Origin of the sequence: Bacillus sp. FSL W8-1202 (genome assembly GCF_038006165.1) — a bacterium.
In the GTDB taxonomy this organism is placed as follows: Bacteria; Bacillota; Bacilli; order Bacillales; family Bacillaceae; genus Bacillus; species Bacillus subtilis.
The window spans coordinates 1,038,087-1,080,000 of the sequence record NZ_JBBOUR010000001.1; the positions used below are offsets into that span (position 1 = coordinate 1,038,087).

The following is a 41,914-nucleotide window of genomic DNA, read 5'->3' on the forward strand; positions in this document are numbered from 1 at the left end:
TGGTGCTCATCGGTCTTGGAACAGCCATCTATCTTCAGACGAAATTCGCATCAACACCCATCGATCATTTAACACTTATTATCCGAGATCTCTCCAAAAGAACAATCTTGTTTTCAAGAACATTGGTATACGCTCTTTTCTTAGTATTAGCCATCATCTTTAAAGGCCCTATCGGCATCGGAACCCTATTAACCGTCTGTTTGGGAGGAATGATCCTTCACGTTTTTATGCCTATTGTGGAAAAACAATTCTTATCAAAAAAAAGAAGGGGTTAAAAAACCTCTTCTTTGAAAAAACGAAACGCAAAACAAGCTACGTTTCGTTCAATAATTTTATGATAAATTAAAATTTATAGTACCAAAAAATCGCAATTTCATTTGCTGTTGGAAGGTTGGAATAAAGCATCGTATCAACTGCACCTATTATAAAGTGATGTTTGGCATAAAAACGACAAGCTGAAACATTAATATCTTGTGTTTCAAGCATAAGACCACAAAAGCGATTCTCCTTTGCCCACTCAATCGCTTTATGTAATAATGCTGTTCCAACGCCTTTTTGTCTATAGTCTTTTGCAACGGCAATGTCCTCTATTAGTGCATACCCATTCCAGTTAGAACGAATCTTAATCCGGCCGATGCAGTTGTTTTCAACATAATATAAAAAAACAACCTTTCCTTCACCTTCAATATAACTAACATCCATTTCATCATCTTCATATTGTTTAAAATAAGATTCAGAAAATCGTTCCTCAGTATATGTCCAAACACCGTTTTCAAAAGCAGGTATCATTCTCCCAAAAACAACGAAAGGTTCATTTGGTTTATTGAAATCTTTCAAATTCATTTGAGTCATTTTCTTGATCATATCAATCCCCTCCTAAACGAGATTATATTAGCATACTCGTTTCGATCGATAACAGCTTCCAAAAGGGCACTCTTTAAAAGAACAGCATCCATTACCTTTTATATATAGCGATTTTTCTATTTCACTGTCTTAATGGGGTATTTCAACAGAGGCTTGTGGTACAGTAAAAAGGAATAGAAACAAGAGAAAAGAAGATGAACCTATGCCCACTAACAATAAACTCAATGAGAAATATCATACACAGCTTCTGCCATTGGTGACATCTCTATTGAAGTATCCAAAGGACAACCAAGGATCGCTCTTTGATTTTTTCAAGAAGAAAGTAGAGTGAATAAAGGAGTGATTGAGTATGTTAACAAGAGAAGATATCTTTAAACACGTCAAAGAAAAATACGGTACATCGCCTGATTACCCGTGGGAGAAATACCCAAACTATGCTTCTTTGAGACATACATCAAACAAAAAATGGTACGGTCTTATCATGAATGTTCTCCCAGAAAAATTAGGCTTGGATGGTCATGGCGAAATAGATATTCTAAATCTAAAATGTCCCCCTGACATAAGTGATAGCTTAAGAAACGGGGAAAATGTCTTACCCGGATATCATATGGATAAGGAACATTGGATTTCAATTGTTTTAGAACGGACAGATCCAGAAGGCGAAATCTATAACTTAATCGAGCAGAGCTTTCATTTAACCAAGTGAAGATAAAGAGTGCTCCTGCTAATCAAGCTGCGAGGAGTAGTGGGCACTTTCATTTTAGGATACTGTTCTTCACTCTGTCCACAAACGCAACTTAGTCCATCTGGTGTGTGAGTGGGAGAAGAATTTCTACCAACTTCTTATGTAAAAGGATGAATAGTAATGACAAATAACTTAAAACAGAGAAGAATCATTTTAGATTTAGCAGTTACTTTAGATGGTTTTATTGAAGGGAAAAATGGAGAAGTTGATTGGTGCATTATGGACCCTGATATGGGGTTTACTGATTTTTTTTCCAGAACACAAAATGAGATTGATAATCAAGCCGTATTTATAAATGATAATATTCTTGAAGAAGTAAATAAATTGAAGAAAAAGTCTGGCAAAGACATCTGGCTATATGGTGGAGCGAGTATAATTACAACTTTTATAAATTTGGGGCTTGTTGATGAATTTAGATTATCTATTCACCCTGTTGTTTTGGGAGAAGGAAAACCGTTGTTTATTGATGTAAAACAGAGGATAAATTTAAAAATGGTGAATACAAGAACATTTTCCTCTGGCGTTGTGCAAATCGTTTATCATTGGAATGGCTAAAAAAATCTTTCCCTCCAAAATATACATTGTAAGGTAACACTCGACAGTTATTTTTCTTATTGAACTAAAGGGGGAATCCAATGGGTTCTCCTTAATACTATTGAATTATCAACATCAAATTTTAACAGAGCTAAAAATATCCATTCTCTTGTATTAAAAGAAAAGAAGACTGGAAAGGACGCATTAACATAATTAAACATTATAGTATATTTCATTCTCCCTCTTTTAAGTAAATCGGCTAAGTTTTGTGTTTATAAAAAAACGAAAAGGTGATCCTATGCCCAATAACAATAAATCCAATAGATTAATCGCTGAGAAGTCTACTTATTTTACTTCAACATGCTCATAACCCTGTGGACTGGTTCCCTTGGGGAGAAGAAGCATATGAAAAAGCGAAACGCGAAAACAAGCCTGTTCTCGTATCTATTGGGTATAGCTAACGATGGCTATGGCTAATCTAAAGAACATGCTATTGATGCCATGTTTATTCATTTTACAAAAAAGGATCAACCTTGAATTACTTTAACAAGATTGATCCTTTCACTCATTTAGCCATGTCTCCGCGAACGTTTATATACATTCAAGATTACAAGCCAACAAATAACAATGATTCCTGCAAAAAGTATGAGCATATTGCTATACAAATAGGTAGAGTGATCAACGTCAATAGGCAGCAGCCTATGATCTAGGAAGCCGATAGATAATAAACCGCCTACAATCGCAATACCCGTTCCCTCTGATAAAAAGCTCGTGAAATTAAGCAAACTCATTCCAGCGCCCGCTTCCTTTTCTTTCAAACTGCTAGACACAACTGTAGATATAACTGTTTTTGTGAAAGATAGCCCCCCAAAAACAAAAATTACTATAATTGTCATGATCCATGGTGCTGCATCTATAAAAAAGGCAGCGATTAAAAAGCCGGAAGAAAGCAATGCACTTCCAATAGTTAGTACATACAAGGAACCTTTCCGATCAACAAGCAATCCCCCAATGTAACCAAAGATGATAACACTCATTGTTCCGGGGAAAATAATGCCGCTTCCAATTGCTGCAGTACTTAAATGGTGAACATCTTTCATCATGTAAGGAACCATAGAGACAAATCCTGCTACTGTACCAAATATTAGTCCTCCGCAAAGGGTTCCAATCACAAAAAAGACGTTTTTCCCTAATTCAGGGTCAACAAAAGGGTCCTGAGCTCGGGTTAACCCCCTAATTTTGGACACATACTACTCTTAGCTCATTATTTCATAGAATTGCTCTTTATTTTAGGTGAGGCAAGAAAATCATCCTGCCTCATACTCTCACTTCTTTAATCGTTAGCTCTTCTGTTTGGTTTCGTTGATAAAATTCATTTGGTGCTAAATCTAAAATACTCGAATGGATTCTTCGATTATTGTAGAAATCCATGTATTCAGCCACCTCATGATACGCATCTGCGTAGGAATGAAAAGCGAACCGCCTCAAACATTCATACTCTAGTAATCGGTGAAACGACTCGATATGGGCATTCATATTCGGTGTTCTCGGCGGAATGCGTTCATGTTCGATGTGGAACGTTTCACATGCTTTCTGAAACGCTAGAGAAATAAATTGTGGACCATTATCCGTTCGAATGACTGGCTTTGTTTCTCTTTCAAATTGCTGACGCTTAAACAAGGCACGCTGCACGAGTTGGCCAGCGTCGTGTCCGGTACAATGTAAACCAATATGATAATCAATGATGGAACGGTCATATACATCAATGAGCGATAGAATAAAGAAGAAACGCTCTTCACCTTCGATGTAGCCGTATTTAATATCTGCTTCCCACAGCTGATTCGATTCAGTGATGATCCGGTTCCTCGCTAATTTTCTTGGATAGTGGAACTTCACTTCTCGCTGTGGCTGTAGGATATCGAGTTCCTTACATAATCGGTACACTTTCTTTTTGTTAATCTGTAGCGCATACTCGCTTCGAAGGCGGAGGCACAACTTTCGATAGCCATAGACACCGGCTTCACCTGAGATGAGTTCCATCAGCCATTCCTGTATTTGTTCATCCGGTATTTTTTTGCCGTTCTTAGTGAGTGAATAGCCCGGAATGGGTCTGCCCTCACTTACTGACTTTTCTTCTTTCTTGTATTGATAATAGTACGTAGAAGGAGAAATCTCTAAAATCTTCAGGACTTTACGGACGGCATAACCTTTCGCAATCCACTCATTCGCTATTTCAAGCGTTTCAGTAAGTGAGGGTTCTTCTTTTTTAGTACGTCACGGAGAATGGAAATTTCTAAATCTTTTTCGCCTAACAGCTTTTTAAGCTGGTCATTCTCCTCCTCCAACTGTTTGATCCCTGAGGGAGAAACAATATCTTGAATGCCGGAATGATCTAGATTGCCTTTTTCCTGAAAAGCTTTTACCCATTTGCTTACGAGATTTGGACTGAGCTCGTGACGTCTCGCCACCAAAGCTTTATTGCCTGTTTCAATTGCTTCTTGTACCACCTGTTGTTTAAATTCAGCAGAATGTTTTCGTCTTTGCATCACAAAAGCCCCCTTATTTGGCAACCTTAAGTATAAAACCACTCTTAGTAGGTGTCCAAATTCATTAGGGGGCTAAATAGAGCTTTCCTAATGTGTTTTACAAATATGAAGAAAGCAAGAATACTGATGATCAGAAAAGAAAATCTATAAGATGTTGTAAACAGCATAAAAAATACGATACCTGCAGACATCAATATAATCCCTTCCATATCAATGTGTCCTCTTATTCTCTCTTCCTTTTTCAACAATTTTATAAGGAATGGAACGGTGATAATTGTTGCAGTTGGAATAAGCAGCAAATACGACCAATGGATATAATGAGCAACCATTCCGCCAATAGCTGGCCCAACACCTTCTCCCATTGCTACCAGGGACCCGATCAGGCCAAATGCTTTCCCCCTGTTCTCTTTTGGAGTATAGCGCGCAACGACAACCATCACAAGAGCTGGGAATGCGGCTGCACCAATTCCTTGAATAAATCGGGCTAGAATGAGAATAGGAAAGAAAGAGTGTCCAACAAATCCAATGATCGACCCTAAGCCATTTACCATAATCCCAAATAGAAGCAGATTTTTGATGCCCATCTGGTCTGATAGCTTTCCATATAGAGCTGTTCCAATGGAGAAGGTTAACATAAAGGCAGTATTCACCCAGTTTGCACTTGCTGGCAGTTTATTAAACTTGTTGGCAATATCAGGTAATGAGACGTTCAGAACCATTTCATTTAATACGCTGAAAAATGATAGAACACAAAGCCAAATCAAAACTTGATTGTGCCGTAAAGTTGACTGTGAATAAGACGTATTCACAATTTCCCCTCCATTAATGAGGGCAGACGCAGTTTATAGGGTCATTGATACGCTTCCCTCTTTTAATTGTACCCTGTTCATTTTATTGCACTTCATAATAACTCCCCCTACATTTGATTGATATGATCTTATTATATATAGACTAAGGTTTAAACTTTTACTTTTTTTATAAAAATTTGACCAGATTGCGAAACAAGGAAAAACGTTATTCGCATTTATCTCAAGTGGCAAAATGAAACATTAGTTTATATTTTCACATCACAATTATCGATAAGCAGTCAGTTATTGTATTTGTTTAGGATAACTGTGGTAACCTGAATATAACCAACTTAGGAAGAAGCTGATCCCATGCCAAACAAAAGCAAACCCAATAGATTAATCGCTGAAAAGTCTCCTTATTTACTCCAACACGCCCACAACCCCGTTGACTGGTTCCCGTGGGGGGAAGAAGCATTTGAAAAAGCAAAACGCGAAAACAAGCCGGTTCTGGTCAGCATCGGTTATTCGACTTGTCATTGGTGCCACGTGATGGCTCACGAAAGCTTTGAAGACGAAGAAATCGCGCGTCTTCTCAATGAACGGTTTGTGGCGATTAAAGTCGACCGGGAAGAGCGGCCGGATGTGGATTCTGTTTATATGAGAATCTGCCAGCTGATGACCGGGCAGGGCGGCTGGCCGCTGAATGTGTTTATCACGCCTGATCAGAAGCCGTTTTACGCGGGTACATATTTTCCAAAGACGAGCAAATTCAATCGTCCCGGTTTTGTTGATGTGCTTGAGCATCTGTCTGAGACGTTTGCGAACGACCGTGAGCATGTCGAGGATATTGCGGAGAACGCCGCTAAACATCTGCAGACCAAAACAGCCGCCAAATCAGGCGAAGGCCTTAGCGAGTCAGCGATTTCCCGGACATTCCAGCAGCTTGCCAGCGGGTTTGATACGATCTACGGCGGTTTCGGGCAGGCACCGAAATTTCCGATGCCCCATATGCTGATGTATTTGCTTCGTTATCATCACAATACGGGGCAGGAGAACGCTTTATACAACGTGACGAAAACGCTGGACAGCATGGCGAATGGCGGCATTTACGATCATATCGGCTATGGGTTCGCCCGCTATTCGACCGATGACGAGTGGCTCGTTCCCCACTTTGAAAAAATGCTGTACGACAATGCTCTGCTGCTGACCGCTTATACAGAAGCCTATCAGGTCACGCAAAACAGCCGCTATAAAGAGATTTGTGAGCAGATCATTACGTTCATTCAGAGGGAAATGACCCATGAAGACGGAAGCTTTTTCTCTGCTTTAGACGCGGATACAGAAGGAGAAGAAGGAAAGTACTACGTGTGGTCAAAGGAAGAGATTCTAAAAACGCTCGGAGACGATCTCGGAATGCTGTACTGCCAAGTGTATGACATCACTGAAGAAGGAAACTTTGAAGGCAAAAATATTCCTAACCTCATTCACACAAAGCGAGAACAAATCAAAGAGGATGCCGGGTTAACCGAAAAAGAGCTCAGTCTCAAACTCGAAGACGCAAGACAGCAGCTCTTGAAGACACGCGAGGAAAGAACCTATCCCCATGTCGATGATAAAGTGCTGACCTCATGGAACGCGCTGATGATCGCGGGTCTTGCGAAAGCGGCAAAGGTATACCAGGAGCCGAAATATCTCAGCCTAGCGAAAGACGCCATCACATTTATTGAAAACAAATTAATCATCGACGGCCGTGTGATGGTCCGATATCGTGATGGCGAAGTGAAAAACAAAGGCTTTATCGACGATTACGCTTTTCTCCTATGGGCCTATCTCGATCTCTATGAAGCTTCGTTTGATCTTTCTTATTTACAAAAAGCGAAGAAACTGACAGACGATATGATCGGCTTATTTTGGGATGAGGAGCATGGCGGATTCTACTTCACCGGACACGATGCTGAGGCCTTAATCGTCCGGGAAAAAGAAGTGTACGACGGCGCCGTGCCTTCCGGAAACAGTGTGGCAGCCGTTCAGCTGCTTCGTCTTGGACAAGTCACAGGCGACTTATCACTAATTGAAAAAGCAGAAACGATGTTTTCCGTGTTCAAGCCAGACATCGACGCGTATCCGAGCGGCCATGCTTTCTTTATGCAAAGTGTGTTAAGGCATCTGATGCCTAAAAAAGAAATCGTGATTTTTGGAAGTGCAGACGATCCAGCCAGAAAACAAATCATAACGGAGCTTCAAAAAGCCTTTAAGCCTAACGACTCCATTCTGGTGGCAGAGCAGCCCGTGCAATGCAAAGACATTGCACCATTTGCAGCAGACTACCGCATCATAGACGGCAAAACAACCGTGTATATTTGTGAAAACTTCGCCTGCCAGCAGCCGACAACGAATATCGAAGAAGCCATCCAAACGTTAATAAGCAGCAGGGATTAAGACCCTTGCTGCTTACTTTTTGATTTCTTATGGTACCATAAAGCGATCCCCGCAAACACAAGATTGACCGCTATCGTAAAGAAAGCCTCCCACATCGGGTTCCCCCGCGTAACCGTAAAGAGAGAAGGAATTCCTCCATACACACTGTTTTTTTCTGTAATAAACATACACAAAAACATATTATTCGCGGCATGGGCGCCAAGTGATATTTCGATGCTTCCAGTTTTAATCGTGTAATAGGTCCACACAAAACCAAATGTTAAATACTCAATTCCTGCCCAGACAGCGCCATTGTTCATTTCTGGATTCGCAAAATGCAATACGCCAAACAATCCTCCGACAATCAGTGTCAAAAATAGAGGATTTTTCGTCAATCTCCCGAAAGCTTGAAGCAAAAATCCCCTGAAAAACAGTTCCTCAGCTGATGTCTGAATCGGAACCAAAATGAGGGCAGCCGCTAGCAGCCAGATAAAGCGTGAGGCATTAAACTCTTGCATTGAATAGCTATCAGGATGAATCGCAAAATCAATCAATTGTACGGCGATCATCAGCAAGAAATAAGCAATAAAGCCAAAGGAAATTCTCCGCCAATTCATCTTTGAATTTGGTGTAATCACAGTTCGGAAAGGCCGCTTCAAAATAAAGCGCACAGCCAGCCAAACTCCCGGAATGGCGAATAAATAAATCACATGGGACAAATAAAGATCTACGAGGGGATCACTCAGCACAGCTTCATCCAAATCAAACGTGATATTGGGATTCACAATAACCGTGAACAGTATAGCGAAAAGGTAAGCTATATTCCCGAATACATATAACCCTACCATCACCAAAAAAGCGAAAAAATATCTCCACAACGTATTGTTTCCTTCTATAGGACGGATAAATGAATTCATTCCTTCTATGTCTCTTCCTTTCAATGAGAATATTACTATATATTTGCATAAATTGGTCTATGAATCTACTGTTTTGGAAATCTTTTAAGCAAAATTAAAATATAAAGTGTGAATTTAGTTCTTCCATCTAGTGATTTGAACTCTGTTGCCAATGAACCAAGATACTTATAATAGTCCTAAGAGGGGAATTTTCAGTCTTTTCTTACTACTCAAAAGGGGGTTTTTTATGAATACGATCTTCAAACAAAAGAATACACATCCTTTCTCAAACGCAGCGAATCGTTTAGACCGCCTTCCGATTTCACGCGTTCATTTCCAAGTGTTAACCGCTCTCGGCATTGTTTATTTCTTTGATCTCGCAGATTTATTTACCCTCAGCAATGTAGCGCCGGCACTGATCGAGCATTGGGGCATCCCGCTTTCAACTATTGCTAACGTAACGGCTGCTTCGTTTTTAGGCATGTTTTTAGGCGCTTCACTGGGCGGACGGCTGTCCGATCGAATCGGCCGCAAAAAAGCCTTAAATCTATTTGTCTTTGTTTTCTCAATCGCATCGCTATGCAATGCTGCGGCATGGGACATTCCATCTTTAATGACATTCCGTTTTCTCACCGGATTTGGCGTTGCAGCCGCCATGGTTATTACGAATAGCTATTTGGCGGAATTTTTCCCTTCAAGTGTACGTGGAAAATATATTTCTTTTTGTGCCATGATTGGATTGATCGGGGTTCCGATCACCAACATTGTGTCTGCCTTTGTCATTCCTCTTGGTTCATGGGGATGGAGGCTAGTATTTGTATGGGGTGCCGTCGGCCTTATTTATTTTTTCTTCATCCGCCGTCTGGAAGAGTCACCTCGCTGGCACGAAAATCGGGGGGAATATGCGAAAGCCGATGCGATCCTCAACCGAATTGAGGCACAGGTTGAAAAGGAGAAAGGCCCGCTTCCGGCAGCATCCCAGCCTAAAGTAAGCGAAACTGTTAAGCAGCATACGGGTTACGCAGGCTTATTGAAAGGCAGAAACCTCAAAATCACCATCGTATTATCTGCTGTATGGATTTTTGAAACGTTTGGGTTTTACGGATTTGCCTCATGGGTTCCAAGCCTGTTAAAAAGCAATGGTGTCACCATGGAAAATACATTGTGGTATAACGTATTGCATTCCGTCGGCGCTCCGCTTGGCGCACTGCTCGGCTCCATGATTTCTGAAAGATTTCAAAGAAAATGGATTTTAGCTGCGAGTGCGTTTCTGACGGCCATCGCCGGGCTCTTATATGGTATGACTTTTATTCCCATCATGATCATTGTATTTGGTTTTATCGTGAATATCACAGAACGGGTCTTTACCTCGAACTTATACGCCTATACATCTGAACCTTATCCGACTGAATACCGCTCGTCTGGCAGCGGTTTAGCCTATGGTCTTGGCCGTTTTTCAAACATTTTTGGCTCATTGCTTGTCGGATTTATTGCCGTTCAGCTCGGCTATATCAGCGTCTTCTTATTTATTGGGGGCTGCTGGCTCGCATGCTCCTTGCTGTTAATCTTCTTCGGTCCTAATACGAATGCGAAACAGATTTAAAAAAGTCAGTGCGGATCTGCCGCACTGATCTCATTACAATTGCTTCAAAATCCTCGCGGGGTTTCCGCCTACAACAGTATTAGCGGGTACATCCTTAGTGACAACAGATCCAGAAGCAATCACTGCGTTATCACCGATTGTCACTCCCGGGTTAATCACCGCCCGGCCTCCAATCCAAACTTGATCTCCAATTGTCACAGACTTACCGAACTCCTTCCCGGATTTCCTTTCGATCGGATCAAGAGGATGACCGGCCGTGTAGATATGTACACCTGGCGCAATCAAACAATGACGGCCGATACGCACCTCACACACATCTAAAATGACACAGTCAAAATTAACAAATGTATGATCTCCGATATGAATGTGATAGCCATAATCACAGCGGAATGTCGGCAAAATCGTGACTTGATCCCCAACCGAACCGAGCAGCTCCTTCAAAAGCTCTGTCCGCACTATATCATCTTCCGTTGTTTCGTTATATTGTCTAATCAGCTGTCTCGCATGCTTGCGTTCTAGTAATAGTTGTTGATCTTCCGAATTGTATAATTCTCCGGCTGCCATTTTTTCTTTTTCTGTCCTCAGCATTTAAGTCACTCCATGTCAGATTGTAATCTCGATCAAATTTCCTTCATCATCCTCAATCACACTTTCATAGTAGCCGTCTCCTGTTGTCCGCGGGCCGTTGACGACGGCAAAACCATCCGCCTTCAACCGAGCAGTCAGTTCATCCACTTTCTCCCGGCTCCCAACGGAAAAGGCAATATGTGCCCAGCCTGTCATTGTTTGTGAGGGCGGATCGGTCACATTTCCTTTTTTCATAATCTCCAGCCTTGCTCCGGAACCAAACGTAATAAAATAAGACTTAAAATCTTTTTTCTCATTATGATACAAATCATTCGCTTTGCCATTAAAATACGTTTCATAAAAAGACTTCATTCGCTCTAAATCATTAACCCAGATCGCTGTATGTTCAATCTGCATTTCTTCCTCCTCCTTCGCCTTCAATGAAGTTATAAGGTATGAAATGCATTTCAGTTCAAGCTTTTTTCTTAAATTTGTGCTGAATTTTAATATCAGCGGGTTCATCCTGCAAAAATAGAGAAAATGCTGCGATGCCGAGCTGCTCAAGATTCAAATCAAGCGACGGAAAACCAAGAACACGGCTGATAGAAGTATTCCCCTCGCCTATGATTTCAACATCCCAATTATTCTTTTTGGCAAATAGATGAATTCCAGCTGCCACTTCATCACTATTTGCATAAATAGCAGTCGGAACCCGCCCGCTCATATAAAAATGTTCAGCTGCCAGCTCACCATCATTCATATCGTTGCATCCGGACAGCATATGGCGGTCTTCCAACCTTCCGCAGACAGCTTTATAGGCCGCAGCTTTATCAGCCGTGCTCGGGCTCCTATCAGCTCCTCTGACACACGTAAAAGCAATATTCTCATGTCCGCGGCTCTTTAAATAGCGAAAGCTCTCTGCATAAGCAGCTTTTCTGTCATTAAAAGCACAAGGTACATCAATATCTCCGGTATCCTCACAAGCGATGACCGACCCATATTCCTGATAAGCTAAAATGCTGTCCCAATGATTGGCGCGGGAAGTAATGATGAGACCGTCTATTTTCTTCGTTCTTAACAGCTCTAAATATTTGATTTCAATATCGGGGTTATAATTGGTGGGGAGAAGGGTCGTTGCATACTCATGCTGAAAAGCCGCCTTGGTGATTCCGTTAACGATTTTATCAAAGCAGGGATGATCGCTATAAGGCAGAATCACACCGACCGTATGGGTTTTCCCGCGAATGAGATCGATTGCGGTTCGATTTGGTGTATAATCCAATTCCTTCATGACTTGATGAACAAGCTTTCTCTTTTCTTCAGACACATACGGATGATGATTCAATACACGCGAAACAGTCGAAACAGATACATTTGCCAGTCTTGCGATCTCTTTTATATTTGCCATCTCTTTCTCCTTTTTCATATAAAAAAAGCAGTAAGTGTAAAATCCTTACTGCTATCTCATCATATATTGATGATAAGTTCAACAGGACAATGGTCGGAACCCATGACATCCGCTGATATGCTGGCATCTTCAATCTGTTCCTTAAGGCTTTCAGAAACAACAAAATAATCAATGCGCCATCCAATATTTCTGTCCCGGGCACCGGCACGATACGACCACCAAGAATAAGCGCCTTCAAGATCAGGATAAACATGACGAAAAGAATCAACAAAGCCAGCTTCTAAGAAACGAGTGAATGCCTCTCTTTCTTGATCTGAAAATCCAGCGTTATTCCGGTTCGCCTTTGGATTTTTCAAATCAATCTCCTGATGGGCTACATTCAAATCACCGCATAAAATCACTGGTTTTTTCTGATCCAATTCAAGAATATAAGACAATAAAGCCTCTTCCCATTGCATGCGGTAATCAATCCGCTCTAATCCCCTTCTGGAATTGGGCGTGTAAACAGTCATCACATACACGTTTTCAAATTCCAGCGTAATCACTCTGCCTTCTTGGTCATGCTCTTCTACTCCGATACCGTAGATGACCTGCAGCGGTTCTTGCTTAGAAAAAACAGCTGTGCCGGAATATCCCTTTTTCACTGCATAATTCCAGTACACATGATAGCCTTCAGGCTGGAGATCAACCTGGCCGTCCTGTATCTTCGTTTCCTGAAGACATATAATATCTGCATCCTCTTCTTTCAAATAAGAGAGGAAATCCATTTTTCTCATCACAGCCCGCAGGCCGTTTACATTCCATGAAATCAACTTCATGTTTCATCCCCCCCCATAAAAAAGAGCAAGAACCCGAAGGTCCTTGCTCTTTACGCATCAGCTTACTCACCGCTTACGTATGGAAGTAAAGCCATTTGACGTGCGCGTTTGATCGCTGCAGTCAATTTACGTTGGTATTTAGCGTTTGTTCCAGTTACACGACGTGGTAAAATTTTACCGCGCTCAGAAACAAACTTTTTAAGAAGATCTACATCTTTGTAGTCGATGTGCGTGATACCGTTAGAAGTGAAATAACACACTTTACGGCGTTTCGCACGACCGCCTCTGCGTCCTCCTGCCATTGTCATTTCCCTCCTTTCTTTTTCATTTTAGGTGATAATCACATTAGAATGGAAGATCATCATCCGAGATGTCAATCGGTTTGCCGTCGTTGGCAAATGGGTCATCATTAAAGCTGTTCCCCTGATTGCGTCTCTGGTTGTTTTGATTTCCCCCAAATGGATTATCATTTTGGCCTCCGCCAAAGTACTGGCCTCCGCCGCTGTTTCCTTCGTTGTATCCACCTGAACCAGAACCGCCGCCGTTTTTCGGCTCAAGAAATTGAACACTTTCAGCTTGGACCTCTGTCACGAAGACACGCTGTCCTTGCTGGTTTTCATAGTTTCTTGTTTGTAAACGGCCATCTACGCCTGCAAGGCTTCCTTTTTTCAAGAAGTTTGCAACGTTTTCGGCTTGTCTTCTCCAAGTGACACAATTAATGAAATCGGCCTCACGTTCTCCGGACTGGTTCGTAAATGTACGATTCACAGCAAGAGTAAACGTAGCAACAGCCGCACCGTTTGGCGTATAACGAAGCTCTGGGTCTTTTGTCAGTCTTCCGACTAATACAACTCGGTTAAGCATAAGAAAGACCACCTTTTACCATTATATATTTCAAAATTGCTTATTCTTCTTCTTTAACAACAATGTGGCGAATGATATCGTCACTGATCTTAGCTAGACGGTCAAATTCTTGAACTGCCGCAGCGTCAGATTGAACGTTTACGATTTGGTAGAAACCGTCGCGGAAATCGTTGATTTCGTAAGCAAGACGACGTTTACCCCAATCCTTTGTTCCAGTGATCTCCGCACCGTTAGAAGTCAGAACGTTGTTGAAACGCTCGATAACTGCTTTTTTAGACTCTTCGTCAATGTTTGGGCGGATAATGTACATAACTTCGTACTTTCTCATCTGTTTGCACCTCCTTTTGGACTAAGCGGCCCATAATGGGCAAGGAGCAATAATTCTATTACTCACAATTTTATATTATACCAAAGCTCTTGTCCCTTTACAACTGCATCCTATACATTAAATCGGAAATGAATAACATCTCCGTCTTGGACCACATATTCTTTCCCTTCAAGGCGGACTTTTCCTGCCTCTTTAGCTCCTGCCATACCGCCGCCCGCAAGAAGATCCTCATAAGCAACTGTCTCAGCACGAATGAAGCCCCGCTCAAAGTCACTATGAATAATTCCTGCACACTCAGGTGCTTTCATGCCTTTTTTGAATGTCCAAGCTCTGACTTCCTGTTCTCCGGCTGTGAAATATGTTGCGAGGCCGAGAAGAGAGTAAGACGCTTTGATCAGCTGATCAAGACCTGATTCTTGAATGCCCAGCTCTTCCAAGAACATTTGCTTTTCTTCGCCTTCAAGCTCAGCGATTTCAGATTCGATTTTTGCACATACAACGATAACTTCTGCGTTTTCGCCGGCAGCGTACTCGCGAATCTTCGCTACATTTTCATTGCCAGATGGATCAGCAACTTCATCTTCACTTACGTTGGCCACGTACAAAATAGGCTTCGAAGTCAGTAAATGGAGCTGCTTCACAAGCTTTTGCTGCTCCTCAGTGAATTCTACAGATCGAGCAGGCTTTTCACTCTCAAACGCTTCTTTCAGTTTAGATAAAATCTCAAACTCAAATACAGCGTCTTTATCTTTTTGCTTCGCAAGCTTGCTGACGCGTGTAATCCGCTTTTCAACCGTTTCCATATCAGCGAGGATCAGCTCAAGGTTGATCGTTTCAATGTCATCAATCGGATCAACCTTTCCGGAAACGTGTGTAATGTTGTCATCGGAAAAAGCACGGACAACGTGGCAAATCGCGTCAACTTGGCGAATATGAGATAGGAACTTGTTGCCGAGTCCTTCTCCTTTAGATGCGCCCTTTACAATCCCTGCAATATCAGTGAATTCAAAAGCAGTCGGCACAGTCTTCTTCGGGTTGACCAGCTCAGTCAGCTTTTGCAGACGATCATCCGGCACCTCTACAATTCCCACGTTCGGATCAATTGTACAGAACGGGTAGTTGGCTGATTCGGCACCGGCCTGTGTAATTGCGTTAAATAGTGTTGATTTTCCGACGTTCGGCAAACCAACAATTCCAGCTGTTAAAGCCATTCTTTCATCTCCTCTATATAAAACCGTCATTGTATGAGTGTATTTTGAACCTAGAGCAATTATAAGGAGGTTCACTGGAAAAGACAAGCTGACAAAAAAGCATTTTCAACCTGCCAATCCCTTTGATTATGCTTTTTTCAAGCCTACTAAACAGTCAAAAAGCGTACTTCCCATTCCATTATCAGAATTTGTATCATTTGTCAGTGCATTGACTGACCCTCCAAAAGCCGCCCACATGCCTTCATCTATATTAATCGTCTTCGCATGAGCCTGCTTCATCACTTTCACCTTGCCCTTCAAGCGTCCGCGGTCATTAAAGATGACAACCTCGTCTCCATCCTGAAGATTCTGCTCAGCAGCTATATCTGGAGAAATATCGACCTGAACGTGCTGAAGCTTTTCAATAAACGGCACATGCTGTGAATGGTTGGAACGCTGCGGATGAATGGATAACAGCGTATAAGGGTACTTTTCAGCTAACTCCTCATTATGGAAAACAGATTCTTCGGGCACATTTAATTGAAGCGAGCCGCTAAATCCTTTTTGCTCAGCTAGCGACGAAGTAAATTCAAATTTTCCACTCGGCGTCAAAAACTGATAATCATCCCACGGCACCTGTTTTACTGGAAGAGGGAGGTGGCCTTTTTCTTTTAAACGCTCAAGTGTCACATCCTCTGCTTCCAATGAGGAAAGCCCCATCTCTAAAAATTCTTGAGTGCTGTATTCAAACAGCTCGCCAAACCCAAGACGTTTTGCAAGCTCTGACCAGATCCAGCTGTCCGATTTCGCTTCACCCTGCGGCTCCACAAGCTTCTTCCCGTACTGAACATAATGATGATACATACTGGAATAGTAGATATCTTCTTCTTCAAAAACAGTGGCAGTCGGCAAAACATAATCACACAGCTCTGCGGTATCCGTCATAATGGAATCAATCGCGACCGTCATTGGAACCTTTTCAAATGCTTGTCTCACCTTATTTGTATTCGGCACCTGAGTCAGCGGATTTCCGCACGTCACAATAATCATCTCAATCGCAGGATCAGCAGCGGTCAACACTTCTTCAGCCTGTGTCATCATTGAAAAAGAACGGGATGTTGTTTTTAATTCCGGCAGCGTCAGCTTTGTTTTTGCAAAGCTCTCACCAATCTGGACATTTCCGAAATTCGCGCCGCCGCCCTTAATTCCGACATTTCCGCTTGCCGCAACGAGTGCATCAATCCAACGAATCGTTCCCCCGCCGTTTTTATAACGCTGCATGCCAAGCCCCATAAAAGTAGACACCGGACCATCAGCATACAAAGCGGCCAGATACTCCAGGTCCTCCATAGAAGTTTCTGTTTTCACAATAAACTCTTCCAGAGAAACGGTCTTCAAAAGCTCTTTCACATCATCAAAACCGACAGAGTGCTCAGAAATAAACGTTTCATCCGTTCTTCCCGTCTCAATCAGAACTTTCAAAACGGCTGCCGCAAGCCAGCCGTCCATTCCTGGCTTTACAGAGATATAGCGATCGGCAAGCTTGGCAGTCGGATTGAAGATCGGATCAATCACCGTAATTGTGGCGCCCTTCTTTTTCACCTGCTGCAAGTGGTGGTATAAGTGCATATTTGTTCTGGATACATTTCTTCCCCACACAACAACATGCTTGCTGTTGTAAATATCAAGCGGTCCGTGACCGTACGAACGGCCAAAATCCCAGCTTTGCGCCTCGATACCGGAGCCCCAGCATATGCTTCCGACGATTTCGGTCACGCCGCCATATCCATTAAAAAAACGCTGATCAAGCGCTTTTAACAGACCGTTATTCGCATAATCATGGCTGTGCAAAACAGCAGTCGTCTCCGACGTTTCCTTGATTTCCCGAAGTTTATCGGCAATTTCATCAAGTGCCTGCTCCCAAGAAATCCGCACAAACTCGCCATTTTGTTTTTTCATTGGATAGCGAAGCCGATCAGGCGAATTTGTTTTTGTCTCAAGCATTCTGCCGCGGCCGCAGATTTTACCTTCCGTAATCGGATGGTTTGGATCTCCGTCCACTTTTGTTACCTTTCCATCATCAACAGTCACCAAAAAGCCGCAGCTGTCCCAACAATTCAGCGGACATGCCGACTGATGCACTTTGCTCATCGCCGTCTTCTCCTTACCTTCTATATGAAAAAGCATGAGTGTCGGCCTATTTATGAAGTAGGCTCCTCATGCTTGACTAGTACTTTTTTTAGTTTTCTTTCAAATTCTCTTCTCGGAATCATCACACTGTGAGAGCATCCCTCACACTTAATTCGAATATCCATTCCCATGCGTATAATTTTCCAGCTGTTCGCTCCGCATGGATGCGGTTTTTTCATTTCTACGATATCATTCAGGCCAAAGTCTTTATCCGCCAAGACCCTTCACCTCTTTTCCTAAACTGCTGTATCTATTGTACAAAAAAACTGATCATAAGAGCAATCAAGATACCTGAAAAGAAATACATCCTCTTATTTCCATTTACTCAAAATAGGATATAAGAGCAGACAACCCATTAAATGCTCCAGAACCGGCAGAAAATGAGTGGATTGAACCTTAAAACTGATTTTCATCACAATATAAGACGAGAAAATGAACATGATTGTAAACAGCACAATAGCAAGTCCGCTTTCCGCCCCAAAAAACTGCCATATCTCCTGACCGCTCGCATATCCGGCCCCGATCAGGCTCCCTAATATGAGCAGCATCCACTTCATTCCGGCTCTCCACAACACTATCACCTCATAGACAAAGTTCAGCTTGTTCCCGTTATTGTTACTATATAAATAAAAGAAAGCAAACATGCCATATTTTCATAGACATTTAAATACAAGGTGAAATTATCATACGAAATACACATAAAAAAAGACTGCTAATACGGCAGTCTAAAAAGAGATATTTATTTGTTTGTCCGCGCGGAATGAAGAAGTGCACTTCACTCTTCACTTTTTTATAACCATTCCTACCTATTCAAGTGTTTCATAAGCAGACCATTGCTTGATCATGATCGAAGCAATGGGGGACAATACTTGTAATCGCCCACTAACCATTCATATCATGCCCTCTACTTTTTTAAAATCTCCGGTGCCATACACAAAGCATAAAAAACCGTACTGCTGGATATACTGTAAACAACCTTACATAACGAAACACACACCATAGCAATTCTGTTACCTACTATAACAAGGAAGTGAAACCCATGAATCGAAAAGGCGGGCTTTTTTCCTCTCAGGAACGAGTAAAGCAATATGTTTCACATACAGATGCTGCAGCGGCAAAACAAATCCAAACCATCCTTTCTTCATCCCTACGTAAAGCTGCCGGCAAACCAATTGTTGTGGTTTGTATCGGAACAGACCGTTCAACCGGTGATTCATTGGGCCCGCTCGTAGGAATGAAACTCAAACAGATGCAGCTCACCAGATTCCATGTCTACGGAACCTTATCTGACCCCGTCCATGCTGTGAACATGAAGGATAAAATCAATGACATTCATAAATTACATAAAAACCCATTTGTTATAGCAGTCGATGCATGTTTAGGCCGCGTTAAGAGTGTGGGTTCATTTCAAATCGGGGACGGGCCATTAAAGCCCGGAGCCGGTGTACAAAAAGACCTTCCTGAAGTGGGAGATCTTCATATTAACGGAATCGTGAATGTTAGCGGTTTCATGGAATATTTTGTATTGCAAAATACAAGACTCAACTTGGTCATGAATATGGCCAATGTTCTCGCGGAAGGATTGAGTTTAACAGATCGGACAGAGTGGAGGCAAGAACGCCTTAACCCGTTGCAAAGGCTCACTGGGCGCATATAAAACAAAAACCATCTTCGCTTGAAAGATGGTTTCTTCATTTACGATTCTCGTTCAGACAAAAGCTCTAAAATCCGGTCAAGGTCTTCATTAGAGAAAAATTCAATTTCGATTTTGCCTTTTTTCTTCTGTCTTTTAATATTAACTGTTGTTCCAAAATAATTTTGGAGATAGGATTCCCGTTGTTTTAGAACCGCATCTTTCACAGGTTCTTTTTTCTTTGTTTCACGTGGAACATTCTGATTCAACTGCTGAATCAGCTGCTCAAGCTGGCGAACATTGAGCTGCTCCGCAATCACTTTTTGTACCAGCGGTTCAAGCTTATTTTTGTTTTTCAAGCCAAGAAGCGTGCGTCCATGTCCCATAGAAAGCGTACCTTCGGCAATAAGCTGCTGAATATTTTCTGGCAGTGTCAGCAGTCTTAAATGATTCGCAATATGCGGTCTGCTTTTCCCAAGACGTTTGGCAAGCTGCTCTTGCGTGAGGTCTAAGTGTTTCAACAAGGAGTCATATGCCTGAGCCTCTTCAAGCGGAGATAAATCTTCACGCTGAAGGTTTTCTAATAAAGCAATTTCCCTCATTAACGCCTCTGATAATTCACGGACAATGGCCGGAACTGTATCTAAACCTGCCAGCTTTGCCGCTCGAAAACGCCGTTCACCCGCAACAATATCATAGCCTTTTAAAGATTTTCTGACGATAAGCGGCTGAAGAATGCCATGCTGCAGCACAGATTCTTTTAGTTCAGCTAATGCCTCGTCATCAAAGTGTTTTCTTGGCTGATAAGGATTAGGGCGTAAATCGGCAATTTTAATTTCTTCAACTGTCTCTTCAGACAAATCTACCTGATTAAATAACGCATTAATCCCTTTTCCAAGGCCTTTAGCCATTCGCAGCCACTTCCTTTGCTAAATCTAAATATACTTCCGCACCTCTTGACCGCGGATCGTATAAAATGATGGGTTTTCCGTGACTCGGTGCCTCACTCAGACGGACATTACGCGGAATAACTGTCTTATATACTTTATCCCTAAAATACTTTTTAACCTCTTCAATCACTTGAATGCCAAGGTTTGTCCGGGCATCAAGCATTGTCAGCAATACACCTTCAATCATTAAATCAGTATTCAAATGCTTTTGCACAAGACGTACTGTATTTAATAACTGGCTGAGACCCTCCAAGGCATAATATTCGCACTGTACAGGAATCACAACGGAATCCGAGGCAGTAAGGGCGTTAATCGTCAGCAGGCCCAATGACGGCGGACAATCAATGATAATATAATCATAATTTTGCTTTACTGCTTCAAGCGCTCTCTTCAATCTCACTTCTCTTGATATTGTAGGAACCAGCTCGATTTCAGCCCCTGCAAGCTGAATCGTCGCAGGAATCACATCCAAGTTCTCTACTGTCGTTGCTTTAATAATATCTATTACATCTGCATCATCTACTAAAATATCGTACACACACTGCTCTACATCGGCTTTTTCAATCCCTAATCCGCTTGTCGCATTTCCCTGCGGATCAATATCTACCAGCAGAACCCTTTTCCCTATGTAAGCCAAACATGCCCCAAGGTTGACAGACGTCGTTGTTTTGCCGACCCCGCCTTTTTGGTTCGTAATTGCTATGATTTTTCCCACGATGTCACCTACTTTCACATGAACATGTACTATCTTGCTTCTATTCTATCAAAAAAAGATTAAAGCGTTTCATTTTTTTCATCATTTTGTTCCGAATCAGAAGGGAAATAATTGAAAATTCAAGCACGCTTTATGCTTTCTCTTATAAATTCTGCAATTTCTATGTTTTTTTGACTTAAAAAAGGAATTTCTTAAAGAAAAAAAGAAGAAGTCACAGTACAGAACGTGGAAACAGGATGGTGAGAAAATGGTTTATCAAACGAAGAGAGATGTACCCGTTACGCTGATGATTGTGTTTCTCATATTACTGATACAAGCAGATGCCATTGTTCCTTTTGTGCTGGGAAATATGAGAGTTTCCGGCTGGATCATTTTTATTCTGCTGACTCTTTTAAATGGACTCATCATTTGGAGCTTTATTGACCTAAAATATGTATTGAAGGAACACCATCTGATCATTAAAGCCGGATTGATCAAACATCAAATTCCTTATGAAAAAATCGATAAAGTCGTTCAAAAAAAGAAACTATGGTCCGGTTTTCGTCTGATCGGCTCTCGCCATGCCATCACAATATATTATCAGGGGGGATGGGGACATGCAGTAATTTCACCGCAAAAATCTGAAGAGTTTATCCACAAACTCAAAGAAAAGAATTCTAATATAATAATTTTCACTAAAAGTAAGTGATTACCTTTTATTGAAAATATAAAAAGCTCTCCTGTTTTTCAGGAGAGCTTCTATTTTGGTATGCGAATCGTTAATTGAATATATTCTTCAAATTCTTCTTCTTCTGTATTCAATTTTACACCGCTGTCTTCCACCATTGATAGTGACTGGCGAATCGTGTTCATCGCAATTCTTGTATCTCTGCTGAATGCTTTGCGTCTCGGCTTTGGTTTTCTCTGGCCTTGCTCCAGCATTTTCACCACGCGGTCTTCCGTCTGCTTTACATTTAAACTTTTCTCAATAATCTCTGTGAGCAGTGTGACTTGGAGCTCAGGCTGTTTCAGCGGAATCAGCGCTCTGGCATGGCGCTCGGTGATTTTCTTCTCCATAATCGCCTCTTGGACCGGCTGAGGCAGCTTTAATAACCGAAGCTTATTCGCGATTGTAGACTGCCCTTTTCCTAAGCGCTGTGCGAGTGCCTCCTGTGTTAAATCATGCAGCTCAAGCAGCCTAGCATAAGCATGCGCTTCCTCAATAGAAGACAGTTCTTCCCGCTGCAAGTTTTCGATTAACGCCACAGAAGCGGTTTCCGTGTCGGAAAAATCCTTAATAATTGCCGGAATCTTTTCCCACTCAAGCGATTGCACCGCTCTCCAGCGTCTTTCACCTGCAATGAGTTCGTATTGGCCTTCTTCTTCTGTATGCCTTACAACAATCGGCTGAATAATGCCGTGTGTATGAATGGTCATTGCTAACTCTTTGATTTTTTCATCTGAGAAAATGGTGCGTGGCTGAAAACGGTTGGGAACGATAGCATTTACCGGTATTTCCAGAATCTCTTCTTTGTTTGTATCATGTTCAGCAATCTCCGGCTCCTGTTCCTTCTCACCAAGCCCGAAGAAACGAGAGAATGAATGCTTCATGTACCTACACCACCTTTAAAAACTGCCATTTTTATAATTCTATTTTCTCATGGTTTTTCCTGCTGTACATCCATCAATTTTGATGAAAATATGATGGTATTGTCATATCAGGCTGTCTAAATTACCCTTCAATTGGCGATTTATTAGGAGTTCCCGGTTTTCTTGGATACTTCTTAGGTGTATTTTTTATTTTGCGTATCACCATAATATTACGATCGCTTTCTTCAATAGGCAGCTTAAAAGAATGGATATTCTCAAGTTCTCCTCCAAGCGTCGTGATTGCTTTTTTGCCTGCATTCAGTTCTTCTTCAGCTGATGCGGCTTTTAAAGCAACAAATAAACCGTTTTTCTTCACCAGAGGCAAGCAAAGCTCACTCAAAACAGATAATCTCGCAACTGCTCGCGCTGTCACAATATCATAGCTTTCACGCACGTCTTTCCGTTGCCCGAACGTTTCAGCTCTGTCATGGCAGAATGTTGTATTCTCCAATTGCAAAGCCTCAGATAACTTTTCTAAAAACGTGATCCGTTTATTCAGTGAATCCACGATTGTAACATTGAGGTGCGGAAAGCATATTTTTATCGGCAGACTTGGAAAACCCGCTCCCGCTCCGACATCACAAATCGTGTTCACCTGATTGAAGTCGACATAAAAAGCAGCTGTAATGGAATCATAAAAATGCTTTAAATACACTTCTTTTTTCTCTGTTATTGAAGTCAGATTGATTTTTTCGTTCCATTCAACCAGCATGTCGTAATACAGCTCAAATTGCTCCAGCTGACGGGGAGAAAGGGAGATCCCTTTTTCCGCCAAACCAGAAGTGAATTCTTCAATATTCATGCCGTCATCCTTTCTATTCGGCTATCTTCGCAATGCGTCCCTGCTCTAAATACACCAATAGAATTGAAATGTCCGCCGGGTTTACACCGGAAATGCGGGAAGCTTGGGCAACAGACAAAGGCCGTACATTTTTCAGTTTTTGACGCGCCTCGGTCGCAATCCCCTTAATTGCGTCATAATCAATTCGGTCTGGAATTTTTTTATTTTCCATCTTCTTCAGTTTTTCCACTTGCTGAAGAGATTTTTCAATATATCCTTCATATTTCACTTGGATTTCTACTTGTTCTGCCACGTCTTGAGGAACTGGCACTTCTGGCGGCGCCAGTTTTGTGACTGTTTCATAGTTCATTTCAGGACGCTTCATCAAGTCTGTGCCGCGAACTCCATCTTTCAATTCGCTTCCGCCAAGAGAACGGATATATTCTTGATTTTCCGGAGACGGCTTGATAATTACAGAATGAAGACGTTTTTTCTCCGCCTCGATCGCCGCTTTTTTCTTCTCAAAAGCCGCATAGCGCTCATCAGAAATCAATCCAATGCGGTGTCCGATTTCTGTCAGACGCAAATCAGCATTGTCATGGCGAAGCAGCAATCTGTATTCCGCACGTGATGTCAAAAGACGATATGGCTCATTGGTACCTTTTGTCACAAGGTCATCAATCAGAACACCAATATAGGCGTCAGAACGGCTTAAAATCACTTCTTCTTTTCCAAGCGCTTTTCGTCCTGCATTGATTCCCGCCATAATCCCTTGTCCCGCAGCTTCTTCATAACCGGAAGTTCCGTTAATTTGGCCTGCAGTGTAAAGGTTTGTGATTTTTTTTGTTTCAAGTGTCGGCCAGAGCTGTGTCGGTACGATTGCATCATACTCGATCGCATAGCCGGCTCTCATCATTTGCACGTTTTCAAGTCCAGGAATCGTTGCAAGCATTCTTTGCTGTACGTCTTCTGGAAGACTTGTAGATAAACCTTGGACATAGACTTCCTGTGTATTTCTGCCTTCCGGCTCAAGGAAGATCTGGTGACGCGGTTTATCATTAAATCGTACAACTTTATCTTCAATGGATGGGCAGTATCTTGGGCCCGTACCTTTGATCATACCGGAATACATCGGTGAACGGTGCAGGTTGCTGTCAATAATCTCATGTGTCTCAGGGCTTGTATATGTCAGCCAGCAAGGGAGCTGATCTGTGATATATTCCACTGTTTCATATGAAAAAGCGCGAGGCACATCGTCACCAGGCTGAATTTCCGTTTTGCTGTAATCAATCGTGTCGCTTTTAACGCGAGGCGGCGTACCTGTTTTAAAACGAACAAGGTCAAAACCGAGTTCCTCCAAATGCTCAGAAAGCTTAATAGAAGGCTGCTGGTTATTCGGGCCGCTTGAGTAAGACAGATCGCCAAGAATGATACGTCCTCTTAAATATGTCCCTGTCGTCATGACAACTGCTTTCGCACGATAATATGCGCCTGTTTGTGTAATAACGCCTCGGCATTCGCCGTCTTCAACGATCAGCCGCTCCACAATTCCTTGCAGCAATGTTAAGTTTGGTTCTTTTTCAAGCGTATTTTTCATTTCGTGCTGATATTGGAATTTGTCTGCTTGCGCACGCAATGCACGAACCGCAGGACCTTTTCCTGTATTCAGCATTCTCATTTGAATATGTGTTTTATCGATGTTTCTTCCCATTTCTCCGCCGAGCGCGTCAATTTCGCGGACGACAATCCCTTTTGCGGGGCCGCCGACAGACGGATTACATGGCATAAATGCAACCATATCTAGGTTGATGGTCAAGACAAGCGTTTTGGCGCCTTGGCGTGCAGATGCGAGGGCAGCCTCAACACCGGCATGCCCGGCGCCAATCACAATCACATCGTATTGGCCTGCTTCATACCCCATGATTCTAGTTCCTCCTTTTATTATTTTCCTAAACAGAATTGTGAAAAGAGCTGATCAATTAAACTTTCGTGGACAGAATCTCCAATGATTTCCCCTAAAAGCTCCCAGCATCTTGTAAGGTCAATTTGCACCATGTCGATCGGGACATCCTGTTCGATGCCGCTAAGCGCATCTTCAATGGCGCGTTTTGCTTGCTGTAAAATAGAGATGTGACGTGTGTTGCTGACATAAGTCAGATCACCGCTTTCAATGGCACCCGTGTAGAACAATGATTGAATCGCTTCTTCCAGATCATTGATGCCTTCCTCTTTTAAAAGAGATGTCGTAACAACTGGACGTCCATTGGCAAGCTCACGGACACGTTCAGTGTCAATCTTCGCCTCAAGGTCAGTCTTATTCAAAATCACGATAACATCCATGCCCTCAACGGCTTCAAAAAGCTTCACGTCTTCATCAGAAAGCTCTTCACTATAATTAAGCACAAGTAAAATCAGGTCCGCTTCCTTTAGAACCTGGCGAGAACGTTCAACACCGATTCGCTCAACAATATCCTCTGTTTCACGAATACCTGCTGTATCAACCAGACGAAGCGGGACGCCCCTTACATTCACGTATTCCTCAATCACATCCCGTGTCGTTCCGGGAATATCGGTTACAATGGCTTTTGCCTCATGAACGAGGCTGTTCAGAAGAGATGATTTTCCTACGTTTGGCCGGCCGATAATGACGGTAGAAAGACCTTCACGTAAGATTTTTCCTTGCTCAGAAGTCCTCAGCAGCGTCTCAATTTCCTTTTTCACGGCGGTTGCCTTTTCGACTAAAATCTGATGCGTCATTTCCTCTACATCATCATACTCCGGATAATCGATATTCACCTCAACATGGGCCAGTGTTTCTAAAATCTCACTGCGCAAACGGCGCACCAAAGCAGAAAGACGCCCTTCCATTTGATTCATAGCAACGTTCATTGCCCGGTCCGTTTTCGCTCTGATTAAGTCCATAACCGCTTCCGCCTGTGAAAGATCGATTCGGCCGTTTAAAAACGCACGTTTCGTAAATTCACCAGGCTCTGCCAGTCTCGCTCCCTCTCTTAATGCAAGCTGAAGCACTTGGTTCACAGTCACAATTCCCCCGTGACAGTTTATCTCGATAACATCTTCCCGTGTAAAAGTTCTCGGCGCTTTTAACACTGATACCATTACTTCCTCAACGACACGATCCGAAGGTCTGTCTACGATATGACCATAATGAATCGTATGTGATTCGACCGAGCTGAGTGTTTTCCCCTTCGGTCCCTTATAAATTTTATCTGCGATTTGAATGGCTTCTGGTCCGCTCAACCGTACAATCGCAATCGCGCCTTCTCCCATCGGTGTGGAAATTGCCGCAATTGTATCCATGTTGTTCACCTCTCTTTACTTATACTTCATCTATATAAAAAAATTTTTATTATGCCAAAACTAAAAGATAACATAGTTTGGTTCGAAGTGGAAGATTTGTTATCCACAGAAATAGAAATTCGTCCCTTATTACTTTAACTTATCCACATGTGAATAACAATTAATTTTATTTCCTGAACTTCCTTTTTATCAACAGGATACACCTAAAAAGAAAAAACTTAAACGGCAAAACCTTGATATTACTAGGAAAAGTAGATTTTTCGGATACAAAAAAACCGAAATCCAATTTTTATCGGACTTCGGTTTTATGCTATCTTTTATGGGAAATAACGAGATGACGATTTTCGCCTTCACCCATTGAATATGTTTTGATCTGGTGGTTTGCATATCCAGAAAGAGTATCGTGAATAATTTTTCTTTCGCTGGACGGCATGGGCTCAAGCTGGATGGATTTTTTCGTTTTCAAAACTTGGTCAGCAAGCTTGATGGCCAGCTGGCTCAGTGTTTCTTTTCTTTTCAAACGATAGTTTTCTGCATCCACCGTCACATTTTTATATTGGCCTGGATAACGGTTAAGGGCAAGCTGTGTCAAAGTTTCAAGGGCGTTTAAGGTTTGTCCTCTTTTCCCAATCAACAATGCTGCCTTTTCACCTGTTATATGATATCTCACTGTCTTTTTGCTTTCTTGAACAGTCACATCAGACTTCCCGGCAATGGCTTCGGCGATCGTTTGAAGATATAACTTCGCTTGCTGAATCGGATCAATCTTTTCAACCAGCTTTACGATCGCAGGCTTTTTGCCGAAAATGCCGAGAAACCCTTTGTTTCCCTCTTCAATAAGAATAATTTCTACCTTATCCTTCGTTAATCCCAGCTCTTGCAATCCGGACTGTACTGCTTCATCGACATTTCGCCCTGCAGCAGTCACATTCCTCACTTTTTCTTTCCTCCGGCTTTTTGCGGCTCAGGATTTTTTTTAATATCAGGTCCTTTAATGAGGAAAGTTTGCGCAATCATAAACAAGTTACCGACTACCCAATAAAGAGAAAGAGCCGCCGGGAAGTTGATCGCAAATACGATAATCATAATTGGCATAATCCAAAGCATCATCGCCATTTGCGGATTTTGCTGCGCATTGCCCGCCATCATCAGTTTTCGCTGAACAAATGTAGCGACACCGGCAACGATAGGAAGAATATAGTAAGGATCTTTTTCTCCTAAGTCAAACCATAAGAAGCTATGCTCTGAAATCGCCTGGGTTCTCATGATCGCATGATAGAATCCAATTAAAATCGGCATCTGGATCAAAATCGGGAAACATCCCGCCAATGGATTGACACCATGCTTTTGGAATAAAGCCATTGTTTCCTGCTGAAGCTTTTGCTGCGTTTTTTGATCCTTTGAGCTGTATTTTTCTTTAAGCTTTTGCATTTCCGGCTGTAAAGCCTGCATCGCTTTCGAACTTCTCAGCTGCTTAATCATCAGCGGTAAAATTAATAAACGAATTAAAATGGTAACTAGAATAATTGAAAGCCCGTAGTTATCTCCCGTCAATTTCGCTACATACGTAATGAGCTCAGACAATGGATATACTACGTACTTGTCCCAGAAATGCGGACTATCTGCAGTAATCGGCTCTTTCACACTCGAGCATCCAGCCAAAAGCATGAATACGCCAACCATACTTAATAGCAACCCTATTCTCCTTTTCAACAACATTTCCTCCTATAATTAATCTTTACACTCTTTTATTGCAAAGCATACTTGTATGTATTTTAGCATCTTTCAGTTTTAAATGGTGTCTTTTTCTGATCAACCAGAAAGGAAGCGCTTTTAAAAGTTGTAAGAAAGCGTGGTGATGCCTACTTTGACGAAGATTTCTTATATAATGAAGACTTTCTGAATAGATGCTGCAAACTTTTTTTCGTTTCCTCAAATGTCAGCTGGCTCGCCGGTTTTCTGGCAATAATGATGTAATCCTTTTCCTTCAGTCTCTCTTTCTCTTCAAGAAAGGCCTGCCGAATCAAACGTTTGATCCGATTTCGCATCACAGCATTGCCAATTTTTTTGCTGACGGAAAGCCCGACACGCAGTTCATCATTTTCAGGCTGATCAAGCGTATATAAGACAAACTGGCGGTTTGCAACTGATGTCCCATGTTTAAACACTTTTTGAAAATCTTCATTTTTCTTTAAACGATTTCGCTTCTTCAAATGACTCACTCCGATACTGGCTGGCAGAAACTTTTAAAATTTATTATGAACATGAGATGCATCTGAACCAGGAAGCATGCCCCGGTTCATTACGCATCACATCTATCTTTTCCCATAACGTGAAAAAAGACCACTGACATTATTCAGTGGCCTAAGCTGATAATACTTTTCTGCCTTTGCGGCGACGGCGTGCTAAAACTAGACGACCGTTTTTTGAACTCATACGGCTTCTGAAGCCATGAACTTTGCTGCGTTTACGGTTATTCGGTTGGAATGTTCTTTTCATTTATGACACCTCCCTCGAGGAATAGCTGTTAAAGACAGTCTTACTTATTATATTTGCGTTACCTATTCATTGTCAACTTCACTAGTGCTTTTATTTCTTGCAACCATAATAGGATACCATACCTTTTCAACTTTCGAAACCTTATTTTTTAGATTCCTTAATTTTACGGAAAAAAGACAAATCCAAATAATTTGCCCCTAAAATCACGCATGTGGATATCTTTTTCGGCTTTTTTTAGTATCCACAGAGGTTATCGACAACATTTTCACATTACCAACCCCTGTGGACAAGGCTTTTTCAACAGGTTGTCCGCTTTGTGGATAAGATTGTGACAACCATTGCAAGCTCTCGTTTATTTTGGTATTATATTTGTGTTTTAACTCTTGATTACTAATCCTACCTTTCCTCTTTATCCACAAAGTGTGGATAAGTTGTGGATTGATTTCACACAGCTTGTGTAGAAGGTTGTCCACAAGTTGTGAAATTTGTCGAAAAGCTATTTATCTACTATATTATATGTTTTCAACATTTAATGTGTACGAATGGTAAGCGCCATTTGCTCTTTTTTTGTGTTCTATAACAGAGAAAGACAACATTTTCTATGAAAAGGAGGGACGTGCCGGAAGATGGAAAATATATTAGACCTGTGGAACCAAGCCCTTGCTCAAATCGAAAAAAAGTTGAGCAAACCGAGTTTTGAGACTTGGATGAAGTCAACCAAAGCCCACTCACTGCAAGGCGATACATTAACGATCACGGCTCCCAATGAATTTGCCAGAGACTGGCTGGAGTCCAGATACTTGCATCTGATTGCAGATACTATATATGAATTAACCGGGGAAGAATTGAGCATTAAGTTTGTCATTCCTCAAAATCAAGATGTTGAGGACTTTATGCCGAAACCGCAAGTCAAAAAAGCGGTCAAAGAAGATACATCTGATTTTCCTCAAAATATGCTCAATCCAAAATATACTTTTGATACTTTTGTCATCGGATCTGGAAACCGATTTGCACACGCTGCTTCCCTCGCAGTAGCGGAAGCACCCGCGAAAGCTTACAACCCTTTATTTATCTATGGGGGCGTCGGCTTAGGGAAAACACACTTAATGCATGCGATCGGCCATTATGTAATAGATCATAATCCTTCTGCCAAAGTGGTTTATCTGTCTTCTGAGAAATTTACAAACGAATTCATCAACTCTATCCGAGATAATAAAGCCGTCGACTTCCGCAATCGCTATCGAAATGTTGATGTGCTTTTGATAGATGATATTCAATTTTTAGCGGGGAAAGAACAAACCCAGGAAGAATTTTTCCATACATTTAACACATTGCACGAAGAAAGCAAACAAATCGTCATTTCAAGTGACCGACCGCCAAAGGAAATTCCGACACTTGAGGACAGATTGCGCTCACGTTTTGAATGGGGACTTATTACAGATATCACACCGCCTGATCTAGAAACGAGAATTGCGATTTTAAGAAAAAAAGCCAAAGCAGAAGGCCTCGATATTCCGAACGAGGTTATGCTTTACATCGCGAATCAAATCGACAGCAATATTCGGGAACTCGAAGGAGCATTAATCAGAGTTGTCGCTTATTCATCTTTAATTAATAAAGATATTAATGCTGATCTGGCCGCTGAGGCGTTGAAAGATATTATTCCTTCCTCAAAACCGAAAGTCATTACGATAAAAGAAATTCAGAGGGTAGTAGGCCAGCAATTTAATATTAAACTCGAGGATTTCAAAGCAAAAAAACGGACAAAGTCAGTAGCTTTTCCGCGTCAAATCGCCATGTACTTATCAAGGGAAATGACTGATTCCTCTCTTCCTAAAATCGGTGAAGAGTTTGGAGGACGTGATCATACGACCGTTATTCATGCGCATGAAAAAATTTCGAAACTGCTGGCAGATGATGAACAGCTTCAGCAGCATGTAAAAGAAATTAAAGAACAGCTTAAATAGCAGGACCGGGGATCAATCGGGGAAAGTGTGAATAACTTTCCGGAAGTCATACACAGTCTGTCCACATGTGGATAGGCTGTGTTTCCTGTCTTTTTCACAACTTATCCACAAATCCACAGGCCCTACTATTACTTCTACTATTTTTTATAAATATATATATTAATACATTATCCGTTAGGAGGATAAAAATGAAATTCACGATTCAAAAAGATCGTCTTGTTGAAAGTGTCCAAGATGTATTAAAAGCAGTTTCATCCAGAACCACGATTCCCATTCTGACTGGTATTAAAATTGTTGCATCAGATGATGGAGTATCCTTTACAGGGAGTGACTCAGATATTTCTATTGAATCCTTCATTCCAAAAGAAGAAGGAGATAAAGAAATCGTCACTATTGAACAGCCCGGAAGCATCGTTTTACAGGCTCGCTTTTTTAGTGAAATTGTAAAAAAATTGCCGATGGCAACTGTAGAAATCGAAGTCCAAAATCAGTATTTGACGATTATCCGTTCTGGTAAAGCTGAATTTAATCTAAACGGACTGGATGCTGATGAGTATCCGCACTTGCCGCAGATTGAAGAGCATCATGCGATTCAGATCCCAACTGATTTGTTAAAAAATCTAATCAGACAAACAGTATTTGCAGTGTCCACCTCAGAAACACGCCCTATCTTGACAGGTGTAAACTGGAAAGTGGAGCAAAGTGAATTATTATGCACTGCAACGGATAGCCACCGTCTTGCATTAAGAAAGGCCAAACTTGATATTCCAGAAGACAGATCTTATAACGTCGTGATTCCGGGAAAAAGTTTAACTGAACTCAGCAAGATTTTAGATGACAACCAAGAACTTGTAGATATCGTCATCACAGAAACCCAAGTTCTGTTTAAAGCGAAAAACGTCTTATTCTTCTCACGGCTTCTGGACGGGAATTATCCAGACACAACCAGCCTGATTCCGCAAGACAGCAAAACAGAAATTATTGTGAACACAAAAGAATTCCTTCAGGCCATTGATCGTGCATCTCTTTTAGCTAGAGAGGGACGCAACAACGTTGTAAAACTGTCCGCAAAACCGGCTGAATCCATTGAAATTTCTTCCAACTCCCCGGAAATCGGTAAAGTTGTGGAAGCAATTGCTGCGGATCAAATTGAAGGTGAGGAATTAAATATCTCTTTTAGTCCAAAATATATGCTGGATGCACTAAAGGTGCTTGAAGGAGCAGAAATACGCGTAAGCTTTACAGGCGCAATGAGACCTTTCTTAATTCGCACGCCGAATGATGAAACGATTGTACAGCTTATCCTCCCTGTCAGAACCTATTAATCCGATACACTGCTGCCGACCCGTCGGCAGCTTTTCTATTCGGTATCTGCTCCGACAAGTTTTCCCTTTCCCTAATTCGTTTTTTTTTAGTACAATTAGATATTAGTGATATTTGAAAGAGGTCGATATAATGGCAAATCCGATTTCAATTGATACAGAGATGATTACACTCGGACAATTCTTAAAATTAGCCGATGTGATTCAGTCTGGCGGTATGGCGAAGTGGTTTTTAAGCGAGCATGAAGTGCTTGTGAACGATGAGCCGGACAACCGCCGGGGCAGAAAGCTGTATGTTGGAGATGTGGTAGAGATTGAAGGATTTGGTTCATTTCAAGTCGTCAATTAAAGCGGGTGACACTGATTGTATATCCAGAACTTAGAACTGACATCTTACCGCAACTACGACCATGCTGAACTTCAATTTAAAAATAAAGTAAATGTGATCATCGGAGAAAACGCCCAGGGGAAGACAAACCTCATGGAGGCGATCTATGTCTTGTCCATGGCGAAATCGCACCGGACATCAAATGACAAAGAACTTATACGGTGGGACAAAGACTATGCTAAAATAGAGGGAAGAGTGATGAAGCAAAACGGGGCGATCCCGATGCAGCTCGTCATCTCCAAAAAGGGTAAAAAGGGCAAGGTCAATCATATTGAACAGCAAAAGCTCAGCCAGTATGTCGGGGCCCTCAACACCATTATGTTCGCGCCGGAAGATTTAAATCTTGTAAAGGGAAGCCCTCAAGTGAGAAGGCGGTTTCTTGACATGGAAATCGGACAGGTTTCTCCCGTCTACCTTCATGATCTTTCTCTTTACCAGAAAATCCTTTCCCAGCGGAATCATTTTTTGAAACAGCTGCAAACAAGAAAACAAACTGACCGGACGATGCTCGATGTTCTGACCGATCAGCTTGTAGAAGTTGCAGCAAAAGTCGTCGTAAAACGCCTGCAGTTTACAGCACAGCTCGAGAAATGGGCGCAGCCCATCCATGCAGGCATCTCAAGAGGGCTTGAAGAACTGACCCTGAAATACCATACAGCTCTTGAGGTATCAGATCCCCTAGATTTGTCGAAAATAGGAGATAGCTATCAAGAAGCGTTTTCTAAATTAAGAGAAAAAGAAATTGAGCGTGGCGTGACGCTGTCAGGGCCTCATCGTGACGATGTTCTTTTCTATGTGAACGGACGCGATGTGCAGACGTATGGTTCTCAAGGACAGCAGCGAACGACGGCGTTGTCCCTTAAGCTGGCGGAGATTGACCTGATCCATGAAGAAATCGGAGAATATCCCATTTTACTATTGGATGATGTACTGAGTGAACTGGATGATTATCGCCAGTCACACTTGCTTCATACGATCCAAGGCCGTGTACAAACGTTTGTCACAACGACAAGCGTTGATGGCATTGATCACGAAACCTTACGTCAAGCAGGAATGTTCCGTGTACAAAATGGTGCGTTAGTGAAGTGAAGAAATGAGGTGAGCAATTGTATATTCATTTAGGTGATGACTTTGTGGTTTCAACACGAGATATTGTCGGCATTTTTGACTTTAAAGCCAACATGTCGCCTATTGTTGAAGAATTTCTGAAAAAACAGAAACACAAGGTGGTGCCTTCCGTAAACGGCACGCCCAAATCTATCGTAGTCACGGTTCAGAATATATATTACTCTCCCTTATCTTCCAGCACATTAAAAAAACGTGCGCAATTTATGTTTGAAATAGATTCTTAGAAATTTTTTATCACGAATATATCGTTTAGAAAAGTGTAGGTGAATGACGTGGCTATGGAACAGCAGCAAAACAGTTATGATGAAAATCAGATACAGGTACTAGAAGGATTGGAAGCTGTTCGTAAAAGACCGGGGATGTATATCGGTTCGACAAACAGCAAAGGCCTTCACCACCTGGTATGGGAAATTGTCGACAATAGTATTGACGAAGCCCTCGCCGGTTATTGTACGGATATCAATATCCAAATCGAAAAAGACAACAGTATCACGGTTGTAGATAATGGCCGCGGTATTCCAGTCGGTATTCATGAAAAAATGGGCCGTCCTGCGGTAGAAGTCATTATGACGGTGCTTCATGCCGGAGGAAAATTTGACGGAAGCGGCTATAAAGTATCCGGAGGATTACACGGTGTAGGTGCGTCGGTCGTAAACGCACTATCAACAGAGCTTGATGTGACGGTTCACCGTGACGGTAAAATTCACCGCCAAACCTATAAACGCGGAGTTCCGGTTACAGACCTTGAAATCATTGGCGAAACGGATCATACAGGAACGACGACACATTTTGTTCCTGACCCTGAAATTTTCACAGAAACAACCGAGTATGATTATGATCTGCTTGCCAACCGCGTCCGTGAATTAGCCTTTTTAACAAAGGGCGTAAACATCACGATTGAAGATAAACGTGAAGGACAAGAGCGCAAAAATGAATACCATTACGAAGGCGGAATTAAAAGTTATGTAGAGTATTTAAACCGTTCTAAAGAGGTTGTCCATGAAGAGCCGATTTACATTGAAGGCGAAAAGGACGGCATAACGGTTGAAGTAGCTTTGCAATACAATGACAGCTACACAAGCAACATTTACTCGTTTACAAACAACATTAACACGTACGAAGGCGGTACCCATGAAGCTGGCTTTAAAACGGGCCTGACTCGTGTTATCAACGATTACGCCAGAAAAAAAGGGCTTATTAAAGAAAATGATCCAAACCTAAGCGGAGATGACGTAAGGGAAGGGCTGACAGCGATTATTTCAATCAAACACCCTGATCCGCAGTTTGAGGGCCAAACGAAAACAAAGCTGGGCAACTCAGAAGCACGGACGATCACCGATACGTTATTTTCTGCGGCGATGGAAACATTTATGCTGGAAAATCCAGATGCGGCCAAAAAAATTGTCGATAAAGGCTTAATGGCGGCAAGAGCAAGAATGGCTGCGAAAAAAGCGCGTGAACTAACACGCCGTAAGAGTGCTTTGGAAATTTCAAACCTGCCCGGTAAGTTAGCGGACTGCTCTTCAAAAGATCCGAGCATCTCCGAGTTATATATCGTAGAGGGTGACTCTGCCGGAGGATCTGCTAAACAAGGACGCGACAGACATTTCCAAGCCATTTTGCCGCTTAGAGGTAAGATCCTAAACGTTGAAAAGGCCAGACTGGATAAAATCCTTTCTAACAACGAAGTTCGCTCTATGATCACAGCGCTCGGCACAGGTATCGGGGAAGACTTCAACCTTGAGAAAGCCCGTTATCACAAAGTTGTCATTATGACAGATGCCGATGTTGACGGCGCGCATATCAGAACACTGCTGTTAACGTTCTTTTACAGATATATGCGCCAAATTATCGAAAATGGCTACGTGTACATTGCGCAGCCGCCGCTCTACAAGGTTCAACAGGGGAAACGCGTTGAATATGCATACAATGACAAGGAGCTTGAAGAGCTGTTAAAAACTCTTCCTCAAACGCCTAAGCCTGGACTGCAGCGTTACAAAGGTCTTGGTGAAATGAATGCCACCCAACTATGGGAGACAACCATGGATCCTAGCTCCAGAACACTTCTTCAGGTAACTCTTGAAGATGCAATGGATGCGGACGAGACTTTTGAAATGCTTATGGGCGACAAAGTAGAACCGCGCCGAAACTTCATAGAAGCGAATGCGAGATACGTTAAAAATCTTGACATCTAATCATAAAAAGCCTTATTTCCAATAAGAAATAAGGCTTTTTTCTGAACAAGATCAGATGCAGCAATGCTTGCAATACCTATATATTCTAGCAATTTAATGTGTATAATCATAAGTTTATTGCTATAATGGAGAATAGTGAAATCGTATTGAAGGTCATAATGGACAATCTACTCCCACATATTTCATGTGATACTTCAGGGAGGTTTTTTAATGAGTGAACAAAACACACCACAAGTTCGTGAAATAAATATCAGTCAGGAAATGCGTACGTCCTTCTTGGATTATGCAATGAGCGTTATCGTGTCCCGTGCTCTTCCGGATGTTCGAGACGGTTTAAAACCGGTTCATAGACGGATTTTATACGCAATGAATGATTTAGGCATGACGAGTGACAAGCCTTATAAAAAATCCGCGCGTATCGTTGGAGAAGTTATCGGGAAATACCACCCGCACGGTGATTCAGCGGTATATGAATCCATGGTCAGAATGGCTCAGGATTTCAACTACCGTTATATGCTCGTTGACGGTCACGGAAACTTCGGTTCTGTTGACGGAGACTCAGCGGCGGCCATGCGTTATACAGAAGCAAGAATGTCTAAAATCTCAATGGAGATTCTTCGTGACATCACAAAAGACACAATCGATTACCAGGATAACTATGACGGGTCAGAAAGAGAACCTGTCGTTATGCCTTCAAGGTTCCCGAATCTGCTCGTGAACGGTGCTGCCGGCATTGCGGTAGGTATGGCAACAAACATTCCTCCGCACCAGCTGGGAGAAATCATTGACGGAGTACTTGCTGTCAGTGAGAATCCGGACATTACCATTCCAGAGCTTATGGAAGTCATTCCAGGACCTGATTTCCCGACTGCGGGTCAAATCTTGGGCCGCAGCGGTATCCGGAAAGCATACGAATCAGGCCGAGGCTCTATCACGATCCGGGCAAAAGCTGAGATCGAACAAACATCTTCGGGTAAAGAAAGAATTATCGTTACAGAGTTACCTTACCAAGTAAATAAGGCGAAATTAATTGAGAAAATTGCTGATCTCGTAAGGGACAAAAAGATAGAGGGTATCACAGATCTGCGTGATGAGTCAGATCGTACAGGTATGAGAATTGTCATTGAAATCAGACGAGATGCCAATGCGAATGTCATCTTAAATAATCTGTACAAACAAACTGCTCTACAAACATCTTTTGGCATCAACCTCCTTGCACTTGTTGATGGCCAGCCGAAAGTTTTAACTCTTAAGCAATGTTTGGAGCATTACCTTGACCATCAAAAAGTTGTCATTAGACGCCGTACTGCTTATGAATTGCGTAAAGCAGAAGCGAGAGCTCATATCTTGGAAGGATTGAGAGTTGCACTGGATCATCTCGATGCAGTTATCTCCCTTATCCGTAATTCTCAAACGGCTGAAATTGCGAGAACAGGCTTAATTGAACAATTCTCACTGACAGAGAAGCAAGCACAAGCGATCCTTGACATGAGGCTCCAGCGTTTAACGGGACTGGAACGTGAAAAGATTGAAGAAGAATACCAATCTCTTGTTAAATTAATTGCAGAGCTAAAAGACATCTTGGCAAATGAATATAAAGTGCTTGAGATCATTCGTGAAGAACTCACGGAAATCAAAGAGCGTTTTAACGATGAAAGACGTACTGAGATTGTCACTTCTGGACTGGAGACAATTGAAGATGAAGATCTCATCGAGAGAGAAAATATCGTAGTTACTCTGACGCACAACGGATACGTCAAACGTCTTCCTGCATCAACTTACCGCAGTCAAAAACGGGGCGGAAAAGGTGTACAAGGTATGGGAACAAACGAAGATGATTTCGTTGAACATTTGATCTCTACGTCAACTCATGACACGATTCTCTTCTTCTCGAACAAGGGGAAAGTGTATCGTGCAAAAGGGTATGAAATCCCTGAATACGGCAGAACGGCAAAAGGAATCCCGATTATTAACCTGCTGGAGGTAGAAAAGGGTGAGTGGATCAACGCGATTATTCCAGTCACGGAATTCAATGCGGAGCTTTACCTTTTCTTCACTACAAAGCATGGGGTTTCAAAACGAACATCGCTATCTCAATTCGCTAATATCCGCAACAATGGTCTAATCGCTCTGGGTCTTCGTGAAGATGATGAACTGATGGGTGTACGTCTGACTGACGGCACAAAACAAATCATCATTGGAACGAAAAACGGTTTACTGATCCGTTTCCCTGAAACAGATGTCCGGGAGATGGGAAGAACTGCGGCGGGCGTAAAAGGCATCACCCTGACGGATGACGACGTTGTTGTCGGCATGGAGATATTAGAGGAAGAATCACACGTCCTTATCGTAACTGAAAAAGGGTACGGAAAACGAACTCCGGCTGAAGAGTACAGAACCCAAAGCCGGGGCGGAAAAGGACTCAAAACAGCGAAAATCACCGAGAACAACGGCCAACTAGTAGCAGTGAAAGCTACTAAAGGTGAAGAGGATCTAATGATTATTACAGCTAGCGGCGTACTCATCAGAATGGACATCAATGATATCTCCATCACCGGACGTGTCACTCAAGGTGTGCGTCTCATCAGAATGGCAGAAGAAGAGCATGTTGCTACAGTAGCTTTAGTAGAGAAAAACGAAGAAGATGAGAATGAAGAAGAACAAGAAGAAGTGTGAGAAAAAGCGCAGCTGAAATAGCTGCGCTTTTTTGTGTCATAACCCTTTACAGTCATAAAAATTATGGTATAATCATTTCTGTTGTCTTTTTAAAGACACAAACATGACCATTATGACTAGTAAAAACTTTTTCAAAAAAGTATTGACCTAGTTAACTAAAAATGTTACTATTAAGTAGTCGCTTCGAGAGAAGCACGCAAAGTTCTTTGAAAACTAAACAAGACAAAACGTACCTGTTAATTCATTTTTATAAATCGCACAGCGATGTGCGTAGTCAGTCAAACTAGGGCCTGCACGACGCAGGCCACACAGGTGTCGCCGCAGGATGCGGTGAACTTAACCTGTGATCCATTTATCGGAGAGTTTGATCCTGGCTCAGGACGAACGCTGGCGGCGTGCCTAATACATGCAAGTCGAGCGGACAGATGGGAGCTTGCTCCCTGATGTTAGCGGCGGACGGGTGAGTAACACGTGGGTAACCTGCCTGTAAGACTGGGATAACTCCGGGAAACCGGGGCTAATACCGGATGGTTGTTTGAACCGCATGGTTCAAACATAAAAGGTGGCTTCGGCTACCACTTACAGATGGACCCGCGGCGCATTAGCTAGTTGGTGAGGTAATGGCTCACCAAGGCAACGATGCGTAGCCGACCTGAGAGGGTGATCGGCCACACTGGGACTGAGACACGGCCCAGACTCCTACGGGAGGCAGCAGTAGGGAATCTTCCGCAATGGACGAAAGTCTGACGGAGCAACGCCGCGTGAGTGATGAAGGTTTTCGGATCGTAAAGCTCTGTTGTTAGGGAAGAACAAGTACCGTTCGAATAGGGCGGTACCTTGACGGTACCTAACCAGAAAGCCACGGCTAACTACGTGCCAGCAGCCGCGGTAATACGTAGGTGGCAAGCGTTGTCCGGAATTATTGGGCGTAAAGGGCTCGCAGGCGGTTTCTTAAGTCTGATGTGAAAGCCCCCGGCTCAACCGGGGAGGGTCATTGGAAACTGGGGAACTTGAGTGCAGAAGAGGAGAGTGGAATTCCACGTGTAGCGGTGAAATGCGTAGAGATGTGGAGGAACACCAGTGGCGAAGGCGACTCTCTGGTCTGTAACTGACGCTGAGGAGCGAAAGCGTGGGGAGCGAACAGGATTAGATACCCTGGTAGTCCACGCCGTAAACGATGAGTGCTAAGTGTTAGGGGGTTTCCGCCCCTTAGTGCTGCAGCTAACGCATTAAGCACTCCGCCTGGGGAGTACGGTCGCAAGACTGAAACTCAAAGGAATTGACGGGGGCCCGCACAAGCGGTGGAGCATGTGGTTTAATTCGAAGCAACGCGAAGAACCTTACCAGGTCTTGACATCCTCTGACAATCCTAGAGATAGGACGTCCCCTTCGGGGGCAGAGTGACAGGTGGTGCATGGTTGTCGTCAGCTCGTGTCGTGAGATGTTGGGTTAAGTCCCGCAACGAGCGCAACCCTTGATCTTAGTTGCCAGCATTCAGTTGGGCACTCTAAGGTGACTGCCGGTGACAAACCGGAGGAAGGTGGGGATGACGTCAAATCATCATGCCCCTTATGACCTGGGCTACACACGTGCTACAATGGACAGAACAAAGGGCAGCGAAACCGCGAGGTTAAGCCAATCCCACAAATCTGTTCTCAGTTCGGATCGCAGTCTGCAACTCGACTGCGTGAAGCTGGAATCGCTAGTAATCGCGGATCAGCATGCCGCGGTGAATACGTTCCCGGGCCTTGTACACACCGCCCGTCACACCACGAGAGTTTGTAACACCCGAAGTCGGTGAGGTAACCTTTTAGGAGCCAGCCGCCGAAGGTGGGACAGATGATTGGGGTGAAGTCGTAACAAGGTAGCCGTATCGGAAGGTGCGGCTGGATCACCTCCTTTCTAAGGATATTATACGGAATATAAGACCTTGGGTCTTATAAACAGAACGTTCCCTGTCTTGTTTAGTTTTGAAGGAACTTTGTTCCTTGAATAAGTTAAGATGGGCCTGTAGCTCAGCTGGTTAGAGCGCACGCCTGATAAGCGTGAGGTCGGTGGTTCGAGTCCACTCAGGCCCACCATCTTATATAACGGGGCCTTAGCTCAGCTGGGAGAGCGCCTGCTTTGCACGCAGGAGGTCAGCGGTTCGATCCCGCTAGGCTCCACCAACGTGTTCTTTGAAAACTAGATAACAGTAGACATCACATTCAAGTAATACAAGATATCACATAGTGATTCTTTTTAACGGTTAAGTTAGAAAGGGCGCACGGTGGATGCCTTGGCACTAGGAGCCGATGAAGGACGGGACGAACACCGATATGCTTCGGGGAGCTGTAAGCAAGCTTTGATCCGGAGATTTCCGAATGGGGAAACCCACCACTCGTAATGGAGTGGTATCCATATCTGAATTCATAGGATATGAGAAGGCAGACCCGGGGAACTGAAACATCTAAGTACCCGGAGGAAGAGAAAGCAAATGCGATTCCCTGAGTAGCGGCGAGCGAAACGGGATTAGCCCAAACCAAGAGGCTTGCCTCTTGGGGTTGTAGGACACTCTGTACGGAGTTACAAAGGAACGAGGTAGATGAAGAGGTCTGGAAAGGCCCGCCATAGGAGGTAACAGCCCTGTAGTCAAAACTTCGTTCTCTCCTGAGTGGATCCTGAGTACGGCGGAACACGTGAAATTCCGTCGGAATCCGGGAGGACCATCTCCCAAGGCTAAATACTCCCTAGTGACCGATAGTGAACCAGTACCGTGAGGGAAAGGTGAAAAGCACCCCGGAAGGGGAGTGAAAGAGATCCTGAAACCGTGTGCCTACAAGTAGTCAGAGCCCGTTAACGGGTGATGGCGTGCCTTTTGTAGAATGAACCGGCGAGTTACGATCCCGTGCAAGGTTAAGCAGAAGATGCGGAGCCGCAGCGAAAGCGAGTCTGAATAGGGCGCATGAGTA

At 42.7% G+C, this 41,914-nt stretch carries 39 protein-coding genes, 2 tRNA genes, 2 rRNA genes and 4 pseudogenes (2 of these 47 only partly in view); 19 read left to right on the forward strand and 28 right to left on the reverse strand.

The features are described 5' to 3' along the window. Window positions 1-275: the 3' end of a YczE/YyaS/YitT family protein gene (locus NSQ09_RS05315; RefSeq protein WP_017695807.1), read on the forward strand. The gene continues 328 nt to the left of window position 1, outside the view; the window shows 275 of its 603 coding nt (coding positions 329-603); its start codon lies off the left edge, out of view; it ends in the stop codon at window positions 273-275. Between the two features lie 67 nt (window positions 276-342). On the opposite strand, the gene satA is transcribed toward NSQ09_RS05315, so the two are convergent. Further along, on the reverse strand, window positions 343-864 hold the full coding sequence (satA, locus tag NSQ09_RS05320) for a streptothricin N-acetyltransferase SatA (RefSeq protein WP_017695808.1): 522 nt from the start codon (window positions 862-864) through the stop codon (window positions 343-345). Window positions 865-1,213: 349 nt separating this feature from the next. Here satA and NSQ09_RS05325 point away from each other — a divergent pair, with 349 nt between their 5' ends. The 3 genes and pseudogenes from NSQ09_RS05325 to NSQ09_RS05335 form a co-directional block, all read left to right on the forward strand. Further along, window positions 1,214-1,570 carry an MmcQ/YjbR family DNA-binding protein gene (locus NSQ09_RS05325; protein WP_017695810.1) on the forward strand — a complete coding sequence of 119 codons (357 nt, stop codon included), beginning with the start codon at window positions 1,214-1,216 and terminating at the stop codon, window positions 1,568-1,570. Between the two features lie 159 nt (window positions 1,571-1,729). Further along, a complete protein-coding gene (locus NSQ09_RS05330; protein WP_341030623.1) occupies window positions 1,730-2,164 on the forward strand; it encodes a dihydrofolate reductase family protein in 435 nt (144 codons plus the stop codon). 277 nt (window positions 2,165-2,441) lie between these two features. Further along, window positions 2,442-2,601 (forward strand): annotated as a pseudogene (locus NSQ09_RS05335) (DUF255 domain-containing protein); the annotation flags it as partial. Between the two features lie 111 nt (window positions 2,602-2,712). On the opposite strand, the pseudogene NSQ09_RS05340 reads toward NSQ09_RS05335, so the two are convergent. From NSQ09_RS05340 to NSQ09_RS23075, 5 genes and pseudogenes are all read right to left on the reverse strand, one after another. Next, window positions 2,713-3,357: pseudogene (locus tag NSQ09_RS05340) on the reverse strand (MFS transporter); the annotation flags it as partial. 103 nt (window positions 3,358-3,460) lie between these two features. After that, window positions 3,461-4,375, reverse strand: a complete 915-nt coding sequence (locus tag NSQ09_RS05345; RefSeq protein ID WP_033880480.1) for an IS3 family transposase — start codon at window positions 4,373-4,375, stop codon at window positions 3,461-3,463. Continuing rightward, complete coding sequence (locus tag NSQ09_RS05350; RefSeq protein ID WP_014479904.1) at window positions 4,372-4,689, reverse strand: transposase; 318 nt, start codon at window positions 4,687-4,689, stop codon at window positions 4,372-4,374. The genes NSQ09_RS05345 and NSQ09_RS05350 overlap by 4 nt, the downstream gene beginning before the upstream one ends. Before the next feature lie 83 nt (window positions 4,690-4,772). Further along, window positions 4,773-5,498 (reverse strand): annotated as a pseudogene (locus NSQ09_RS05355) (MFS transporter); the annotation flags it as partial. Between the two features lie 33 nt (window positions 5,499-5,531). Further along, window positions 5,532-5,594 (reverse strand): tetracycline resistance efflux system leader peptide, encoded by a 63-nt coding sequence (locus NSQ09_RS23075; RefSeq protein WP_010886645.1) that lies wholly within the window; start codon window positions 5,592-5,594, stop codon window positions 5,532-5,534. A gap of 252 nt (window positions 5,595-5,846) precedes the next feature. On the opposite strand from NSQ09_RS23075, the gene NSQ09_RS05360 reads away from it, so the two are divergent. After that, window positions 5,847-7,916 carry a thioredoxin domain-containing protein gene (locus tag NSQ09_RS05360; protein ID WP_017695813.1) on the forward strand — a complete coding sequence of 690 codons (2,070 nt, stop codon included), beginning with the start codon at window positions 5,847-5,849 and terminating at the stop codon, window positions 7,914-7,916. Here the strand turns inward: NSQ09_RS05360 and NSQ09_RS05365 are convergent. Then, on the reverse strand, window positions 7,913-8,812 hold the full coding sequence (locus NSQ09_RS05365) for a CPBP family intramembrane glutamic endopeptidase (protein ID WP_015250787.1): 900 nt from the start codon (window positions 8,810-8,812) through the stop codon (window positions 7,913-7,915). The two genes, NSQ09_RS05360 and NSQ09_RS05365, sit on opposite strands and share 4 nt — an antisense overlap. A 226-nt stretch (window positions 8,813-9,038) precedes the next feature. Between NSQ09_RS05365 and NSQ09_RS05370 the strand changes: the two genes are divergently transcribed. Further along, window positions 9,039-10,394 (forward strand): MFS transporter, encoded by a 1,356-nt coding sequence (locus NSQ09_RS05370; protein ID WP_041337895.1) that lies wholly within the window; start codon window positions 9,039-9,041, stop codon window positions 10,392-10,394. 33 nt (window positions 10,395-10,427) lie between these two features. Here NSQ09_RS05370 and NSQ09_RS05375 read toward each other — a convergent pair whose 3' ends face one another. The 11 genes and pseudogenes from NSQ09_RS05375 to NSQ09_RS05425 form a co-directional block, all read right to left on the reverse strand. After that, a complete protein-coding gene (locus tag NSQ09_RS05375; RefSeq protein WP_041336710.1) occupies window positions 10,428-10,982 on the reverse strand; it encodes a sugar O-acetyltransferase in 555 nt (184 codons plus the stop codon). Between the two features lie 15 nt (window positions 10,983-10,997). Continuing rightward, window positions 10,998-11,378 carry a VOC family protein gene (locus NSQ09_RS05380; protein ID WP_015250784.1) on the reverse strand — a complete coding sequence of 127 codons (381 nt, stop codon included), beginning with the start codon at window positions 11,376-11,378 and terminating at the stop codon, window positions 10,998-11,000. A 55-nt stretch (window positions 11,379-11,433) separates the two neighbouring features. After that, entirely contained in the window at window positions 11,434-12,369 is a 936-nt protein-coding gene (ccpB, locus tag NSQ09_RS05385; protein WP_017695815.1) for a transcriptional regulator CcpB, read from the reverse strand. A 59-nt stretch (window positions 12,370-12,428) separates the two neighbouring features. Further along, window positions 12,429-13,187 carry an exodeoxyribonuclease III gene (gene xth, locus NSQ09_RS05390; protein WP_041336712.1) on the reverse strand — a complete coding sequence of 253 codons (759 nt, stop codon included), beginning with the start codon at window positions 13,185-13,187 and terminating at the stop codon, window positions 12,429-12,431. 62 nt (window positions 13,188-13,249) lie between these two features. Then, window positions 13,250-13,489 carry a 30S ribosomal protein S18 gene (gene rpsR, locus NSQ09_RS05395; RefSeq protein WP_003219224.1) on the reverse strand — a complete coding sequence of 80 codons (240 nt, stop codon included), beginning with the start codon at window positions 13,487-13,489 and terminating at the stop codon, window positions 13,250-13,252. Window positions 13,490-13,532: 43 nt separating this feature from the next. Then, a complete protein-coding gene (gene ssbA, locus NSQ09_RS05400) occupies window positions 13,533-14,051 on the reverse strand; it encodes a single-stranded DNA-binding protein SsbA (RefSeq protein ID WP_003219228.1) in 519 nt (172 codons plus the stop codon). Between the two features lie 40 nt (window positions 14,052-14,091). Continuing rightward, window positions 14,092-14,379: a 30S ribosomal protein S6 gene (gene rpsF, locus NSQ09_RS05405; protein WP_003244064.1), complete on the reverse strand. Its 288-nt coding sequence runs from the start codon at window positions 14,377-14,379 to the stop codon at window positions 14,092-14,094. A gap of 110 nt (window positions 14,380-14,489) precedes the next feature. Continuing rightward, window positions 14,490-15,590: a redox-regulated ATPase YchF gene (gene ychF / locus NSQ09_RS05410; protein ID WP_003242727.1), complete on the reverse strand. Its 1,101-nt coding sequence runs from the start codon at window positions 15,588-15,590 to the stop codon at window positions 14,490-14,492. A 126-nt stretch (window positions 15,591-15,716) separates the two neighbouring features. After that, window positions 15,717-17,720, reverse strand: coding sequence for a molybdopterin-dependent oxidoreductase (locus tag NSQ09_RS05415; RefSeq protein WP_014481509.1), 2,004 nt, complete (start codon window positions 17,718-17,720; stop codon window positions 15,717-15,719). 50 nt (window positions 17,721-17,770) lie between these two features. Next, window positions 17,771-17,977, reverse strand: a complete 207-nt coding sequence (locus NSQ09_RS05420; protein WP_003226838.1) for a DUF951 domain-containing protein — start codon at window positions 17,975-17,977, stop codon at window positions 17,771-17,773. A 108-nt stretch (window positions 17,978-18,085) separates the two neighbouring features. Beyond that, window positions 18,086-18,334, reverse strand: a pseudogene (locus NSQ09_RS05425) (hypothetical protein); the annotation flags it as partial. A 464-nt stretch (window positions 18,335-18,798) separates the two neighbouring features. Here NSQ09_RS05425 and yyaC point away from each other — a divergent pair. Next, window positions 18,799-19,416: a spore protease YyaC gene (gene yyaC / locus NSQ09_RS05430; protein WP_003243890.1), complete on the forward strand. Its 618-nt coding sequence runs from the start codon at window positions 18,799-18,801 to the stop codon at window positions 19,414-19,416. Between the two features lie 38 nt (window positions 19,417-19,454). Here yyaC and spo0J read toward each other — a convergent pair whose 3' ends face one another. Further along, on the reverse strand, window positions 19,455-20,303 hold the full coding sequence (gene spo0J / locus NSQ09_RS05435; RefSeq protein ID WP_341030624.1) for a stage 0 sporulation protein Spo0J: 849 nt from the start codon (window positions 20,301-20,303) through the stop codon (window positions 19,455-19,457). Then, window positions 20,296-21,057 carry a sporulation initiation inhibitor protein Soj gene (gene soj, locus NSQ09_RS05440; RefSeq protein ID WP_003219244.1) on the reverse strand — a complete coding sequence of 254 codons (762 nt, stop codon included), beginning with the start codon at window positions 21,055-21,057 and terminating at the stop codon, window positions 20,296-20,298. Before soj ends, spo0J begins: the two co-directional genes overlap by 8 nt. Window positions 21,058-21,304: 247 nt before the next feature. Between soj and NSQ09_RS05445 the strand changes: the two genes are divergently transcribed. Next, complete coding sequence (locus NSQ09_RS05445) at window positions 21,305-21,745, forward strand: PH domain-containing protein (RefSeq protein WP_015250779.1); 441 nt, start codon at window positions 21,305-21,307, stop codon at window positions 21,743-21,745. Window positions 21,746-21,795: 50 nt separating this feature from the next. On the opposite strand, the gene noc is transcribed toward NSQ09_RS05445, so the two are convergent. From noc to rpmH, 8 genes are all read right to left on the reverse strand, one after another. Then, window positions 21,796-22,647, reverse strand: a complete 852-nt coding sequence (gene noc / locus NSQ09_RS05450) for a nucleoid occlusion protein (protein WP_003226829.1) — start codon at window positions 22,645-22,647, stop codon at window positions 21,796-21,798. 121 nt (window positions 22,648-22,768) lie between these two features. Then, entirely contained in the window at window positions 22,769-23,488 is a 720-nt protein-coding gene (gene rsmG, locus NSQ09_RS05455; RefSeq protein WP_015250777.1) for a 16S rRNA (guanine(527)-N(7))-methyltransferase RsmG, read from the reverse strand. A 13-nt stretch (window positions 23,489-23,501) separates the two neighbouring features. After that, entirely contained in the window at window positions 23,502-25,388 is a 1,887-nt protein-coding gene (gene mnmG, locus NSQ09_RS05460) for a tRNA uridine-5-carboxymethylaminomethyl(34) synthesis enzyme MnmG (RefSeq protein WP_144453903.1), read from the reverse strand. 20 nt (window positions 25,389-25,408) lie between these two features. Next, on the reverse strand, window positions 25,409-26,788 hold the full coding sequence (gene mnmE / locus NSQ09_RS05465) for a tRNA uridine-5-carboxymethylaminomethyl(34) synthesis GTPase MnmE (protein WP_088327390.1): 1,380 nt from the start codon (window positions 26,786-26,788) through the stop codon (window positions 25,409-25,411). Between the two features lie 310 nt (window positions 26,789-27,098). Next, window positions 27,099-27,725 carry an RNA-binding cell elongation regulator Jag/EloR gene (gene jag / locus NSQ09_RS05470; protein ID WP_069837912.1) on the reverse strand — a complete coding sequence of 209 codons (627 nt, stop codon included), beginning with the start codon at window positions 27,723-27,725 and terminating at the stop codon, window positions 27,099-27,101. Then, entirely contained in the window at window positions 27,722-28,507 is a 786-nt protein-coding gene (gene spoIIIJ / locus NSQ09_RS05475) for a YidC family membrane integrase SpoIIIJ (protein WP_341030625.1), read from the reverse strand. The genes jag and spoIIIJ overlap by 4 nt, the downstream gene beginning before the upstream one ends. 143 nt (window positions 28,508-28,650) lie before the next feature. Beyond that, entirely contained in the window at window positions 28,651-29,001 is a 351-nt protein-coding gene (gene rnpA, locus NSQ09_RS05480) for a ribonuclease P protein component (protein WP_014481515.1), read from the reverse strand. A gap of 151 nt (window positions 29,002-29,152) precedes the next feature. Next, window positions 29,153-29,287: a 50S ribosomal protein L34 gene (rpmH, locus tag NSQ09_RS05485; protein WP_003178075.1), complete on the reverse strand. Its 135-nt coding sequence runs from the start codon at window positions 29,285-29,287 to the stop codon at window positions 29,153-29,155. A 626-nt stretch (window positions 29,288-29,913) separates the two neighbouring features. Here rpmH and dnaA point away from each other — a divergent pair. The 11 genes from dnaA to NSQ09_RS05540 form a co-directional block, all read left to right on the forward strand. Next, entirely contained in the window at window positions 29,914-31,254 is a 1,341-nt protein-coding gene (gene dnaA / locus NSQ09_RS05490) for a chromosomal replication initiator protein DnaA (protein WP_003242674.1), read from the forward strand. A 188-nt stretch (window positions 31,255-31,442) separates the two neighbouring features. Further along, window positions 31,443-32,579, forward strand: a complete 1,137-nt coding sequence (gene dnaN / locus NSQ09_RS05495) for a DNA polymerase III subunit beta (RefSeq protein WP_003226811.1) — start codon at window positions 31,443-31,445, stop codon at window positions 32,577-32,579. A gap of 130 nt (window positions 32,580-32,709) precedes the next feature. Then, complete coding sequence (gene rlbA, locus NSQ09_RS05500; protein WP_003226810.1) at window positions 32,710-32,925, forward strand: ribosome maturation protein RlbA; 216 nt, start codon at window positions 32,710-32,712, stop codon at window positions 32,923-32,925. 15 nt (window positions 32,926-32,940) lie between these two features. Next, window positions 32,941-34,053: a DNA replication/repair protein RecF gene (gene recF / locus NSQ09_RS05505; protein ID WP_341030626.1), complete on the forward strand. Its 1,113-nt coding sequence runs from the start codon at window positions 32,941-32,943 to the stop codon at window positions 34,051-34,053. A 17-nt stretch (window positions 34,054-34,070) separates the two neighbouring features. Continuing rightward, window positions 34,071-34,316 carry an extracellular matrix regulator RemB gene (remB, locus tag NSQ09_RS05510; RefSeq protein ID WP_003219266.1) on the forward strand — a complete coding sequence of 82 codons (246 nt, stop codon included), beginning with the start codon at window positions 34,071-34,073 and terminating at the stop codon, window positions 34,314-34,316. A 54-nt stretch (window positions 34,317-34,370) separates the two neighbouring features. Continuing rightward, window positions 34,371-36,287 carry a DNA topoisomerase (ATP-hydrolyzing) subunit B gene (gene gyrB / locus NSQ09_RS05515; protein WP_041336721.1) on the forward strand — a complete coding sequence of 639 codons (1,917 nt, stop codon included), beginning with the start codon at window positions 34,371-34,373 and terminating at the stop codon, window positions 36,285-36,287. Window positions 36,288-36,497: 210 nt separating this feature from the next. Further along, window positions 36,498-38,963, forward strand: a complete 2,466-nt coding sequence (gyrA, locus tag NSQ09_RS05520) for a DNA topoisomerase (ATP-hydrolyzing) subunit A (protein ID WP_014475555.1) — start codon at window positions 36,498-36,500, stop codon at window positions 38,961-38,963. A 352-nt stretch (window positions 38,964-39,315) separates the two neighbouring features. Next, window positions 39,316-40,865 (forward strand): 16S ribosomal RNA (locus NSQ09_RS05525). A 102-nt stretch (window positions 40,866-40,967) separates the two neighbouring features. After that, window positions 40,968-41,044 (forward strand) — tRNA-Ile (locus NSQ09_RS05530). 11 nt (window positions 41,045-41,055) lie between these two features. Further along, window positions 41,056-41,131: transfer RNA gene (locus NSQ09_RS05535), tRNA-Ala, on the forward strand. A 78-nt stretch (window positions 41,132-41,209) separates the two neighbouring features. Next, window positions 41,210-41,914, forward strand: a 23S ribosomal RNA gene (locus NSQ09_RS05540) (it continues 2,223 nt past the right edge of the window). Together the 16S and 23S rRNA genes with 2 tRNA genes alongside form the textbook arrangement of a ribosomal RNA operon.

Excerpts from the sequence above, each read along its gene's own strand:
- satA (WP_017695808.1), bottom strand. The coding sequence starts at position 864 with ATGATCAAGAAAATGACTCAAATGAATTTGAAAGATTTCAATAAACCA.
- NSQ09_RS05325 (WP_017695810.1), top strand. The coding sequence starts at position 1,214 with ATGTTAACAAGAGAAGATATCTTTAAACACGTCAAAGAAAAATACGGT.
- NSQ09_RS05330 (WP_341030623.1), top strand. The coding sequence starts at position 1,730 with ATGACAAATAACTTAAAACAGAGAAGAATCATTTTAGATTTAGCAGTT.
- NSQ09_RS05350 (WP_014479904.1), bottom strand. The coding sequence starts at position 4,689 with ATGCAAAGACGAAAACATTCTGCTGAATTTAAACAACAGGTGGTACAA.
- NSQ09_RS05360 (WP_017695813.1), top strand. The coding sequence starts at position 5,847 with ATGCCAAACAAAAGCAAACCCAATAGATTAATCGCTGAAAAGTCTCCT.
- NSQ09_RS05365 (WP_015250787.1), bottom strand. The coding sequence starts at position 8,812 with ATGAATTCATTTATCCGTCCTATAGAAGGAAACAATACGTTGTGGAGA.
- NSQ09_RS05370 (WP_041337895.1), top strand. The coding sequence starts at position 9,039 with ATGAATACGATCTTCAAACAAAAGAATACACATCCTTTCTCAAACGCA.
- NSQ09_RS05375 (WP_041336710.1), bottom strand. The coding sequence starts at position 10,982 with ATGCTGAGGACAGAAAAAGAAAAAATGGCAGCCGGAGAATTATACAAT.
- NSQ09_RS05380 (WP_015250784.1), bottom strand. The coding sequence starts at position 11,378 with ATGCAGATTGAACATACAGCGATCTGGGTTAATGATTTAGAGCGAATG.
- ccpB (WP_017695815.1), bottom strand. The coding sequence starts at position 12,369 with ATGGCAAATATAAAAGAGATCGCAAGACTGGCAAATGTATCTGTTTCG.
- xth (WP_041336712.1), bottom strand. The coding sequence starts at position 13,187 with ATGAAGTTGATTTCATGGAATGTAAACGGCCTGCGGGCTGTGATGAGA.
- rpsR (WP_003219224.1), bottom strand. The coding sequence starts at position 13,489 with ATGGCAGGAGGACGCAGAGGCGGTCGTGCGAAACGCCGTAAAGTGTGT.
- ssbA (WP_003219228.1), bottom strand. The coding sequence starts at position 14,051 with ATGCTTAACCGAGTTGTATTAGTCGGAAGACTGACAAAAGACCCAGAG.
- rpsF (WP_003244064.1), bottom strand. The coding sequence starts at position 14,379 with ATGAGAAAGTACGAAGTTATGTACATTATCCGCCCAAACATTGACGAA.
- ychF (WP_003242727.1), bottom strand. The coding sequence starts at position 15,590 with ATGGCTTTAACAGCTGGAATTGTTGGTTTGCCGAACGTCGGAAAATCA.
- NSQ09_RS05415 (WP_014481509.1), bottom strand. The coding sequence starts at position 17,720 with ATGAGCAAAGTGCATCAGTCGGCATGTCCGCTGAATTGTTGGGACAGC.
- yyaC (WP_003243890.1), top strand. The coding sequence starts at position 18,799 with ATGAATCGAAAAGGCGGGCTTTTTTCCTCTCAGGAACGAGTAAAGCAA.
- spo0J (WP_341030624.1), bottom strand. The coding sequence starts at position 20,303 with ATGGCTAAAGGCCTTGGAAAAGGGATTAATGCGTTATTTAATCAGGTA.
- NSQ09_RS05445 (WP_015250779.1), top strand. The coding sequence starts at position 21,305 with ATGGTTTATCAAACGAAGAGAGATGTACCCGTTACGCTGATGATTGTG.
- noc (WP_003226829.1), bottom strand. The coding sequence starts at position 22,647 with ATGAAGCATTCATTCTCTCGTTTCTTCGGGCTTGGTGAGAAGGAACAG.
- rsmG (WP_015250777.1), bottom strand. The coding sequence starts at position 23,488 with ATGAATATTGAAGAATTCACTTCTGGTTTGGCGGAAAAAGGGATCTCC.
- mnmG (WP_144453903.1), bottom strand. The coding sequence starts at position 25,388 with ATGGGGTATGAAGCAGGCCAATACGATGTGATTGTGATTGGCGCCGGG.
- mnmE (WP_088327390.1), bottom strand. The coding sequence starts at position 26,788 with ATGGATACAATTGCGGCAATTTCCACACCGATGGGAGAAGGCGCGATT.
- spoIIIJ (WP_341030625.1), bottom strand. The coding sequence starts at position 28,507 with ATGTTGTTGAAAAGGAGAATAGGGTTGCTATTAAGTATGGTTGGCGTA.
- rpmH (WP_003178075.1), bottom strand. The coding sequence starts at position 29,287 with ATGAAAAGAACATTCCAACCGAATAACCGTAAACGCAGCAAAGTTCAT.
- dnaA (WP_003242674.1), top strand. The coding sequence starts at position 29,914 with ATGGAAAATATATTAGACCTGTGGAACCAAGCCCTTGCTCAAATCGAA.
- dnaN (WP_003226811.1), top strand. The coding sequence starts at position 31,443 with ATGAAATTCACGATTCAAAAAGATCGTCTTGTTGAAAGTGTCCAAGAT.
- rlbA (WP_003226810.1), top strand. The coding sequence starts at position 32,710 with ATGGCAAATCCGATTTCAATTGATACAGAGATGATTACACTCGGACAA.
- gyrB (WP_041336721.1), top strand. The coding sequence starts at position 34,371 with ATGGAACAGCAGCAAAACAGTTATGATGAAAATCAGATACAGGTACTA.
- gyrA (WP_014475555.1), top strand. The coding sequence starts at position 36,498 with ATGAGTGAACAAAACACACCACAAGTTCGTGAAATAAATATCAGTCAG.